Consider the following 50,512-nt stretch of genomic DNA (forward strand, 5'->3'; position numbering starts at 1 on the left):
AAGAGTGTAGATAAGGATATCCAGTTGGTTGCTTCAGGATCTTCGTGCTATGAGAATTCACCTTGGATTGATTGGAATAGAAAAGTTCTGTCTAGCTTTGGTGATCTGATTAACTATATCTCAATTCACAGATATTGGGAGAAGTCGGACGACTATTACAATTACATGGGTCAGAGTGCGATGGATTTTGAAGAAAAGATTAAAGTAACAGCTAATGAGATTGAAAACGTAAGAGTAATGAAAGGACTTAAGAACCCTATTTACATTTCAGTGGATGAGTGGGGAATCATGTCAAAGAATACTTTATCTGTTTTACCTATTGCTCAAAGCTTCAATTCATTTATTCGTCACGCTGATGTTGTAAAGATGGCTAATTTTACAATGCTTACCTCTTTGCTAAACACTGATAAAGAGAAAGGTACCTATAAATCTCCTTTGTTTTATATTTTTAAATCATTTTCTAATAACTGTCTTGGTAGTTCAGTTGATACTTACGTAAAATGTGAAACATTCAATACTCCGTTATATAAAGATATACCTTATCTTGATGTTACAACAGTTTATTCAAAAGAGACGAATACTACTTATATCAATGTAATCAACAGACATAAAGACAAAACCATTACAACGAATATAGTATCTAATTCAGGAGAATTCACTGGAAAAGCTGAGGCTTCTTTAGTAGCAGGAAATATACTTGATGAAACTTTTACTTACGACAAACAAAGTCAATATGTACCTGTTGCAAAAGAGATTAAAGCAGAGAAAAACAAAATTACTTATACCTTTCCAGCACACTCTTTCACACAGATAAAGGTAAGAATGAAAAAGTAAATGGAAATAAACTGCTAGAAAAGTGAGTACTTATTTGCTATATAATCGCGACATAAAGAGTGAAAAACCGAAAAGTATCTAGCAGTCTAGCGTTAACTGTTTAAGATGTTGTGAATTAATTGAATATAGGCGCTAGACTTTTAAAAAGAAGTCTAGCGGTAGTCTAGCAGTCTAGCATCTTGTGTCTCATCCTGATTTTGGTTGACTGTGCTTGTCTCACTTAATTATTTAGTAGATATCATGTAGTAGAAACAATTTTCTGGTTTACAATCTAAAATTCTATAGTGAATGTTTTGTCTTCCACCCGGGTGTAATCAATTGGTACACCCGGGTGGAAGATTTGTTTAGACCCGGGTGTACAAGATGCGTACATCCGGATGTATAGAACAATAAGCCGAATAATATTAAAATCTTTGTGCCGTTCTACCTGAAAAGGCTAAGAATTATCTAAAATTGTACATGGATTATCAATAAATAGAAATGAAAAAGCTAAAAATATTCCATCTTTGTGGTAACTTCTGTTTCATTAATTGCAATCAGAATAAGAAACAAAGAAATGCTAGCTATCGTGGTTCAATATGTGTTGATCATATGTATTATAATCCAGATGGTACTATTAAAAAAGTGGTACAGACAACTAAAGGAGTAAATCCGGTTAAAAAATAAGTTATATATTTGTTTGAGTAAAATTACTTAATACTATGAGAAAAAGAAATATTTTATGCGTTGTGGCAATTCTGCTTTCCGGCCATTTTATGAATCTGTCAGCACAGGTGAAGAAAGCTCAGAACCCAATTATTTTTTCAGATGTTCCTGATATGTCTATGCTTCGGGTAGGGGATACTTATTATATGAGCAGCACTACCATGCACATGAGTCCGGGTGTTCCAATTATGAAGTCTAAAGATTTGGTAAACTGGAAATTAGTGAATTATGCCTATAATACTTTAGATGATGTTGATGCACTAAACCTTAATAATGGTCAAAGTACTTACGGCAGAGGTTCATGGGCTAGTAGTCTTCGCTATAACAAAGGAACTTACTATGTTACTACATTTGCTCAAACAACAGGGAAAACATATATTTATACGACAAAGAATCTGGAGAAAGGTCCTTGGGTAAAGCATTCTTTTGCTCCGTCATTGCATGATCATTCATTGTTTTTCGAGGAAGATGGGCGCATTTATTTGATTTACGGAAATGGAAAACTCAATATAGTTGAGCTTAAAAAAGACCTTTCAGGAATTAAACCCGAAACAGATCGCGTGCTTATAGAAAATGCCAGTGCTCCTTCTGGTAACGGGGGACTTGGAGCAGAAGGTTCTCAGCTTTTTAAAGTAAATGGAAAATATTATCTTTTCAATATTACCTGGCCAGCAGGTGGCATGCGTACTGTAAACATCCACAGAGCAGATAAAATTACCGGTCCGTATGAAGGACGAGTTGGATTTCAGGATAAGGGGGTAGCCCAGGGAGGACTTATCGATACTCCTGATGGTAAGTGGTTTGCTTATTTATTCCGTGATTTTGGAGCGGTAGGACGTATTCCTTATTTGGTTCCGGTAAAATGGGAAAATGGATGGCCTGTAATTGGCGAGAATGGTAAAGTTCCTGAAACACTCGATTTGCCTGCTAGCAAAGGTTTGATTCCCGGCATTGTTGCTTCTGACGAATTTACACGTAAACCTGGAGCTGCTGCTTTACCATTGGTTTGGCAATGGAATCATAATCCGGACAATAAATTATGGTCGGTTACTCAAAGAAAAGGTTATTTGCGCCTTACTACAGGCAGAATAGATTCAACTCTGTTGTTGGCTAGAAATACCTTGACTCAACGTACCATTGGACCAGTATGTACTGGTTCAACATCAATCGATGCATCACACATGAAGGATGGAGATTTTGCCGGATTATGCTTGTTACAGAAGAATTTCGGCCAGCTAGGGATTAGAGTCAATAAAGGAATCAAGTCTATAGTCATGATTAGTGCCGGAACAGGAAAGCCTGTTGAAATACAAAGTGTTCCGCTTTCTCGGAATATCGTTTACTTCAAAGCAGAATGCAACTTCAAAGACCGTATAGATATTGCTAAATTCTTTTATAGCTATGATGGCAAGGTGTGGAACATCATTGGTGAACCATTAAAAATGGCATATACTATTCCTCAGTTTATTGGATATCGCTTTGGATTGTTCAATTATGCCACTAAAAACATAGGTGGATATGCTGATTTTGATTATTTCCATATTTCAGATACTATTTCTGAAGTAAAATAAGATACTTAAAATGTGGCAGAACATTATAGGATAAGTAAGTCTTATAATGTTTTTGTCATATAATAAAGAGACGATTTGTGTATAGTCTATTAACCTTTTTAATGAAAAAATATTTATGAAAAATAATAAATTAGCGATATTGATTCAATTGGTAATTATATTGTTCGGGTTTGCAGATATCTCTGCACAGAATCCAATTATAAGAAATCAATTTTCTGCCGATCCAACAGCCAGAGTTTTCGGCGATAAAATCTATCTATATCCATCGCATGATATCTTAGGCAAAGAAGGACAAGGTCGTCCAGAGTGGTTCTGCATGGAAGATTATCATGTGTTTTCATCCTCTAATCTTACTGATTGGACAGATCATGGAGTAATTCTAAACCAGACTAAAGTTAAATGGGCTGATTCAACAGCATTTAGTATGTGGGCTCCGGACTGTATTAGCAAAAATGGGAAATATTACTTTTATTTCCCAGCTCCCCCGAAAGGTGCTAAGGGCTTTTCTGTAGGAGTCGCTGTAGCTAATAATCCTTTTGGTCCATTTATTCCACAGCCTAAACAAATCGATAAGGTTAGTGGAATTGATCCTAATGTTTTTATTGATAAAGATGGACAGGCTTATTTATATTGGTCGGCAGGCAACTTTATGGTAGCCAAATTGAAAAGCAATATGGTGGAACTAGCTTCAGAACCTCAGATTATTGCTAATTTGCCAGAAAAAGGATTAAAAGAAGGCCCTTTTTTATTTGAACGTAAAGGGGTGTATTATTTAACTTTCCCTCATGTTGAAAATAAAATTGAACGTCTTGAGTATGCTATGGGGCCAAGTCCGATGGGACCTTTTAAAATGGCTGGGGTTATAATGGACGAATCTCCAGTTGGATGCTGGACTAATCATCATTCTATTATCAATTTTAAGAAGCAGTGGTATCTCTTTTACCATAGTAATGACCTTTCACCAAAATTTGATAAGAACAGATCGGTACGCATTGATAGTTTGTTTTTTAATGCGGATGGGACAATCCGAAAAGTTACACCTACCTTTCGTGGAGTTGGCTTAACCGATGCTTCGAAGCAAATACAAATAGATCGTTATAGTCGAATAAGTGATAAAGGAGTTTCAGTTTCATTTATTGATACTCTGAATACATTTGCCGGTTGGAAAACGGTTTTCAATGAGAAAAACGCATGGGTACAATATAACAAGGTTGATTTTGGAAAGAAAAAATACAAATCAGTTATAATTAAAGCTATTTCTCAGAAAGGAGGGATACTGCAATTGAAATTGAATAGTGCTAATGGTCCAATATTGGCTAAGATTAATTTACCAGAAAGTAAAGAATGGAAAGAAACTAAAGTCTTGATTTCTGGTTTAAAACAAGGTAGCCATAATTTGTTTTTATCTTCAGAAAATAGTAACATAGTTGAAGTGGATTGGATTAAATTTGAATAGCAAACGAATGAAATGCTAATCTAGTATTGTATTATTTCATAAAATGACGTGCACCCCAAAAGTTTGACATAAAACTTTTGGGGTGCATTGTTTATATCAAAATATCTGTTTTGAAGATAAGCTTAACATTTTAGATAAGCACACTTATTCCTTTTAATTAAAGTAGATTCTGAATTATGTGACCAGAAGTTAGGCTGAGAAGTAACGGTGATACAAAAATATGTTGCCAAAAGAAAAATCAGACTAAATCTAATATTATTTACTAAATAGCTATTATAGTAGTATTCTATATTAAACTTAAGAAAATAGAATTCAAATTTCATCGTAAAGGTTGATGTTTCAATGTGTTAATTTATTGGTTATTATCGTTTTATTGGTCTCGGTAGATGTCGTTGTTAAATCTGAAATTGTGTTTAAAAATGGAAAAAGAATATCTGAATTTAAAATTCAAAATTTTTATTTCCCTCTACTTTTGACATTCATTTGTTAATCGAAAGTATAGTCTAAAATCAATTGTTTATGAACACAAAGAAAACTGTAATTAATATTATCTGCTCTAAAAGTAATCTCTTCCCTTGAATTTTAGAAAATCTGTATAAAACAATTGCCTGAAGTCCTATAAAAATGGCTTCTCTATGACTTATATTCTTTTTCTCATGAAAAAGGAATCTTCTTATGTAGAAATCTTGAAGTAAAAAACTTCACTTCTACTCTTATTAGTAAACCTTTAAATCAATTTTTATGAAACATTTATTAGATGATAGTTGATGAGTTTTTTCTTATTGCTAAAGATTTATGAATAATTGAGTTATTTAGTCTAGTATAATTTATTAAGAAACTATGAAAAACTTTAATTTTAAAAAAACCTTAGGAACCATCATTGTTCTATTGATGGTACCTCTATGGGCCTTTTCTCAAAACTTTATTGTAAAAGGTACAGTAAAGGATGCTTCTGGTGAAGCTTTACTTGGTGTAAACATATCTCAGGTTGGTACAGCTAATGGTACTGTATCAGATGTTAATGGTAATTTTCTGCTCTCTGTTTCTCCGAACGCTAAATTACAATTCTCTTTCGTTGGATATATAGGTCAGGTTATAGCGATTGGAGAAAAAAGAACATTGAATGTTGTTTTAAAAGAAGATAACAAAACTTTAGAAGAAGTTGTTGTTGTTGGTTATGGTACTCAGAAAAAAGCGGATTTATCATCGGCTATAGCTGTTCTCCCTACCAAAGAACTAAATAAAGTTCCTGGTGGATTACAAGCCGGATTGCAGAGTTCGGTTCCTGGTGTTCAAATTACCAATGGAAGAATAAAAATTCGTGGTGTTGGTTCTATCAATAATACAGATCCTCTTTATGTAGTTGATGGTATGATTGGTGGTGCTGTGCCAGATGAAGCTAATATTGCAAGTATTCAGGTTTTAAAAGATGCAGCATCTTGTGCTATCTATGGTGCCCGTGGTGCTAATGGAGTTATTGTTATTACAACAAAACGAGGAACATCCGGCGAAGTAAAGGTAGATTATGACGGATTTGCTGGTGAGAAAAACCTGTCACACAATATCGATATGCTTAATGGACAGGAATTGGCAGAACTGGTAAATGAAGAATTATGGAATGCAGGAAAAAGAAACGCTTCTGATTATTTAGATGCATATAAAAATCCATCTACAATAGGTGAAGGATATAATATGTTTGATGCATTAAAGCGTACAGGTTTTTATCAGAAACATAATCTCTCTATAAGTGGAGGTTCTGAAAATGCAAATTTTAGAGTAAACAGTCTTTATTCAACTGATAAACCTATTTTTATTAAAGAAGATACTAAAAATTATGGTATGCAGTTTATCTCTGATTTTACGAAAGGTAAATTCAAATTCGGTGAAACTGTATCAATTAAACGTAGCAATCACGATTGGAGTGATAAAAACTTGCTAATTGCATTAAAATGGGCTCCAACTTTGCCTTTGTATGATGCTAATAGTTCAACAGGATTCGCTGGTGCCGGAAATGGTACAGACGTAGCAAATTCTTTGGCACAGGCTAATTTAAACTGGCACAAAGGTGAAACTACTTCCGTAAATGGTAATGCATGGATGACTTATGAAATACTTCCCGGTTTAAAATATAAATTCAATATGGGAGTTGACATGTATCGATATATGGTTCAGGATTATGAGGCAGAGTATTCTATTCCATATCAAAACCATACACCTGATTCTTATTCGATGGCAAGTTATAAAACTAATAGATTATTGTATGAGAATACTCTTTCTTATGAAAAGAGCATTGGTAAACACAGCTTAAATGCTTTGTTTGGTGTTTCCTCTGATGAAACAAAGAGTTTGAGTGTTAGTGCAGGAGCGCGTGCTATGCCAAGTGAAGATATTCTTATCCTAGGTGCTACTCAAGATGATAGTTCAAAATCTGTTGATTCTTCAGTGGGACATGAGTCTATGTTCTCTATGTTGGGACGAATTAATTATAGTTACGATAGCAAATATTTGCTGACATTTAACTTTAGACGTGACGGCTCTTCCAAGTTTAGTAAAACCAATCGTTATGGTAATTTCCCATCTTTATCTGCTGCATGGAGAGTAAGTCAGGAAAAATTCATGGAAAAACTTCCATTTGTTAATGACTTTAAGTTGCGTGCCAGCTGGGGTATGTTGGGTAACTCTAACATCGATTCTTACCAGTATCAGAGCACTTTAGCATTTAGTAATATCTGGTATTATCTTAATAATACAAAGAACGCAGGTGCACTTGCTACTACTCCTTCAAATCCAAATGTTAAATGGGAAAGTCAATATTCTACAGACTTTGGTTTCGATCTTTCTTTGTTTGATAATCAGTTGTCATTTATATTTGACTATTATTACAAGAAAACATCAGATATGTTAGTGGCTGTGCCTATTTCATATGCTGCTGGTTATAGTGATAATAAACCTACACTTAATGCCGGAAGTATCGAAAATAAGGGACTTGAACTTGCTGTTTCATACAAAAAAACAATTGGTAAATTTGATTATTCAGTAACAGGTAATATTTCTACTGTAAAGAACAAAGTACTTAGTATTGGTTCTAATAATGAAATCATGGCTGGCAATGGCATCTCTAAAACTGCAGTTGGCAGATCTATCGGAGAATTCTGGGGATATGTAACAAATGGACTATATCGTACTCAGGCAGAATTAGATGCAGATAAGAAATTTGCGCCCAAAGCAGGATTAGGTGATGTTCGCTTTGTAGACAAAGATGGAAATGGAGTAGCGGATCAGGATTACATTGGAAATCCAATCCCTAAATTCAGTTATGGATTAAGTGCAGATGTAAGTTATAGAGCTGGTTTCGGAACATTCGATATGGCAATGATTTGGCAAGGATCTGAGGGTAATGATATTTACAATAAAACCCGCTATTTTGGCGAGGGCATGTATCACTATTACAACTGTTTCGCAAGTACGCTTAATCGCTATCGCGCCGAAGAACTGAAATTTGTCAACCCAATTTCAGGAGTAACTACTATTTATCCAAAGAATACAAATACAGATATGCCAAGAGCGGTTATAGGCGATCCAAATCAGAATATGCGTAATTCAAAACGTTATGTAGAAGATGGATCTTATTTAAGACTGAAAGCCTTGACTTTAGGCTATACACTTCCTCAAAGCGTAACTAAGAAATTGAATATTAATAATCTGAGAGTGTATATTGGTGGTAAAAACTTGATAACCTTAACTAAATATTCAGGCTTTGACCCAGAAGTTGGTGACCAGGATACAGGTGGCACAAACTTAACAAGAGGTGTTGATGGATCTAGTTCATGGGATCCTACATTCCCTAACTCAAGAGAATTTTTCGTGGGTGCTCAATTGTCGTTCTAAAGGTTGAATCTTTAAATTAAAAATACAATGAAAAAAATATCAAAATTCTGCTTATTGTGCAGTTCTGCAGCAATTCTAAGTAGCTGTGTGCCCGATATGGACTTGAATAATCCTTCGCAGTTATCTGTTGATACATATTACAAAACTGCAGCACAATTAGAACTTGCTGTAATACCGGCTTATCAGTGCTTAATCAGTTTTAATGGTGTTGAAGGTGGCTATGGTCGTGGTGCATATTATTATATGATACTTCCTGGTGATGATTTCGACCATACTTTTAAATGTGTAGGAGAGGAACTTTATCCTGATACATATAGCACTCCTCCAAGTCAAGGAAATATTACCTCTGCATGGAAAGGGTTCTTTGAAGGTGTTTACGCATCTAATACAGCCATCGAAAAAATAAGTAATTTTAGTGGTGAGATATCCGAAACTGTTAAAAATAGATTGTTAGGTGAGGCTTATTTCTTGAGAGGTTTACATTATATGCACCTTTGTGCTCTCTTTGGAGAAACAATTCCATTGGTTGATCATTCGGCACAAAATCAATCAGATTATTATCCTACTAACGCTAAGCCTGGTGAAATATATGCTTTGATTATTAATGACTTCCAAAAAGCTTCTGAACTTTTGCCATTGCGTAGTGAACTTTACGCTAATGTAGCCAACAAAGGACGCGCTACTAAAGGTACAGCACAAGCATATTTAGCAAAAGCATATATGTATCGTCCTATTCTCGAGAAAGGAAAAACTGCAGAATTTGATAAAGCTGCTCCTTTGTTGAAAGCTGTTATTGATAGTAAAGAATATAAGCTCATGGATAATTTTAGAGCTAATGGCTTGGGCGGAGATAACGAGAATAATGATGAATCTGTTTTTGAAGTCCAGATGTTCAATGGCACAAGCTGGTTGGGTGGAGATAATTCTGATTCCTGGAGATGGCAAGAGATTGGAGTTCCCGATGGTACTGGTAGCTCTTGGTGGAATATCGCTCCAAACAAAAAGACTTATGATGAATTTGAAGATGGAGACCCAAGAAGATACATGACTCTATGGTGTCCTGGAGGAGCAAAATATACTGAACTGTCAGGCAATGTTGCCGACTGGAATTATATGATGGCACATTTGTCTTCAGATAATGATCTTTATGGAACCAGAAAGGAATGTCCTGATTATCAGATTGCTGATATTGATGATGATATCAATACTCGTTTGATGCGTTATTCTGATGTATTATTAATGTATGCAGAATGTTTAAGTGAAACTGGTAATGATAGTAAGGCTATTACAGATCCTACAGGTCCTAAATATTATATTCAACAAGTTAGAGACAGAGCTAATAAAGTAGTTCCATCTGAACAACCACATTTATGGTATCAACACTCTCCTGGTACAATTCCTAATGTTGATCAGTTATTGTCAAGTGGTAAAGTTATCAATGGTGTTGCCATGAATAGCATAAAGAATATAATTGAACACGAACGTTATGTTGAATTCTGTGGTGAGTATTTACGTTATTTCGATTTACTCCGCTGGGGTATGGCTGATGCCAAATGGCTTGACCCTTTGAAAGCTTTAGGTTGGAAAGAAAAGGCTATGTATTTTCCTTTCCCTCAGTCTGAGCTGAATAATAATCCGAACCTGAAAGGTAATGATATGAATTAGTTTTTTTGAATAATATATCTCTGTATGCCCTGCACTATTTCTAAAAATAGTGCAGGGTTATTTTATGCAATTTTATAAAAACATCTGCCCATCTGCTACTAATGTTGCTGAAAAGCCTTGCTGGAAGTCTTCTTGACTGGTGGTAGATAAAAAAACATCTGCTACAAAAATACATTTATCTGCTACAAATTTGTTTTATCCGCTACTAATTCTACACTCCGAAATATTGTATTTGAATTCCCTATAATTATAAATCTGAGCTCTATTAGAATATTTAATTGCTCAAATTATCAGGTGTATAGCTTTGAATTCGGAAATTTATAATGAGCTGTAAGTAAGCCCTCGTCCATGAACCCATAAGCCCGCTTCCGAGAACCCATGGGTCTTTATTCGAGAACCCATAAGCTTTCGGCCGAGTGCTTACTAATTTCTATAGAATAAAATAAGTAATCCACCAATAAAGATTTCTTATTTTATTAGAATTTCAAATATGTATGAAGCATCAAAATAAACCTCATAACTCTGCTAATAAAATAGATAAGTCTAAAAATGAAACATTTTTGTATTATATCTATACTCGTTGTTACGTAATCAAAAGGATAGGATACATTTTTATTGTTTAGACTTTAGCCATCTTTATATTTTTGCAATACTTTGTTTTGATGTTTAAAACAACTGGTTTCTGCATCTTTAATACCGAAATTCAAATGAGTTTGATATATCTAATTAATACTTTTTTATAATGAAAACATCTAAAATTAAATTTAGTTTTTTATTTGCGTTTATGGCTATTTTCTCTTTATGCCAAACTGGTTCAGCGCAATCAGGTGTAAAGAAGAAGAGCTCACAGGTTAAGTCGAAAAATAATCCGACGTTTACACAGTTTGTATATCAGGGGGATGATGATGTATATAGAGAAAATCCATTGGGTGATGACGAGTTTTATAATCCGATTTTGCAAGGTTGTTATCCCGATCCAAGTATAACTCGTAAAGGGAATGATTATTATTTGGTTAATTCCTCGTTCTCTATGTTTCCGGGGGTTCCTATCTTTCATTCCAATGATTTAGTTAATTGGAAACAAATAGGGCATGTACTCGACAGAACATCTCAACTAAAAGTGGAAACTGCCGGTGTTAGTGCCGGAATATATGCTCCGGACATTAAATATAATCCATATAACGATACGTTTTATATGATTACCACTCAATTTGCTTCTGGAATTGGTAATATGGTAGTTAAAACAAAAGACCCTTTAAAGGGTTGGAGCAATCCGATTAAATTAAATTTTAATGGCATTGACCCTTCTATCTTCTTCGATGATAATGGAAAAGCTTATATTGTGCATAATGATGCTCCTGATAAAGGAAAGGAACTGTACAACGGACATAGGGTGATTAAAATCTGGGAATATGATTTGAATACAGATCAGATTATTCCGGGAACTGATAAAATTATTGTTGATGGGGGAGTAGATATTAAAAAGAAACCAATCTGGATTGAAGGACCTCATTTATACAAAAAGAATGGTCGCTACTATTTGATGTGTGCTGAAGGTGGTACAGGCGATTGGCATAGTGAGGTTATTTTTGTGAGCAATAGTCCAAAGGGACCTTTTATTCCATCTGGAAACAATCCTATCCTTTCACAAAGATATTTACGTCCTGAAAGAAAAAATAAAATAGATTGGACCGGACACGCTGATCTTGTTGAAGGTCCTGGCGGAAAATATTATGGAGTTTTTCTGGCTATCCGTCCTAACGAAAAGAATTTTGTAAATAGTGGTCGTGAAACTTTTATACTTCCAGTTGATTGGAGTGGTGAGTTCCCTATTTTTGAAAATGGTCTTATTCCAATGGAACCTAAATTGAAATTACCCAAAGGCGTTGTAAATCGTCAAGGAAAAGATGGCTTTTTGCCAAATGGTAATTTTACTTATACAGAAAATTTCACTTCTCCTAATTTAGCTTATTCATGGATTGGAATGAGAGGTCCTCGTGAAGATTTTGTTCATATCAGTCCCAAAGGTGGTGTACAGATTATGCCTTTCAATGTGAATATTAAGGAAGTAAAACCTGTATCTTCTCTTTTCTATAGACAACAACACAAAAACTTCACCGCTACAACAGTTTTGAATTATCAGCCTAAAGTAGAAAATGATTTGGCTGGATTAGTTTGCTACCAATCTGAGAGGTTTAATTATGTTTTTGGTATTACAAAGATTAAAAAGGATACATATATCTTGTTGCAAAGAACAGACAAAGGAAACTCTGTAATTCTGGCAAGTGCAAAAATAGATGCATCAAAGCCTGTTCAATTGCAAGTAAAAGCTAAAGGAAATGAGTATAGTTTTAGCTATTCTGAAAACAATGGTGAATTAAAGAATTTAGGAGGAATGGTATCTGGAGACATTCTTTCTACTAATATAGCCGGTGGATTTACCGGAAGTTTAATAGGTTTGTACGCTACTTCGGCAAATGATGCCTTTCCAGAGTAGAAAAAGGTTGTTTTTAGTTTAATTAATTCTTTGCACACTCAAGGTAATTACCACACTTGAGTGTGCTGAATAAATTAGATAAATAGATTTTAAAAAGAGAGGACTATTTTAAAATCACTTATTCTTTGTTCTGTTCCATATATTCTTTCGGACTCATTCCATACAATTCCTTAAATGCTGTAGAGAAATATGTTGCATTAACAAATCCTGTAGCAAATGCAACTTCACTTATATTCTGATTTTTATCTTTTAATAATGATGCTGCTTGTTGCAATCTTGTATTGCGAATAAAATCACGAGTAGTTTGATTTGTAAGTTCCTTCATTTTTCGATGCAGATGAACTCTGCTTATTCCAACTTCAGAAGCTAAAATCTCTACACTAAAGTCTATATTGCTTATATTTTTATTTATAACAGACATAATTCTTTCCAATAACTTTTCGTCGGGTGTTTTCAGACTAATTTTATCAATCTTATCTTCCTGAATCTGTTTGCCTGTGAGGTTGTTCTTCAAACACTCTCTGTTTTTTATTAGATTCTGGATTGTTTTCCTTACGATATCAATGCTAAAAGGCTTTGTAATGTAACTATCGGCTCCAACTTCCAATCCTTCTATATTATCTTCTTCTCTGGTCTTTGCTGTTAGTAGAATAACGGGAATATGATTGATATTTATATTCTGTTTAATCTTTTGGCAAAGTTCCATTCCGTCCATTTCTGGCATCATCACATCACTAATAATTAAATCAGGAGCTTTCTTTAATATTAATGAAAGAGCCTCTTTTCCATTACAACTTTCTGTAATATGGAATTCGTTTCCTAATTCGTCTTTTAGATATTTGCGAATCTCTTCGTCGTCCTCTACTATTAATACTTTATATTTAGTTTTTATTCTAAGGTGTGCATTATCAATGTTATCAATAGTTTCCGTTACCATTACAGGGTTATCTTGATTATTTTTGTCTGCAATTTCTGCTTCATCGGCAATTTCTTCGGGAATTAAGAAATCATTGCCCAGTGGCAGACGTATTATAAATCGGCAACCTTTTCCATCTTCATTATTTTCAGCCCAGATTTTTCCATGATGCAGTTGCACCAATGATCGTGTAAGATGGAGCCCTATACCAGTACCAATATTTGAATTGTTCTGACTATTATTTATCTGGTAAAAACGTTCAAAAATACGCTCAATTTCCTCTTTTTTAATTCCAATTCCACTATCAGATATAATGATTTCGTAATAATGGGCTGGCTTATCATTTTTGTCATAATTCTCTCCTATATGGATGCTTGTGCTTATCTCTCCATTTTTAGGCGTAAATTTGAATGCATTAGACAGTAGATTCAGAATAATCTTATCATAGTTATTAGGATCTATCCATGCTTTTAATTCTGGAACATCTGACTGAAAAGTCAGTTTTATTTGTTTATTGATAGACTGACTCTCAAAGATATTAACAAGATCATGAGTGAAATTTACAATTTCAGTTTCACGGAATTTTAGAACCATTTGTTTCTTGTCTATTTTTCGGATATCCATTAATTGATTCATTAAGGCAAGAATTCGTTTGGAATTTCTAAAAATGGTATGATACAACTTCTGCCGCTCTTCGTCTTTATCTATTGTTATAAGTTTCTGCAAGGGACTAATAATTAGTGTCATTGGAGTTCGTATCTCATGAGATATATTCATAAAGAACTGAAGTTTGGCCTCATTAATTTCTTCAGCATGTGCTTGCTGCTGAAATTTAAGTTTAATTTTACGTCTTTGCAAGATTTGTTGTCTTGTAAAATATAAAGCAGTGATAATTATAATGAAATAGATAATTTTCGCACCAAGCGAAGCATACCATGGTGGTGATATTATTATTGTAATTTCTTTGATGTCAGAGTAAGTTTCGTAATACTTCGCTTTTACTTTAAAATGATATTTTCCGGGAGCTAAATTGTTGAATGAAACATGATTTTCTCCAGGTAGAAGTGTGTTCCAATTATCATTGTTTAAGGCATACATAAAAGTAATTCGTTCAGGATTACAAAACTCCATTGCAGAAAATTCGATGCGGAAAGAGTTATCGCTTGCTGCAAGATGGAAGTCTTTAGCTTCAGAAACAGCCGTATCAATTATGCTGTATGAACCAGATTTATCTCCTTTATTGATAGCCAGATCATGAATATAGAATCCAGTTATACGTATATCCAGTTTTTTTGCTGGATTAGTTATTTTTTCAGGAAAAAATGATGTAACTCCATTAACGCCTCCAAAAATAATTTCACCGCTTTTATCTCTGAATAGAGCATTCTTACTAAATTCATTACCTTGTAGTCCATCGTCTGCGTAGTAATTAGTGAATGTTTTTTTTATCGGATTATATTTAGATATGCCATAACTTGTACTAATCCAAAGATTACCTTGTTTGTCTCCGCAAATTCCACAAATAACATTGCTTGGCAATCCGTTTTTCATATCAAATGATGTTATCTGTTGATTCTGAGGATTGAGACATAATATACCTTCTGAGGTTCCAATCCAGATATATCCTTTTGTATCTTCAAAGATCGTGTAGATAATATATCCGCTCAAAAGCTTGTTTGTATTATATGTTGATACAAAATTCTTAGTTTTCAAATCCAGACATCCTATTCCATCAAATGATCCAATATATAATTTATTATTCCGAGTCAGTAGCATAGCTGAAACCCAGCGATTATGTAATGTATTAATCTTGTTGTTATATTTGGGACCTTGTACAGAAGAGTAGTGCACAATCTGATTGTTTTTCATATTCATGGAATATATTCCCGAACCCATTGTGCCAATCCACAGATTTTTACTTTTATCTTCTACAATACTAAATACACAATCGGTACTCATTTTTTGTATATATTCGCAATGGCCGGTTTCTTTGTTTAATTTAGCCAAACCTTGGAAAAAGGAGCCTACCCATAGATTTTGGTCTGAATCTTCAAAAAGACTAATAATTGTAGAAGGTACATTTGAACCATTTTCCTGACTAAAATGTGATTTAACTTCTCCATTTGGAGCAACACTGTATATACCATCATTATCTGTTCCAATCCATAAAACTCCTTTATGGTCTTTGCATACTGACATGATGCAATTAGAGCCAATATTGTTTTTTAAAATAGATTTATGACCAATATATTTAAAATTACTCCGATTGGCAGGCAATAGCATTACACCTTTTTGAAAAATGCCTAACCAGAGATCTCCGGCTTTATCTTCAATAATAGAGTGAATTTTTGATTTTGTAAAATCGAATGTCGGAATGTTGTATTTGTTTTCTACAAATTTCTTATAAATCGGATCATAGATTTTTAATCCTTTTCCATCTGTTCCAACCATGATTTTATGCTGCTTATTTACATAAAGGGTTTTTATTGGAAGTTTAGTTGGGTAAGATACTACATCAAAAGAATTGGTCAATGCATTATATGAAAACAGTCCTTGGTTTAAACTGCCAACATATATTTTATTATCGGGACCAAAACACATACATGAGATATCAAGATTCACCATTCCTGGTCCATTGAGATATTGTTTAGTTTCCTGTTTCTTGCCTGAAGTTATACAGAATACTCCTTTCCCTTCAGTTCCAATCCAAAGATTTCCATTCTTATCTTCCTGAATAGTAGTAATAAAGAAACTGGGTATTGAACGAAGTATAACTTGTTTGGCTTGCTTATTGTTCCTTTTTAGTAAGAACATGCCATGACCTGCTGTTCCAATTAATATGTCTCCATTTTTTCTTTCATAAATAATATGGATATGGGCATCTAAGGGTTTGTTATTCTTGGCAGATAGTAAGGGTATATCTGTGAACTTTCCGGAAGCGTAGTCATATTGTTGCAAACCATTTACATATCCAATAAAAAGATTGTTTTGACTATCATTAAAAACAGATATTACATAATTGCTTTTGATGCTCGATTTGTCTTCTTTTTTATGTTTAAAAGTTAGGAATTTTGCTCCATCGTAATAATTAAGACCGTCTTCTGTAGCAATCCAGATATTTCCTTTCGAGTCTTGAGTAACCTTGTTCACCATGCTGCTTGATAATTCCTTGTCAACTGTAAATAGTTTCCCGGATTGAGCAAATCCACATATGGAAAAAAAAAATAACAGAAAAATTGAAATTTGTGTGGTTCTCATAAATATATGATTAATGTTCTACTGCAAATTTAGTCATTTATAGCTAAAAACAGCGCAGATGTTACGAAATATAAAGTGTGATGTTACATAAGCAAAAGATTATGTAATATTAATGCGGGGGATTGTAATGTATGCAAAAGGATGTGTTTTTTTATTTTATTATTAGATGCAAATTGTGAGTATATTTGTATGATGCATATACAAAATAGTGCTTTAATGTATTTTTTTGTTTCAGCATTTTTTGGTTAACCAAATACAGGCTCAATAATTGAAGGGTAAAGTATACATGAAAAACTTAAATTTAAATGAGAACTAAACTACTCCTTTTATCTTTTTTACTATCTGTAATCTCATTACATTCCTCAAATGTGAAGTTTTACGATATAAACTCATTGTATGGAATTTCAATGCGAATGGCAACATCTATTTGTAAAGATAAAAAGGGCTTTATTTGGGCTTCCACTAAATTGGGAATTTTAAGGCTTGCCGGAGATGATTATCGTATTTATCAGCTTCCATTTGAAAATACAGATATTATATCTGTGAAACTTGTGTATGCAAATTCAGGCTTATTCGCTTTTTCAAATAATGGTCAGTTATTCCGTTACAATGCTATTAAAGACCAATTTGAACTGTTAATTAATATGGGCAAGTATATGAATAACACACATTTAGTGACTGGTGGTATACTTGTAGATAATGCTAATTGTTACTGGGTAGCTTCTTCATCAGGTTTATTAAGGTATTATAATGGCGCTCTTACACATATTCAAGATTCTGAAGAAGTTTATTGTTTAACCTGGTATGACTCTGATCGATTTTTTCTTGCCAAGCCAACTGGAATATGGCTATTTGATAAACGAACAATGAAAGGAACAAGGCTTTATAAAAATACTCCAAAAGCCGATTTGCGTGTTTCCAAATTTTTTTATGATAAAAAAATGAAGAGGCTTTGGATTGGAACATCCTGGAATGGCTTGTTTTATTATGATTTAAGCAGGCATGCTTTGTGTCCGGTGAAAATAAATGGCTTTCCTAAACAACCTATCCTGGCAATTGAAGCAAATTCTGATTCTACAATTCTAGCTGGTATTGATGGACAAGGTATTTGGGAGGTGAATAAGCAAGGAACAAAGGTGTTAAATGTATATAAAGAGGACGTTAATGACCCGTCATCACTTCCAGGGAATGGCGTCTATGACATCTTTAACGACCAAAATAAGCGTATTTGGATTTGTACTTATGGCGGCGGAGTCTCTTTCTTTGATAAAACATCTGCTCAGGTACATCAATTTACTCATACTGTGAATAATGCCAATTCTTTAGTCAATAATAATGTTAACAAGATTATTCAGGACAAGAGAGGTAATATATGGATGGCTACAGATAATGGTATTAGCTGTAAAGAAGCCGGTACTGGAAATTGGAAAACATTTTATCAGAATGAACATAATCAGGCTCCTGTATTTATATCGTTATGCGAAGATGATAAAGGACGAATATGGGCCGGAACTTATTCTTCTGGTATCTATGTCCTTGACGAACGTACTGGTCGTGAATTAGCCCATTATTCGAATGGAAGTAAAGGATTTTCTTTAGAGAATAACTTTGTACTGGATATTTTCAAAGATAGTAATGGAGATCTTTGGATAGGTGGTGTACCAGGAAAACTGATTTGTTATATTTCGAAAGAGAATAAGTTTCGTAATTACCCAACGCAGCCCATTAATACTTTTGCGGAATTAGCTCCAAACAAAATTCTTTTGGCTTGCACATATGGATTATGTATTCTGGATAAAAAAACAGGAAAAATAAATGCGTTGCAAGAAGGATACTTAGTTCACGACATGGCAGTTATAAAAGATGAAATATGGATTTGCACAAGTGGAGAAGGTTTGATAAGATATAATTATAGAACGCATAAAACTCAAAAATTAACAACGGTATCTGGATTGCCGTCTAATTTTGTAAATAGCATAATGTATGCTGGTGGATATTTATGGTTGGGCACAGAATGTGGCTTATGCAGGTTGAATCCAAAGAATATGGAGGTGCTTACTTATAATACTGTGTATCCGTTGTCTCGGGTGTCTTTTAACAGGAGCTCACGCTGCAGGCTAAATAATGAACAATTAATTTGGGGAACGAGCAATGGTGCTGTTTGTTTTTCTCCCCAATCATTATCGAAGAGTCAATCAAATGGAAATATCTTTTTTCAGAATTTAACCATAGCAGGCCGATCTATCCGTAACAGTCTGAATACTCCATTAGATAGCTTGGAAGAAGTATCATTGAACTACGATCAAAATACCTTGCAATTAGAACTTTTATCTATAGGAAATGTTTCTGGCGCTAAATTTTCCTGGATGTTGGAGGGTTTTGATAATACCTGGAGCCAACCTTCCGAAAATCACTTTATACATTATTCGAATATACCGAATGGAACTTATGTCTTGAAAATAAGATTATATGATTGTTCTCTTTCACATGTAATTGTTGAGAGATCATTAAGTATAACTGTTGTTCCACCTTTTTGGAAGACCTGGTGGTTCCAACTTTTTCTGTTAGTACTGATAGTTGGTGTTATTTATATATCATTAAAATATTATATTGAGCGGTTCAAACAACAACATAACGAAGAGAAAATTCGCTTTTTTACTAATACCACTCATGATATCAGAACATCTCTAACACTAATAAAGGCTCCTATGGAGGAATTAGCGAATGAACAGAATATTTCTGATACTGGTAAATATTATCTTTCGTTGGCTATTGAACAAGCAAGACGACTTTCTGCTGTTGTAACTCAATTAATGGATTTTCAGAAAATTGATATCAGAAAAGAACAGCTGGTTCTTGCTCAGGTAGATATTGTGAAGTTGATAGAGCATCGTCGGTTGATGTTTGAATCATTTGCAAAAAAACAAAATGTAAGATTACAGTTTAGTTCGCAACAGGAATTTTATCAAACAGCTGTTGATGAATTGATGATAGAGAAAGTTATTGATAATCTTATTTCTAATGCTATTAAATATTCAAATCCGGATAGTGAAATACTGATATCTGTGAAATGTGAGCCAGACAAATGGAGCATGGAAGTAAAAGATAGTGGCATTGGTATTAGCAAGAAAGCTCAAAATCAGCTCTTTCGAGAATTTTATCGTGGTGAAAATGCTATAAATTCAAAGATTGTTGGCTCTGGTATAGGTCTTTTGTTGGTGAAAAAATATGTAGAAATGCATGATGGCACAATTGGCTGTGTAAGTGAAGAGAATGTTGGTTCAACTTTTAGAATGGTTATACCTTTTAAGGAATTCATTGATGATAGCAATAAAACAAATACTAAGATAGAAGAACCTGTGTCTTATGATGCTAATGAAGCTTATTCGCAATTACTCTTAGAATCTGAAGAACCATCGAAATTAAAAATGCATATTCTGATTGTTGAAGACAATGACGATCTTAGAAATTTTATGCTATATCCTCTTAAAGCTGACTTTGAAATATTATTAGCAGAAGATGGTGTCGTAGCTTGGGATATCATTCAAAACCAGATGCCTGATTTAGTAGTTTCAGATGTAATGATGCCTAATATGGATGGATTTGAATTATGTCGGTTGATGAAATCAACTTATGAAACTTCTCATATTCCAATAATATTGCTTACTGCTCTATCTGGAGAAGCAGATCAAATTCATGGATTAGGATTAGGGGCGGATGATTATCTAACTAAGCCTTTTGATATGATTCTTCTTTCACAAAGAATAAAATCTATAATAAGGAATAGGGAAATCGTTAAGGAAAAGGCTTTAAAGCTAATTAAGGGGCCTGATAATGATGAAGAACAAATTTTGGTAAACGAATTTAATGACAAGTTTGTAAAGAAAATGCTGGAAGTAGTTAGGGCTAACATGGCAAATACTGAATTTGGGAAAGAGGATTTTGCTTTTTCAATGAACATAAGTTCTTCATTGCTTTATAAGAAGGTGAAGTCTTTGACAAATCAATCACCAACAGATTTTATTAAAATGGTTCGACTTGATTATGCATTGGAATTATTACAAAGTCATAAGTATACTGTTACAGAGGTTAGTGAATATTGTGGTTTTTCTTCACTTGGATATTTTAGTACAGTATTCAAAAAGCATTTCGGAAAATCACCTACTCAAATATAGTATTTGGGCTTTTGTAAATGCTATTTCGATAAAAGAGATATTGTAATAAGGAATAACATCACAATATATCTGGAATTGAAAACTAAATATCTTAATTCCAAAGTAGAAAGATTTGTCTGAACATACTTTTGCATAGAAGAAAAGGAAAGCCGTTTTTTAATTTGGTGACCTTATATCTTCTATTAACATTATGTTTTTTGAATATTTGAGAGTAAATTATATAAGTTTTTTTTGTTTGAAATTTGATTAGTTTGTGATTATTGATTAGGTTAGTGTGATTAGAGATTGGAGTGAATTTACTCTCCAATCTCTATTAATGCTTATAATTTTGAAGATTCTTTATACACAAAAAATAGTGGAAAGAATTTTTAGCAATAATATTTTAGTATCTCTTAAATTAGTTGCCTGTATCTTTTTAATCTTAAAGAAGTAATTGTAAATCACGATAAGATGAAGACTTTAAAATATGAAAATGTAGTTGTAATTGTTTTAACTCTGTTAGCAATAATAATACCAACTTCCGGCATGTCTCAGAACCCTGTTATTCAAACAAATTTCGTAGCAGATCCGGCTCCGATGGTTCATGATGGCACCGTATATCTTTATACTACGCATGATGAGGATAAAACAATAAACAATTTTTTTACAATGAATGACTGGAGATGCTATTCTTCTAAAGACATGGTGAATTGGACTGATCATGGGGCTGTATTTTCTTATACAGGTTTTACTTGGTCAAGAGGGGATGCATGGGCTGGCCAATGTATCTATAGAAATGGTAAATACTATTTTTATGTTCCTGTTAATCAGAAAAATGGAGGAAATGCTATTGGTGTTGCGGTATCCGATAGTCCGACCGGGCCATTTCGGGATGCTCTCGGATCGCCTTTGCTTGTAGGTTATGGATATATTGATCCTACTGTGTTTATAGATGATGCTGGTCAGGCTTATCTATATTGGGGAAATCCACATCTTTATTATGTCAAACTAAATAAAGATATGATTTCGTATGATCAGAAGGTTGGAATAGTAAAGGTTCCTCTAACTGAAGAAGGATTTAAACTAAGAATTATTAATGCACATAAAACATATTCGTGGGCTAAATCAATTGATGGATTGGCTTCACATAGCATAAAAGGTGTTGATAATAAATATTACTGGTATGTTAGTGCTATAGATAAGAGTACCAACAAAAAGGTTATAGGTGTAGCAGTAGGAGATAAGGCTATCGGACCTTTTGTTGATTTATTGGGAAAACCTTTGATTACAGAAAATTGTGGTCAGGGTAATATTAATCCTACTGTAATTGTTGATAATGATAAACAATCTTATCTGACTTGGGGTGACAAGGAATTGTGGTACGCAAAACTCAACAGTAATATGATTTCGTATGATTTGAATGCTGGCATTAATCCTATTCCTTCTGACAAAAAGGATTGGTTTGCTTCAAAAATTAAAGAAACGAAGAATGCTACAGAGAAAAGAGCTACCACTTATGAGGAGGGGCCTTGGCTTTTCAAACGTAACAGCAAATATTACCTTCTTTATCCGGCAGGAGGAGTACCAGAACATTTAGCTTATTCTACAAGTACTAGCCCAACCGGACCTTGGGTTTATGGTGATACAATTATGCAAGTTATTAAAGAAGGTGGCGCATTTACCAACCACCCGGGATATATAAATTTTAAAGGGAAGTCATATCTCTTTTATCATAATGGAGCGTTAAAAGGAGGCGGTGGCTTTAAACGTTCTGTCTGCATTGAACCGTTTAACTTCAATATTGATGGTACAATTCCATTGATAATTCCTACAAAAAAAGGCGTTATAGAAAGTGTATCCAATTTAAATCCATTTAAGAGAGTTGAAGCCGAAACTATTGCATGGGAAGAAGGAGTTGAGACAACGAAAGATTCAAAAAATGGCGTTTATGTTACTGATATCAATAATGGTGACTATATAAAAGTGCGCAGTGTTGATTTTGGCACAGGAGCTAAGATATTTGAAGCAAGTGTTGCTACTAATTCGTTGGGAGGGAAAATTGAAATTCATGTTGACAGCAGAGATGGCCGCTTGTTAGGCGTTTTAGAAGTGAAGAATACAGAAGGTGTGCTAAACTGGAAGACTATCTCGTGCAAAGTGAATAAAATAAAAGAAATCCATGATGTATTCTTTGTCTTTAAGGGTGGTAATGGTAATCTATTCAATTTTGATTGGTGGAGATTTCTAAAATAAGCATTGTAGCTTACGGATGATGATTAGTATTTTTGTTTAAAATAACTTTGATTATTAACCTCTATAATCTTGTTACAACTTTATTAAAAAGTATTTATATGAAAAAAGCAACTTTAATCGTTTTAGTATTACTCTTTTCTTTCTCAGGAGTTCTCTTTGCTAAGCAACCAGCACCGATAAAAGTAAGAGAAGGATTAATTCAAGGAATTTATGATGATGGATTGACTGTTTATAAAGGTGTCCCGTTTGCTGCTCCACCCGTAGGAAATTTACGGTGGCGAGCACCACAACCAGCTGCAAAGTGGGAAGGTGTGAAACAAACTATACAGTTTGCTCCAGCTCCTATGCAATATGGAAATCCTCCATCGGGAAAAAGTGAAGATTGTTTGTACCTGAACGTGTGGACTCCTGCAAAATCAGCAAATGATCGTATTCCTGTGCTTGTATGGATCTATGGTGGTGGATTTAGCTTCGGCTCAACTTCTGAACCAGTTTACGATGGGAAAAAGTTGGCTCATAAAGGCGTTGTGTTGGTAAGTATAGCCTATCGTGTAGGGCAACTTGGATTCTTGGCACATCCTGAATTAAGCAGTGAAAGTCCCACGCATACTTCTGGAAACTACGGTTTACTAGATCAGATTGCTGCTCTCAAATGGATAAAGGAAAATATAGCTGCATTTGGTGGCGACCCTAATAAAATTACTATTTTTGGAGAATCGGCAGGAGCTATTTCTGTTAGTATGTTATGTGCTTCTCCATTGGCTAAAGGATTGTTTCAGGGAGCTATTTCACAAAGTGGTGGTTCTTTTGGTCCAACACGCCCGACAACATTCCCCGGTGAAAATATGAAAACTCTTCAACAAGCAGAAGCTGATGGACTTATTTTTGCCCAGAAAGCAGGCGCTTCAACTATTACCGACCTTAGGAAGATCTCGGCTGAACAACTTCCTTCAGGTTTTGGATTGCCTGGTGGTTGGCCCATTGTAGATGGTTCTGTAATTCCCGATGATCAGTATATATTATATGAAGCAGGAAAATTCAATGATGTGCCTGTGCTTATTGGTTACAATTCAGATGAGGGTGCAAGCTTCTCACCAGGAAGAACTCCGGAAGAGTATATTGAAGGAGTGAAGAAACGCTACGGAAAATATGCCGACGAACTAATAAAAGCCTATCCAGTTGGAGAAAATTCTGTGCCAAAAACAGCACGTGATTTAGCCCGAGATGCTGCATTTGGCTGGCAAACATGGAGTTGGGCCAGACTTCAAAGTGAAAAAGGCAAATCTAATGTTTATTATTACTATTTTGATCAACATCCCGATTATCCAAAAGATTCACCACGCTATGGTTATGGTTCGCCTCACGGGCAGGATGTTGCCTATGTTTTCTTAAACTTAGATGCTTCCAATCCGCAAATCACTAAATCGGATCTGGAAATATCAGAAGCTATGGGAACTTACTGGACTAACTTTGCAAAATATGGTAATCCAAATCCAATTGGAAGTTTGCAATGGCCTGCATTTAATCAAAATAAACCCTCGGTAATGCATTTTAGTCAAAAAGCATATACTGGTGAAGTTCCAAGTTTGGAATCGCTTAAGGTTTTAGACACTTATTTTAATTGGAGAAGAAGTCCGGAAGGAAGTAGCTGGGCAAAATAGAAAGAAAAATGAAGAGAAATTTAATTTATTTGCTGCTCTTAGTCTTTTTTGTTTCCGAAAATGTGAAATCCCAAAACATAAATTCAGAGAAGAATGATTCGTTGTACAAAGACTTCAAAACTGAGTTTATTTGGGAAGCAAGAGTGAAAATAGGGAGCATGATAAATGTGGGCGAGAGCAAACGTGGTACAAGAAGAATTATTCCAATTATTGGAGGTACCTTCTGTGGACCAAAAATAAAAGGCGAAATTTTGCCTGGAGGTGATGATTGGCAATTGGTTCGTCCGGATGGTGATACCGAATTGTATGCACGTTATCTTCTGAAAACGAATGATAGGTATATATTCCAGATAATAAATCAGGCATTGATTCATACAGACAATAGCGTAAACTCATTTTATTGTAAATCGGTTTTGGACATTGAAGTGCCAAACAACAGTCCTTACGATTACCTTAACCACGCTATTTTTCTGGGAACTTTAACCATGCCTGATTTAAAACCTGGAGATGAACCGTATGTAATAATCAGAATGTATAAGGTGCTGTAATAAGAATTGAGGTTAATGTTTTACATACTAATTTGAATTATCAGATTTGTTATGTATCAATCTAAAGGATAAACTTACATTTGCTTCTAACTAATAATCAAAAAGCAATTTATAATATATCCCAATGAAAAGTAAGATTATTGGGCAGAGGTGGTTTTGTAGCTTCTCTGAAACCAATTAATTAGTAAATGTGTATATATATATTATGAAAAAATCAACACGGTTAATTATCAAAAAAGGATTGTTTATAGGAATAACCCTTTTAATTTCAGTAAATTCCTGGGCTCAGTTATTGCCTTATAAAAATCCTAATTTAAGTTCTGAAGAACGTGCTAAAGATTTGATATCTCGCTTATCCTTAAGCGAAAAAGCAACTTTAATGTGTGATATATCAGATGCTATTCCACGTATGGGGATCAAAAAATTTAATTGGTGGAGTGAGGCTTTACATGGTCTTGCCAACAATGGTAACGTTACAGTTTTTCCAGAACCAATTGGAATGGCTGCTTCATTTGATGATGATTTGCTATATCGTATTTTCAATGCAGTTTCGGATGAGACACGAGCTAAATATAATGAAGCCAGAAAGAATGGTCAGGAAAATGCACGTTTTCTAAGTCTTTCGGTTTGGACACCAAACGTTAATATATTCCGTGATCCACGTTGGGGACGGGGGCAGGAAACGTATGGTGAAGATCCTTACTTAACTTCACGTATGGGAGTTTCCGTTGTAAAAGGACTTCAAGGCCCTTCAGATGCTAAATACAGAAAACTTTTAGCTTGTGCCAAGCACTTTGCTGTTCACTCAGGACCTGAATGGAGTCGTCACTCTTTAAATATAAACGATGTTAATCCTCGGGAATTGTGGGAAACATACCTTCCTGCATTTAAATCCTTGGTTCAGAAAGCTGACGTTCGTCAGGTAATGTGCGCTTATCAGCGTTTGGATGATGAACCTTGTTGTGGAAGCACTCAATTGTTGCAACGAATTTTAAGGGATGAATGGGGTTATAAGTATATGGTTGTTTCTGATTGTGGTGCCATATCTGATTTTTATACCAGCCACAAAGTGTCATCAGATGCTGTTCATGCTGCTTCAAAGGGAGTGTTAGCCGGAACAGATGTAGAATGCCAATGGTCTGATCACCTTTACAAACAATTGCCGGAAGCTGTTGCTAAAGGTCTGATTTTAGAAGAAGAGATAAATAAGCACTTGTTGAATGTATTGATTGGGCGTTTCGACTTGGGTGAAATGGATGAGGATAATCTGGTTTCATGGTCTAAAATTCCGATGTCGATTGTAAATAACGATGAGCATAGAAAACTAGCCTTAGATATGGCTCTTGAATCGATGACGCTTCTTCAGAATAAAAACAAGATCCTTCCATTAAATAAATCAAAAAAGATAGCAGTAGTTGGTCCAAATGCTAACGATAAACCTATGCTTTGGGGTAATTATAATGGAACTCCCGTAAGAACGATTACAATTTTAGATGGAATTACTTCTAAACTTTCTGCAGATAAGGTTCTTTATGAGAAAGGATGCGATTTGGTAGAGGATAAAGTGACCGAAAGTTATTTCTCTCAATGTTCTATTGACGGAAAGAAGGGTTTTAAGGTTAGTTATTGGAATAATAAGGATTTTACAGGTGATGTTGTTGCAACCCAGCAAATTGTAAATCCTATAAAATTAACTACTGCTGGTCAACATGAATTTGCAACCGGAGTTCGTCTAGAAGGATTTTCCGGTAAATATGAAACAGAATTCATTCCATCAAAGAGTGAAGAGATTGTATTTAAATGTGGAGCTACTGGATATTTTGAATTGTTTGTCAATGGAGAATCTCTTGCTAAATATAATAACTGGAGAACGTTGCCTTCACGAATTCCATTTAAAGTTGAAAGCGGTAAGAAATATAAAATAGAGATTCGCTACGCACAATTAAATAATTGGGAAGCAAATATAGAATTCAATTTAGGTAAAGAAGTAGATGTTGATTATACTGACTTGATTAAAAAGCTTCAAGGGACTGATGTTGTGGTATTTGTTGGAGGACTTTCTACACAATTGGAAGGTGAAGAAATGCCAGTTTCATATCCTGGTTTCAAGGGGGGCGACCGTACTGATATTGAACTTCCCGTTGTACAACGTAACTGCTTAAAGGCATTAAAGCAAGCTGGAAAAAAGGTTATTTTTGTGAACTGTTCGGGCTCGGCTATTGCTTTGGTTCCTGAAACTGAAAGTTGCGATGCCATTCTTCAGGCTTGGTATGGTGGCGAGTCGGGAGGTCAGGCTGTAGCAGATGTGCTTTTCGGCGATTATAATCCATCGGGAAAACTACCAATCACTTTCTACAAAAGTATGAATCAATTATCAGATTTTGAAAACTATTCAATGAAAGGAAGGACCTATCGTTATATGTCCGATCCGTTGTTTCCATTTGGTTTTGGATTGAGTTATACTAATTTCAAAATAGGGAAAGCCACTGTAAATAAAGCTGAAATAAAATCCAACGAAACTATAAAACTAACAGTTCCGGTAACCAATGCAGGGAAAAGGAGTGGTACTGAAATTGTACAGGTATATATTCATAAAGTAAATGATATTGAGGGTCCTATTAAAACTTTGCGTGGATTTCAACGTGTAGAGTTAGCAGCTGGTAAATCCGGACAGGCAACTATTGATTTATCACCTTCGGCATTCGAATTCTTTGATTGGGCTCAAAGAAAAATGATGGTTACTCCTGGAGAATATGAGGTACTATATGGAAATAGTTCAGATCCCAAAGCTCTACAAACATTAAAAATAAAGATCAAATAAATTAATTAAGAAGAATGATGATTCACAACCAAAACTAAAGGAGCGTGGACTTATAAGCAAAAACCTTTATCGCACAAAGATATCAGGTTTTTACTGAATCTAATTCAAAAAGTAATATCCAATAAAACGGCATTAATGAAAATAACAAATAGCATTAAATTAGTAGTCACTGCAGGACTCTTTATTTTATTTAGCATGATGGGGGCCGAACATTTATCTGCTCAAACGGTATGGCTTGATCAATTAGATCTCAGTGCTGCTACCCAGGGTTTCGGTACACCGAATAAGAATAAATCTGTTGATGGTAAAGCAATCACAATAGGAGGAAAAACGTTCGAACGAGGTTTCGGTACTCATGCTGAGAGTTCGTTGTTGATTCTACTTGATGGGAAAGCGAGTGAGTTTACAGCTCAGGTTGGTATTGACGACGAGGTAAAAGAACATCAGCCAGCTGTTGAATTTATTATTATTGGCGATGGTAAGAAACTATGGTCGAGTGGTTTGGTTCATTTAGGGGATGCCGCCAGACCTTGCTCGGTGAAACTCGAAGGAATACAGAAGCTTGAATTAGTAGTTACTGATGGAGGAAACGGTAATTACTATGACCATGCCGATTGGGCTGATGCTAAATTTGAGACTATGGGTGTAACTACCTTTAATACATATAATCCGATACCAAGTGAACCATATATCCTAACTCCTCTACCTTCTGCCAAACCAAGAATCAATAGCTCAAAAGTATTTGGAGTGCGTCCGGGTTCACCTTTTCAATATCTTGTGGCAGCTACGGGCGACCGTCCGATGACTTTTTCGGCTTCGAGTTTACCTAAGGGGTTAAAGATTGACTCGAAAACAGGTCTCATTACGGGTTCACTTTCTAAAGCTGGTACATTTGAGGTTACCTTGGGTGCTAAAAATGCTAAAGGCAAGGCAGAAAAAAGACTACGCATAGTTTGTGGCGACCGTATTGCGCTCACTCCACCAATGGGTTGGAACAGTTGGAACTGTTTTGCCAACGAGGTATCTGCTGATAAGGTAAAACGTGCAGTTAATGCAATGGTAAAAAGTGGGCTTATTAACCACGGATGGACATATATAAATATAGACGATTTCTGGGAAAATCATCGTGACTCAAAAGATTCTACATTGCGTGGCAAGTTGCGCGATGAGGCTGGCAATATAATCCCTAATTCCCGATTTGGAGATATGAAAGCACTTGCCGATTATGTGCATGGTAAGGGACTAAAAATTGGACTTTACTCAAGTCCGGGGCCTTGGACCTGTGGTGGTAGTGCCGGTAGTTATGGTTACGAAAAGCAAGATGCCGAAAGTTATGCCAAGTGGGGCTTCGACTACTTGAAATACGATTGGTGCAGTTATGGCAATGTAATTGATGGTTTGCCTGAAAATGATCCATATAAAGTCTCCTCTTTGTCTTATAATGGTGGCAATGAATTGAATATCGCCATGAAACCATTTAAGGTTATGGGTGAATATCTTCACCAACAGCCTCGGGACATCGTTTTTAGTGTATGCCAGTACGGGATGTCGGATGTATGGAAATGGGGTGACTCTGTTAAAGGTAATTGTTGGCGAACTACGAATGATATTACAGATACGTGGGTGAGTGTAAAAAATATAGCTCTGGCACAGGATGAAGCCGCAGCATGGGCTAAACCGGGCAATTGGAACGATCCTGATATGCTCGTAATTGGTACTGTAGGTTGGGGCAATCCGCATTTAAGTAAGCTTAAACCGGATGAACAATATCTTCATGTTAGTCTTTGGAGTCTTTTCTCCGCACCGCTTCTTATTGGCTGTGACATGGAGAAACTAGATGATTTTTCATTGAATTTACTAACCAACGATGAAGTTATCGAGGTCAATCAAGATCCGCTTGGCAAGCAGGCAACTTGTAAGCAGGCGATTGGTGATTTGCGTATTTACGTGAAAGAACTCGAAGATGGTAGTCGTGCAGTTGCTTTCTGTAATTTTGGCCTCGATATAGTGGATATATCCTACAAGGATTTCGAAAAACTTGGTCTTAACGGACGATATACGGTGCGCGATCTTTGGCGACAGAAAGATATCAGCAATATCGAAACCCAAACCGGTGAACTAAGACTTAAAGTTCCCGCACATGGAGTAGTACTCTATAAATTTATGCCTGCTAAATAAACTTTTAATGTATAAATATATTTGAATATTAGAAGATAAGATCTATATTTGAAATGAATTAAATGTTTTTGTTTTAGCACCGCTACTCCTTTTGAGGGAGTAGCCTGGCAGATAGCATGATTGCTAAAATATATTTAGGCCTTGATCCTGTACCGATGGTTTATATTATATGAATCCTGTCAAATAATACAAGCTTAAAAAATAATATATGAAAAAACTCAATTTAGTATTCTTGTTACTGATGTTTTTTGCCATCGGTAGTCAGGCACAATCGTACACAAAAAGCAATTTGGGTATCAAAACCCAAATTAATTCAACGGATGTTGAAATTCAATTTTATGGGCCTTCTACTGTTAGGGTATTGAAATCTCCTATGGGCAAAACTTTTGAAAAGAAAAGCTTATCTGTCGTAAAAACGCCCCAAGCCGTTAAATTTACTGTTAAAAAACAAGGAGATATTGTTTCGTTGAAAAGCAATAAGTTGAAAGTTGATGTTGATCTTAAATCGGGTAAAATTTCTTATTATACTCTTTCCGGAGAACAACTTTTAAGCGAAAAAGAGGGTGCAACCTTTACTGATTTTAATGATGCAGGATCAAAAACATATACCATTAATCAGCTCTTTACACTTGATAAAAACGAGGATATTTATGGTTTAGGTCAACAACAGCGTGGCAAATTATCTTTGCGTAATACAAAACTCAATATGGTGCAAGGAAACACTGACGATTATGTTCCTTTCCTCGTTTCTACAAAAGGGTATGGGTTATTTTGGGATAATTATTCCCCCAGTGTTTTTGAAGATACCCCCGAAAGTACATCATTTAAATCCGAAGTTGGCGATTGCATTGATTACTATATTATGTTTGGTGGAAATATTGACGGATCAATTGCTTGTATGCGCGACCTTACCGGACAAGCTCCTATGTTTCCTTTGTGGACTTTTGGTTATTGGCAAAGTAAAGAACGCTACAAAAGCCAGAACGAATTGGTTGGTGTAGTTAATAAATATCGTGAACTAGGTGTGCCTCTCGATGGGATTATTCAGGACTGGCAATACTGGGGCAACAATTACCTTTGGAATGCAATGGAATTTCTTAACACAGAATTTCCTAATCCAAAGAAAATGGTGGAAGATATCCACAATCAAAATGCGCACCTTATTATTTCTATCTGGTCTTCTTTCGGACCGCAAACAAAACAATTCCGCGAGATGGAGCCAAAGGGTATGCTTTTGAATTTCGGCACATGGCCACAATCGGGATTGGAAAGCTGGCCGCCTAACCGTGAATATCCATCAGGTGTACAACCTTATGATCCTTATAATCCAGAAGCTCGTGATATATACTGGAAACATCTGCAAAAAGGACTTTTCTCATTGGGAATTGATGGTTGGTGGATGGATTCAACAGAACCAGATCACCTGGATTTCAAACCTTCCGATTTCGATCTTAAAACTTATCTGGGCTCATTCCGCAAGGTACGCAATGCATTTCCACTGATGGCGGTAGGAGGGGTTGCAGAACATCAGCGTTCAGCAAGTTCAGATAAGCGTATATTTATCCTTACCCGCTCGGCATTTGCCGGACAACAACGCTGCGGAGCAAATACATGGTCGGGTGATGTGAACTCTTCCTGGCAATCTTTACGCAACCAGATACCTGCAGGTCTTAACTTTACAATGAGTGCTATACCTTACTGGAATACTGATATTGGCGGCTTTTTTGCAGGCGCTTATAACAGAGGCTGGAGTGAAGGAGCTAAAAATCCGTCGTTTCAGGAACTGTATGTTCGCTGGCTTCAATTCGGGGCATTTACCCCTATGATGCGTTCGCACGGTACCGATATACCCAGAGAAATATATAACTTTGGGAAAAAAGGAGAAACCATCTTTGATGCAATAGCAAAGACAATTAATTTGCGTTATTCTCTGTTGCCATATATTTATTCTACTTCTTGGTCGGTTACTAATAATCAATATACTATTATGCGAGCTTTGGTAATGGATTTTAATGACAAGAAGGTTAAAGACATGAACAACGAGTATATGTTTGGTAAATCTATATTGGTTGCTCCGGTTGTTAATGCACAATATACTCCTGAAACTATAGTAAAATCGGATGCAGAAACTGGTTGGGATAAAAAAGATGCTACCGGCGAAAAGAAAGGTGCAGCAGTGAATTTCACTCAGCCTAAATCAATGAAAGTTTATTTACCCGAAGGAACTGCCTGGTATGACTTCTGGACTAACGAGAAAATTAATGGTGGTAAGGAAATAGTAAAAGCAACAACGATTGATGAGATTCCTTTATACATCAAATCGGGAAGTATTATTCCTTTCGGACCGCAAGTGCAATATGCCACTGAGAAGAAATGGGATGACCTTGAAATTCGTGTTTATGGAGGTGCTAATGGAGAATTTACCCTTTACGAGGACGAAAACGATAATTACAACTACGAAAAAGGAGCATATTCAACCATTACCTTTACTTGGAATGATGCAAAGAAGGCATTGACAATTAGTAATCGTAAAGGTTCTTTTCCAGGAATGCTTGCAGAACGTAAATTCAAGATCAGACTAGTTGCTTCTGGTAAGAATACCTCCAATGAATATGATAAAGTAATTGTTTATAAAGGGAAGAAAATTGTTACTGTTTTACCTTAGTTGAAAAATAGAAAGGGTAAACCTTTATCTCCTTTTAATTTTTTATCTGTCACAACTGAGAAGGGTACTTTTGAAAATATCTGTGCGGATATTGATCAATGTCTGCCCTGTCTTTTATAGAACTATTAGTCTAATATATAAATCCTTGTACAAAAGAATGCATTCTTTTGTACAAGGTAATTAATTCTTTTGTACAGAACAATATAATGTTTTGTACAAGATATAATAAATGTTATTCCAGAAAAAATAAATATCATTCGGGAAGTTTTAAAATGTCTGCCGGGCTTATTATAGTAAAGCGTGCTGGTGGCAGATAATTCTAGTTAGTAGCAGATAAATAGTCTGTTTTTTTTATCTCCCACCAATAAAAAGCCTTTGTTTAAAGGCTTTTTATGTATTTAGTAGCAGATGTGGGAGAAGTTTCTTGATTTTATTATAATAAAATAGAAAGAAGATGAAATTAAAATTATTATTAGTGATCAGTCTCTTTCCACTACTTTGTAAGGGACAAGTTGTGAAAGGCTTTAAACGGTTGTCCAACAAGGTAAATATTACTTTATCAGATGGAACACTCAGCATATCTCCTTTGAGCGAGAATGCCGTAAGAATTAAATTTTATAAAGAAAGTGAAGGAAACCTGCCAGAACTTGTTTTTACTTCGGGCGTTGCAACTCCCTGGTTTCAAGTTTTAGATCTGCCGACCAAGCTTGAGATAAAAACAAAAAATATTCAAGTGTTATTGGATAAGCATACAGGCAAATTATCGTATGCAGATAATGCCGGCAAAGTATTTTTGAGCGAAGAAACAGGCTCCCGGAAACTAACTCCCGGCTCTATTCAAGGAGAACCTTGTTATGAGGCTGAACAGAGTTTTGAATCACCATCCGATGAATATATATTTGGTTTGGGGCAATTTCAGGACGGGCAATATAACTTAAAGAACGTAACTCGTAGTTTAACACAGGTAAACACGCAGATTTCTATTCCTTTTATTTATTCCAGTAAAGGGTATGGTTTGTTATGGCATCAGTATGGACTAACAGACTTTAATCCGGCAGATAATTTCATAACACTTGTAAAACAGGAACAATCAACTTCCGGAAATAATCAAATGGCAGAAGTAACTACTACCTCCGGGACTCAGAAAGTATCGCAAGACCAATCGCTTTATCAAGGTAAGTTTAATGTTACGAAAGATGGCGAGTATTCTATGTTTCTGGATTTGGGAGATATGGGTAACAGACATTTTGTGGTTATCGATGGGAAACCTTGTATTGATCAAAGTAATATGTGGCTTCCGCCTACTGTAGGAACATTGGTGAAATTAAAAGCTGGTGAACATCAGGTACAGGTACTTTGTAAATCAAATAATACTCCCAAATTATCGTGGAAACTGAGTGATAACATAACAACATTCCGTTCACCTGTCGCTAAATCGCTCGATTATGTTGTATTTTATGGCCCCTCAGCAGATAGCGTGATTGCATCTTACCGTAAATTATCTGGTAATGTACCTATGTTGCCACAATGGGCTTATGGCTTTTGGCAGTGTCGCGAACGTTATACTTCAGGAACACATCTGGTTGAAACAGTAAAAGAGTTTCGAAAAAGAAATCTTCCGTTGGATGTGATTGTACAAGATTGGCAATACTGGGGCGATAGAGGTTGGGGTGTTCCTCAGTTCGATGAGAAAAACTACTCAAATCCTTCAGCGTTTATAAAAGAACTGCACAATTTGAATGCACATTTCAATATTTCAATCTGGTCTAACCCGGATAAGAACTCAACAATTGGTAAAGAGTATGTGACTAAAAACCGATTTATTCCGGATACTAAATGGCTGGATTACTTCAACCCGGAAACCAGAAAAGAATATTGGAATACATTGAAAGTAAATATGCTTGATAATGGTGTAGATTCGTGGTGGATGGATGCCGTTGAGCCAGAAAATGATGCTTTGAAAGGAACAAGAACACATATTGGTGCAGGCGATTTTTACCGGTTAACTTATCCATTAATGGTAAGTAGGGCTGTGTATGAAGGACAACGCGAAGCTACTTCTGAGAAGCGGGTGTGTATACTTACTCGTTCGGCTTTCTCGGGTCAGCAACGCTATGGAATTATCAATTGGTCGGGTGATATTGGTGGAACATGGGATACATTCAAGAATCAGATTGTAGCCGGACTAAATTACACAATTACAGGATTTCCATATTGGACAACAGATATTGGAGGCTTTTTCCGTCCCGGCAATTCTCAATATACTGATGAGAAATATCACGAACTACTTACACGCTGGTACCAGTGGGGAACGTTCAATCCAATTTTCCGTATTCACGGTTACCAAACCGAAACAGAACCTTGGAAGTACGGACAAAAAGTTGAAGACAATATGCGTAAGATGCTGAACCTTCGCTATCGTTTACTTCCATACATTTATTCCGAAGCATGGCAGGTTACTAAAAACGGATCTACAATGATGCGTCCGTTGGTGATGGATTTTAATGCAGATACCGCTGCTGTAAACCGTCAATATCAGTATATGTTTGGAAAATCTGTATTAGTGGCTCCGGTTACTGAAGCTAATGTGTCTGAATGGAATGTTTATTTACCCAAATCGGCAGGTTGGTTCGACTTTTGGACAGGTAAACATTTCAATGGAGGTCAATGTATAAAAACGGATGCTCCAATAGATAAAATTCCTCTTTTCGTTAAGGCTGGTTCAATTATTCCAATGGGTAAGATTATCCAATATACAGGTGAGAAATTGGCCGATACATTAGAAATTCGAGTATATAAAGGAGCCGATGCTAAATTTAATTTATACGAAGATGAAGGAGATAATTATAACTATGAGAAAGGTAAATATACTGTTATCTCGTTTAAGTGGGATGAGAAACATCAATCTTTAGCTATCTCGGATAGAAAGGGAAATTATTCTGGCTGTTTAGCAAAACGTATCTTTAATGTTGTTCTGGTAAGTGAAAATAGAGGTTCTGGAACTCATACAGGTTCGATAGGAAAAAAAGTATCTTATACTGGGACTAAATTAGAAATAAAATTACGATAAAAGCTGAGCTGCTTTTACAGAAACGAATATAGACAAGTAGGGCTGAGTTCATATCAATCAATGAACTCAGCCCTTTCCCTATCTAAAAACTTATAATGAACAGCAGTTATTTATTATTTACCAGCCAATCCATCAGCATACCCTGCATATTCATGTTTACGGTAGTAGTTCAAATCCCACAAACCGATAGGTTCGCCAGCACGCCAAAATGAAGAACTACTGTCAGGGCTATCTGTAATAGACCAGGTAGTAATTCCATATTGCTGAGCAACCGGAATAATTTCGAAGTATTTTTTCACAATGAATTTGTAGAATTCAGCCATTGCTTTATGTTGATCCTGGGTCATATTTACAGTCTTTAATGTTTTACCATTTTCGTCAATATATCCCATATCTAATTCGGAAATCTTCACTAATTTACCCGATGCAGCCAACAATTCAAACATCTTCACTACATGTTCTTCTTTGCTTTTTTGTGAAGTTGCATTTGCAGAATAAGAAACGTGCATCTGTGTTCCAATTCCATCTATTTTGGTAACACCATCTTTTTCCCAACGTTGAATCCAGTGAATCAAACTTTTCAGTTTTTTGTTATCGTCCCAATCGGATTCCAGATTATAATCATTGATGAATAGTTTTAGATCCGAAGGATTTCCTTTGAATTCTGCATAGTATTTACGAGCCATACCAACGACTTTACGTACATATTCTTCGCTTCCTAAATAATCTTGCCAGTAGAAGTTCTTAAGAGGGTCGCCATTTGATGCAGATTGCAATACATAGAAGCCTTCTCCGTCGTCGCCTCCACCTGAAATAGCTTCGTTTACTACATCCCAAGACTTAACATATCCACCGCAAGCTTGCATCATTCCTTTTACCCATTTGTCCATAGCCCAAGTCAGTGTATCTGCCTTTTCTTTTGGAGTTAATGGAATAGTATTGCCTGATTCTTGTTTCTCGAAATAGATATCGTCAAAATAGAATGTTGTTGCTGTTTTGTTTGGAGAAAGGTTGAACGCAATAGTATTCATACCTGCTTGTGAAGCTGAAATAACACCGGTTTTGGTATATTCCTGCCAAGAGGTGGTAACGCTAGGGTTACCAATCATTGACCAATATAAATAGCCACCCGGATTGTTGTGTGCTTGAGACTCAATTGTTCCTGCTTTATCAGCTTTTACTTTCATGGTAAAACGATAAGTGTCTCCTTCTTTGAACTTATAAGGCACTTTTACAAAGAATTGAGTATCCCAGTTATTGGTTGGATTGTCTCCAGATTTTACAATTAAAGCACGGCCAACTCCATCAGCTCCTGTACCTGCAGCTCCAAAAGTTGCAGCTTTAGGTCCAACTGTTGCTTCTGTAGCATAGAAAGAAGAAACATCATCTGATTCACAGTTACTATTACTAACCAGGTTTGTAAACCAGGTAGTAGGTCCAGCTGCCAAAGCTTCAATAGTATAAGTATAACTATGCCAACTTGGTTTACTCCATTTACTCAAATCGGTATTGTCAAAAGAAGAATTGGCAATCAAATTAGTATTTGAACCTGTAGCAGCCAATTTAACATCGTCAATGTACAAGTCACCGCTAAACTTCCCGAAAGAGAATACCAATTTTTGAATAGGAATAGTAGCCGTAAATTTAACAGAAGTAGTATTCCATTCTTTTCCTACAGACAAATCAGATAAATATTGTACTTGCGATCCATTTGCATTGTTTGGCCAAAAAGCAATATTAGTTGCTGTAGTTGCTTTGGCACGCATACTTATTGTATATTCTTGTCCTACTGTGAGAGCTTCAGGCAACATATAATAAATTTGCCAATCCCAAACATTTGCTTTAGCTTCAGTAGTTTTTATATGCAATGCATGTTCTGCGTTATTTGGATCCACTTTTATTTCTTTGTCAGCAATCAGTTTATTCAAGTACTCATTCTGCTGTTGAGAATGCCAGGCCAATGTGTGGCCATAGATTGATAAACCTGCAGTTTTAGCCATTTCTATAAATTTGGTCACATCAGAGAAGCTCATAACACCATCTTTAGAAACACAAGAACTGTATTTCATTGCATTACCAGCAGTTATTTCATCGAAATTAGCGCTTGCCAATCTATAGACAATACCTCCCGAATTAAAATCGCTTTCCGAAATACCCGATCCCAACTTAAAGTTGGGGTGGGCAGTACGATTTATATACGATTTCAACGGAGAGTAGTCATTTAGATACTCCATACCCGCTATGGTGTTTGGCTTTTCTACAGAAAAATCATCAATACCAGTATCAGCGCACCCGGCCATTATAACCGATCCTAATGCTGTTATCAGAAGTTTATTTATATACTGTTTCATTTGTATTATTTTTAGGAATCAATTGATTATTTATTTTTCGGTGTAAAAGTTTCCAATTTACTTCCACGGTCACGTGCAACCAATGTATCATCACATGTGTACTTTTTATACAACATCGGGCCACCTGCTTTTTGCTGGTAGTTGTAAGTCAATACATAGTTTAACTTCAGTTCATCACGATCTTTATCTCCCCAAGCCTTTTTTGCACCTTCTTTTGTCCATGTACCAGTACCGGTAGCTGTATAGCCTTCTGTTCCACTGGTAATTGTACATTTATCCTTGTCGTCGAATGTTAATATAAGGTCGCATTTTAAGGTTTTAGTTCCCAATGTACCATCTTCTTTGTATACATTTACAACTGTAGATACAGGATATACAACTTGCTTATAGGCAGTTGTTGTAAGGCTACGTACCTCATCATTCTCTATATACTTAGCCTGGCGTGTTACTGTAGTAACTGATCCGTTATCGTCTATTACATCTGTACCTCGGCTTAGCCAATTACCATCCCATTTATTAATGTATTTAACAGCATAAAGAATATAGTTTTTACTCTTCAGGATAGTATCAGCATTTTCTACACTAGTCATTCTTAATGGAATAACATAAGTTGTAGAAATAGATTTTGGATCATTGAAGAATGCATCTGTAAATTGTACTTCGACCCCTCCTAACACTTTTCCAACAGGTATAATAATTTGGTTGGATGCCAGTTTATAGTAAGAAGAAGGCATCGGTATAATGTCACTTCCATTTTCATAAGTCAACCCGTTACACAAAGATTCGTCAACCTCGAAATTTATTATGCGATTGGTTTCATTATTATACACTCCTCCCATGGTAGCCATGATTTTGCATTTATGCTCATTATCCAAGGTTGTATCATAAGTATCTGTCCCCAATGTAATGGTGCGTATTGGTGTTTGTTTGGCAAAATAAACACTTGTCTTACCGTAATCGGGAAAATCCCAATCAGAATTTTCGCAAGATGTAACCAGTGCGCCTAACATCATAATAGCGGCTATAATTTTTTTCATATTTAATCAAATTAATATTTTACATTGTAATGATTACCATCCCTGGTTTTGTTCCAGAGCATTAAATTTTAATATTTCACTATAAGGAATAGGCCCATAATACATATAATCTTTATACGTACGTGTATCAACTTCTATCGGAGAATAGGCTTTAGTAGCATCTCCTGTAATACTAACCCCCATAGCAGTTGTATTCCAGTTTGCTTTCCAACGACGCAAATCCCAGAAACGGAAACCTTCAAAACAAAGTTCCAAACGACGTTCGTTACGAATCAACTCGCGCATCTTGTCTTTGTTATCCTTAATAGACTCCAAATACAGGTCACCTCCAGTAATACCAGCTCGGCTACGTATTGCTTTAATTACGTCATAAGCAGAATAAGCATGAGAACCTTTTCCTGTAGGACCGAAAGCTTCGTTAGCAGCCTCTGCATAGTTCAAATATATTTCTGTGTAACGTATACGTGCCTGATAGTGTTCTTGAGTACTGTTTACAGTTGGATCCAGATTAATATCCTGACGCAATAATTTACGCATATAATAACCTGTACGTGTTGAATAACCTTCTTCCTTGTTCAAAGCATCGTTTGTTGTACCGTCGGCAGCAGTTGTTATAACTTTGTTATTTACACCGGCTTTCGTTCCATTGTATAAAATATAAGCAGCCAAACGAGGATCACGATTTGCATAAGGATTACTTGCATCGTAACTAATTCCGCTAGCAGATATAGGAGTTCCATCCAACATAGGGAAAGCATCAACCAAATTTTGTGTAGGATTGATTCGTCCTTTACCATAGATAGAAGGAGGATAATTATCCTTTTCTAATGTATTGCTTGACGATTTAGTTCCTCTCCACAAGATTTCAGGAGGACATTCACCACTACCTAACGACTCAATTTCTTTGTTTTTATACCAAGTTCCACCATCGGCATCCATACCGGCAACGCCATTGATTCTATCCAATACGTTGGCTGCATAATCAGCCGCATTCTGCCAAGTTGTAGTATTGCCTGCAGCAAATGCTGGACTTGCAGCTAGCAATGCAGCTTGAGAACGGATAGCTTCTACGATACGTCCGGAAATGCGTCCACGAAATTTTAGACCAAACACACGATTATATTGAGTAAGGTTTGCACCCTCATTCAAATATTTAGAAGGTATTTCAGATTCGCTGGTTCTATCACCATAATCAGTAGGTAAAAGTTCCAAAGCCTTTGATGCATCAGCATAAAAAGCCTTCATACAATCTTCAAAAGTAGCACGTGAATAGTTGAAATCTGTTGAAGCTTCTTCTGGTTCAGTAACAATAGGCACACCTAGCAATTTTCCATCTGCAGTCCATCCGCCATGCGCCTGAAGTAGGTAATACATGTACATGGCACGTAGCCCGTAAGCTTCACCTTTTAAGCGATCATTATACATTTTAGCAGCCAACTCATCGTCTGCCCAATGTACCTTATCAGCGTTGGCTAGAAAAAGATTGAGATACTGAATAGCTGCACGGCAATTGCGCCAACGTTCAGTTGGGTCATTGTCCGACTGCCATGCACCTGCAACCATTTTTCGATAACTATTTGCAGCATCATTACTAACTGCATCATCAGTTGCAACATCATTGAATGAATAAGACGCAGACGGAATGCGCGTATATGCATTAGATAAAACACCTTCGGCATATCCCGCATTTTCGTACATATATTCAAATCCCAGATTATTCTCAATGGCTGGCTCGAACAGATCATCGCATCCTGTCAATAAAGAAGAAAGGACTAATATTTTTATTATATTTTTCATGACAAATAATTTATTTGGTAATCTATCTCATTTAAAACTCAGCTTTCAAACCAAGATTATAACTACGACTCTGAGGTGTACTACCTACATTCATCTCCATATATTTACGTTCTTTGGCTATAGTTAGCAAACTAGAACCACTTAAGTACACTGACAAGCCTTTGACTATACCGTTTCTAAATACATTTTTTGGAAAATCATAAGTAATTTGAACCTTACCCAAATCTACACGACTAGTACTGTACATCCAGAAATCAGAAGCGCGGAAGTTATTGTCGCCGTTTTGCGTTGTTAAACGAGGATAAGTTGCTGTGTTAGCAGTTTCTGGAGTCCAGCGATTGCGTACAACTTCTGAATACTTGCGGTCACCATACACCCACATATATGAATTATTCTTTATTCCTTTTCCTCCTATGTTACCTGAAACAGCAGCAAAGAAAGTGAAGGCTTTCCATTTAGCTGTAAAGTTCACACCGAAAATAAAAGGTGCTCCCCATTTACCCAATACAACCTGATCTTTGCTGTCTATTGTACCATCATTGTTCTGGTCAATGTATTTAATATCACCTGGTTTAACCTGACCAAAACTAGATGAAGGAGAGTTTGCTATATCAGTTTCATCCTTGTAGAAACCGTTACTCTGCAATCCCCAAAGAGCATCAATAGGTTTTCCTTGTGCTTTTAAATATTCATATTCTACATTTTCGTTAACCTTTGTAGCCTTAGAAGTGTAATACATTCCGTTTACTCCCAATGTCATATCTACTTCACCAACTTTCTTGTTCAGATTAAGTGCAAAGTCAAAACCTGTACGTCTGTTGTTGTTAAAGTTCATATATGGCAAAAAAGAAGATACTGGCCAATAGGTCTGGAAATAACTAGGGAAAATAGTAGATGGAGTAGTCAATAAACCTTCTGTTGAAGTAGTAAAGAAATTGGCATTCAATTTCAATAAACCCTTCCATAATGAAGCATCTAAACCAATAGTGATTTCCTTACGTTTTATATAAGACAATTTGTCATTACCACTACGACGAGAGTCGGCAGACTGCATGCTGTTACCATAGGATTCTGACCATCCCCACCAAGTTCCTGATGAAGTAAATACATTGTCGTATAGATAATATTCAACATTCTTATCGTCAATTGTAGCCTTAACATCTAAGTCTTGATTCAACATGGAAACAGAGGCATTTAGCTTCAAATCGTCAATAATCGGTGAATCTGCTAGAAAATCTTCTTTGCTTAAACGCCATGCAGCAGTTATTGTAGGTGAGATAGCCTGGCGATTTCCCGGAGCAAATTTTGCTGAATGAACAGCAGCCGCACTAAAATCAACATAATACTTATTTTTATAATCATATCCGAGTTGTAGACCTAAATTCGCATTGCTGAGACGATGATACTCTCCGGAAATTGTTTGTTGATAACCATGTGCCAACAACATTGCAGATACATTATGCACCTCATTGAAAGTACGATTATAATTAAACTGTCCAGAGAACATAATAGTTTGCTTTTCTGCACTACCAGATACATTTTGCGTACCTGTACTACTATCTTTGTTGTACTTATTTAGCGAGGTAATTAAATCCTTGCCTGAGTAATTGTTCCATACTGCTTCATAAGTAGCATAATTATTATTGATAGAAGTATTGTAACTTGTCGCATAATCAACGGCAAACTGTGTACGGAAAGAAAGTCCCTTCAACATCTTGTCAAGATTCAAATTAATACCGGTATCAAATTGAAACTGGCGAGAAGTGTACTTGTTGTAACCGGCAGCATACATAGCCGCAAATGGATTGGTTGGATCCAATTGAGTTCCGCCTAACAAGTATTGACCATTTAACAGATAATTACTATTATTGATTAATGTCCAGGAAGGATTATCGTTTTCTTCAACATAGGAGATTGGAATCAATGGACTTACACGATTGGGACGTAGTGTGGCAGAGTTCGACCAAAACGAAGCATTATCACTACGTGTGTCATAAAATGTAGCGTTGGCATTTACCCAGCCTGTTACCCAATCGTTCAGACGCAAATCCACGTTACCACGTATATTCATACGATTGGTATGATTGTCTTTACCTTCTCCAAAATTAATCAGGTCGCCAACATTATAGATACCAATGTTGGTGTAGAAGTGTGCATATTTTCCACCACCTGAAAATTCAGCAGATGCATCGTAACGATTATATGCTTTCTTTATATAATCTGATGAGAAGAAATTTACATTCGGATAACGATAGGGATTATTTCCTGTAGAAGTATTATAAATCAAATCTTCTGAATAAGTAGGAGATAAGCCGTCGTTGGCACGTGCTTCATTATACAAAGTCATATATTCTGCTGAGCCTAAATACTCAGGATATGCTTTGGGTACAAACATTGAAGCATTACCACGAGCCTTTATTTTAAGTCCGTCTTCACGTCCACGTTTTGTTGTAATTAAAATAACGCCTTTAGATGCACGGCTACCGTATAAAACAACAGCAGATGCACCTTTCAGAAATGTTATTTTATCTATCTCAGTGGGCAATACATTATTTGCATCACGAGGTACACCGTCAACTAATATTAATGCGTCACCCATGTTCCATAGCTGGCCATTATATCCACCTACCAATGACTGCATATTATCCAAACTATACGTTGAATAGTTTTTATCAGTTAATTTCACCATATCCACTACAGAAACACCTCCCATCAGGTCTTTCTGATTCACCGTACGGAAAGCCACATTGACTTCTTGCTTGGCTAAAGAGTCTGCAGGTGTCAGCATTTCTGCATTCTCTTGCGCCATCAGCCCTAATGACGAGAAAGTCATCATAGTCCCCATAACGATTCTTGCATGTATATTTTTCATTATTTTTCTGTTTTATTAAACTTAGTGTTAACACCTATTACCAACCAGGATTCTGTTTAAACTCAGGATAAAGACTTGTATCAGACTTTTTCAAAGGTAACCAGTAATGCTTTTCAGTAAAGTTGCGAGTTAAAATTACTTTTTCTGTAAATCCACTTACTGCATTTTTTGTAGGATCTGCCTTATCGAAAACTCCAGAACGAATAAATTCCTGTGAAGTTTTAATATTATAAGGAGATTCAGTAAGTAATAACCAACGACGCAAATCATTAAAACGATGTCCTTCATAAGCCAATTCTACGGCGCGTTCACGGCGAAGCTCACCCATAAAGCCATTTAATGAGCCAGTATATTTAGCATTCATCTCTTTTACTCCTGCACGTTTACGAATTTTGTTAACAGCGTCAACTGCAGTCAATGAACAGTTTGATGATTTACCCATAGCCGATTCAGAAGCATTTGCTGCTGATTCAGCATACATTAAATAAATATCAGCTAAGCGCATCCAGCTCAGATGAATATGAAAGTGATTGCTCCATCCATATCCGTCATCGAATTTATTACATTTAATAGGAATAAACTTGTAAAGCAAATATCCGGTACGGCTTCCTTTAGTAGCATCACGTAACTGACCGGAAGTATATAAGCTGGCATAGCGAAGTGGTTCGTTCTCTGAACTCAAATTACCTTCTACTACTTTCACACCATCGTATACAATATCATGGTAAAAACGTGGATCGCGTCCTTTCCAAGGATAGGTTGCATCAAAACCCGATTCTGCGTCAGTTAAAGGCAATCCATTAGCCATACCATAATAGTTAACATAATTGGCTGTAGGAAGTGATATAACTCCAGCGTCATTAAGAATTCCGGTACCAAACTGCTTACTTAAGCCCCAGTTTGTATCATTCCATCCATAAGAAGGTCCACGGAAAATAGCTTCTGTTGAACCAGGCATCAAACCATCTTTTCCGATTGTATAAAACAAGTCAGAGTAATTTTTAAAATCTACCAACGAATATTGTGTCTGACCACTTTCAACCAATGTGAGCAATTCACCAAATGCTTCGGCTGCTCTCTTGCACAAATCTTTGTTGTATGATTTAGATTTTTGAGATTCATAGTTCATTAATGGACTACCTGCCCACAACAGATCTTTACCTAAGTAACCTAATGCCATAATCTTATTGATACGTAATTGGTTCTTACCCAAAGTGTTCTTTCCTGCATTTGTGTTATCCCAGTTGATAGGCAGTAAGTCGGCAGCCTTGCGAAAATCTGCAGCTGCTTTTTCTGCACATTCCTGATAGCTAAGTCGAGGAAGAGTCAATGGTTCTCCAGAAGGAAGTACAGTGTCGATATAAGGCAAACCTCCGAAGTATTGCATCAACTCAAAATGGAACCATCCACGAAAGAAGTACAGCTGTCCTTCAATTAGGTTACGTTCTTCGTCAGTAGCATCAGTCATCAAATTTAAGTTAGCAAGCCCCATATTGGCTTTGCGAATTCCATACCATGCAAGTGGCCATAATGACTTTCCGAAACGGTCATTAGAAGTCGTAGAATTACTCTTACGATCCATCCAACCGCTTTGCCAGCCATCATGTTCGGATTGCCATCCCCAGAAATCACCTTGGTCTATCTTATAGCACATGTGATAGTCAATACCTACATTCATAATTTCATCTTCTCCCCAGTTAAAGGAATCACTCCAATAACCTTTTGCAAAATCAGGAATGCAATAATATAGCTCTTCCGTGTAACCTTGGAAGTTGGTGAAATCTTTAAAAGCATCCGTTGCGGAAATATCAGAGTCGGGTGCTTTATCCAGATAGTCAGTACATGAAGTTGTACTTAGCAGGCACATAACCATTAAGCCGCTTAAAAAATATTTATATATATACTTTTTCATGTTATTTCTTTTAAAGATTGAATTTTATTCCCAAATTGAAACGTTTCAACGTAGGATAAGCTCCTTGAGAAGCCAAGCCTGTACCGGCAAAGTTTGATTCACGGTCGTCTGGCATACGTGTCCATACCCACAAATTGTTACCATTCAAATAAATTTTCAGGTTAGAGAGACCAATTCTCTTTATCCAACCGTCAGTAAATGTATAAGCAATTTCAGCATTCTTCAAACGAATAAACGAACCGTCATAGTGGAAGCGAGCTCCATCATAATAACTTGGTGTAGAATTCCAACGCGGCATGGGTGCATCTGCATTTGTATTTCCAGCTGTCCAGTAAGAACCTTCATCAAAAACTGTATCCAAGTTACCGTTCAGTGACGTAAAGGATACATAACGATCAACATTAGTTACTCCATAGAACTGAAGAAAAGCACTGAATCCTTTCCATTCAAAACCAACAGTAGCATTGTATGTATTTTGAGGAGTTCCGGTATATCCATAAGGTGCGTTATCATTAGTATCAATCACTCCGTCGCCATTAAAGTCGACAATAACATATTGACCTGGTAATTTCTGGTTATCATTTGTATTGTGATCAGTCATACCAATCACTTCATCCCACGTATTTGCATATCCATTATCCAGATAAGAATGATCCTGTCCAATTGCGTATCCTGCCGTTTTTTGATAATTGGGCAATAATTGTGCATCATCATATTGTAATACTTTATTTTCGGCATGCGTCATATTGAAATTACCCCATAGGCGGAGCCCGTTCTTAAACATTTTATTCAGGCGTAATTCCAACTCATATCCTTTTGTGCGAACCTTACCAAGATTGGCTGTGGGAGCTGTGGTTCCAAAATATGAAGGAACAGAACGATTACCACCTGATACGAGAATGTCTGAACGGTTTTCATGGAAAAACTCTGCACTACCAGCTATTAGACCTCCAAACAATGAATAGTCAATACCCAAGTTCTGCTTTACTGCTTTTTCCCAGTGTACATCTTCATTACCTACTGATGATTCACGATACCATGTATAAGGACTGTTTTCTCCTTTAGGTCCCATCATAGCAATACTTCTGTTTGCACCTGATCCGTATGCCCATTGAGTGGCGTATAACCAACGAGATCCAACATTATCATCACCAATTTCTCCATAAGAGTATCTAATTTTCAGCATGTCTACGTATTTCTTAATTGGATTGAAGAATTTCTCTTCACTAATCATCCATCCTAAGGCACCTGAATTAAAGAAAGCGAAACGATTCTTTGCACTAAATTTTTCAGAACCATTATAAGCACCGTTATATTCAGCGAAATACTTGTCGGCATAATTATATGTAGTACGGAAAGCCCAGTCTTCACGATAGTGGGTAAATTCACTACCAGTTGCACGTTCAGTACGGTTGAATACACCCATTGCAGAAACTCCATGTTTACCAAACTGTCCAGCCCAATTTAACTGTCCCTGATAGAACAAGTTTCGCTGAGTGTAATTATTATCTATAGAACCACCGGATGTAGTCCATTGAATTCCCTCTTGAAAGTCGAAGTTATTATTACTGTTACCAGATTCTTTGTACTTAATTTCTCCCGTATCAGGATCTATCCATTTAAATTGTGTATTGTGATAAAGGTCATTTATACCACGGTCTGTTTCCAAAAATACATTATCTAATGATATCGTGGCATTTGCTTTCAATCCTTTCAAAAAGAAGCTTAGATCTTGTTCAAGGGTAAAGTCTGTGTTTATACGAGTAGTTGTATTCTTTTCAGCACCACTGATTGCCAAATTCACAATAGAGTTAGGTGCACCTTGTGTATCAGCAGGATAATATCCCCATGTTCCATCAGAATATCTAGGAAGAAATGCATCTGATGGTGCACTGTAGGCGGCTTGCCATAACTGTGAAGCTCCGAATGAATCATTACTGATATTCCAAGGAGAACGTTTAAGGCCATGTGACCCTGCAATATTAGCTTTCAAAACAGTAGTTTTTGTTAACTGGAAATCTAAATTACTTCGCACATTAATACGGTTATATCCATATCCTGACTGATATCCACGATTGTTATCCCATTCACGAAATAAATCACCTTCGTGTTGAAAATCTACTGCCGCAAAGTATTTTACAAATTTTGTACCACCCGAAATGTTAACATTCGCATTATAAGCCATTGCATAATCTTTAAACAGCTCTTTTTGCCAATCTACATCCGGATAGCGTTCTGCTTCTTCCAAGTTAGCCGGATTACGGTATTTATCCATAATTTCGGCAGGTGTAATATTACCCCATGAATCAGGATTTAAACCTAGTTCGTTCTCAATTGCTTGATTACGTACATATAGAGCATCCGCAGAAGCCATAGAGCGTGGTAACTTAGATACTACTTTTGCTGTAGCATTAAGACCAACTTCTATTTTGGCTTTACCTTCATTTCCGCGCTTTGTAGTAATCAAGATAACACCATTTGCTCCCTTTACACCGTAAACGGCAGTTGCAGATGCATCTTTTAAAACAGAAACTGATTGTACAGAACTGATGTCCACGCTATTCATAGGGCGTTCTATTCCATCTACTAAAATTAATGGATCACTATTGTTCCATGAACTGATACCACGAATAACGATTCTTGGGTCTTCTTCACCCGGCATACCTGTACTGGCTGTAGTAACTACACCTGGCAGGTTACCTGTTAAGGCAGCACCAATATCTGCTACACCACCAGCACGTTCCAGTACTTTACCTGTTGTTTGTGTAATTGCACCAACAACACTGGCTTTTTTTTGCTGTCCATAACCAACGACTACAACTTCTTCTAATTGTTCAGAAGCGTCATCTAATGTAATCCTCAACTTCTTATTATCAATAACTTTTATTTCTTTTTTCTTCATACCAATGTATGAAACAACTAACACTGAATTTCTTGGTACAGACAACGTAAAGTTTCCGTCAATATCTGTAATTGTACCTATTGAACTATTACCTTTCAGTGTTATATTGGCACCGATAATAGTTTCTCCTTTACTATCGAATATTGATCCCGTTACTTTTATTCTGTCTTGTGCATAAGCTGTAACGCTGATTAACAGCAGACATAAAATCAAGTAAGGAATCTTTTGTAATTGTTTTTTTACATTTTCCATCTTTTTTAGATTAAGATATTAATATTTTTCTCTTTTTCCAAATAATCTTTCTTTCTTGAAAGCAATCAATTTTAACTGTCATCATATTCACATTTCATTCCATTAATTATTAAGGTTAATTACTTGAGGTATTTATTTTTTTAGTAGTTACATTCCAGAAATGACTCTGGCTATTTTTTCGGCTGCATGATAAGAGCGGAGCAAACTTTAAATATATTTTGAGTCTTGAAATTATATTCACCTGACAAAGGAGTCGAAACATAAAAATCATTTTCTCTTTTGTAGCTGAAGTTATCAAAGAATAACACTAGATTGCTTATAACCGGCAGATCTTTTGCTTTGTTGAGTAAATTATAAGAGGCTTTAGAAATACTGAACAGCCATGCTGATGACAACGTGGTTGACCCTAAATTTAGAGATTTTTTATTTTTCATAGTACTTAGATGTCTGTGCTGATTTTATAGCTTTTAAATGTAGCTTGCTATAAACATAAATTTTCAAAGCGTAAATGTATTAAACATTGATAAAGAATGTTTAAATAAATGATACACGTCTTTTTATATGCGTTACATACTTGCTTTTTTATGTTACATAAAATTTCTTGTATGTTACATGATATCACTTAAGTTGTTGTGATAAAGATGTTTATGGAGTATTTGCCAACTTCTGTTGATAAGTTGATTGATGCTTGATGAAAATAATTTTCCCGATTGTTTAACGAACTAACTTCAGAAATAAGCTTGAATTTATAATTTTACAAATATTGCTCTTTTTTAAAAAATACAACTATAATAGTTTGTTCTTACTCACTTTGGATAAAATTATGCGATTGTATTACGTCAGTAAATGAAGATGATAAAATGCCTAAAAAGAAGGGGATGGTTGTGTTGGAAAACACTTTCATTTAATATAAATAGTTGTAACTTTGCACCCAAAATAGTAAAAGATGCAATATTTTGGCGAAGTACTCTCTTTGGGTGTAGCTATATCCTGGACCGCTACAGCTCTTTTTGCGGAAGTAGCTTGTAAACGGATTGGCTCTTTACAGCTGAATTTAATCCGAATGTTCCTTTCTTTGTTTTTCCTGGCTATCACTCTGTGGTGGTTTACCGGTGTGCCTTATCCTTTGTATGCCAATTCAGAAACCTGGTTTTGGTGGTTCTTTTGCAATTTAGTTGAAAAGAAGAGTTCCCAGAACTAGTTTTCTTTTCAGTAGCATGAGCTTTGCCTTTCCATACATCATTCGTTT

Annotated in this window: 23 protein-coding genes and 2 pseudogenes (1 of these 25 only partly in view); 17 read left to right on the forward strand and 8 right to left on the reverse strand. The window is 35.9% G+C overall.

Annotated features, from left to right (window positions below):
• The 7 genes from BUC21_RS11875 to BUC21_RS11905 all read left to right on the forward strand — a co-directional run.
• On the forward strand, positions 1-834 hold the 3' portion of the coding sequence (locus BUC21_RS11875) for an alpha-L-arabinofuranosidase C-terminal domain-containing protein (RefSeq protein WP_073402665.1). It extends 693 nt beyond the left edge of the window; only the last 834 of its 1,527 coding nucleotides appear in the window; its start codon lies beyond the left edge, outside the window; the stop codon is at positions 832-834.
• Between the two features lie 480 nt (positions 835-1,314).
• A complete protein-coding gene (locus BUC21_RS16475) occupies positions 1,315-1,500 on the forward strand; it encodes a hypothetical protein (RefSeq protein WP_073402667.1) in 186 nt (61 codons plus the stop codon).
• A 35-nt stretch (positions 1,501-1,535) separates the two neighbouring features.
• Positions 1,536-3,110 carry a glycoside hydrolase family 43 protein gene (locus BUC21_RS11885; protein ID WP_073402669.1) on the forward strand — a complete coding sequence of 525 codons (1,575 nt, stop codon included), beginning with the start codon at positions 1,536-1,538 and terminating at the stop codon, positions 3,108-3,110.
• 115 nt (positions 3,111-3,225) lie between these two features.
• A complete protein-coding gene (locus BUC21_RS11890; protein WP_073402671.1) occupies positions 3,226-4,566 on the forward strand; it encodes a family 43 glycosylhydrolase in 1,341 nt (446 codons plus the stop codon).
• Between the two features lie 840 nt (positions 4,567-5,406).
• Positions 5,407-8,454 carry a SusC/RagA family TonB-linked outer membrane protein gene (locus tag BUC21_RS11895; protein WP_073402673.1) on the forward strand — a complete coding sequence of 1,016 codons (3,048 nt, stop codon included), beginning with the start codon at positions 5,407-5,409 and terminating at the stop codon, positions 8,452-8,454.
• 27 nt (positions 8,455-8,481) lie between these two features.
• Positions 8,482-10,119 (forward strand): RagB/SusD family nutrient uptake outer membrane protein, encoded by a 1,638-nt coding sequence (locus BUC21_RS11900; protein WP_073402675.1) that lies wholly within the window; start codon positions 8,482-8,484, stop codon positions 10,117-10,119.
• Positions 10,120-10,861: 742 nt separating this feature from the next.
• A complete protein-coding gene (locus tag BUC21_RS11905; protein WP_073402677.1) occupies positions 10,862-12,616 on the forward strand; it encodes a glycoside hydrolase family 43 protein in 1,755 nt (584 codons plus the stop codon).
• Positions 12,617-12,734: 118 nt separating this feature from the next.
• Here the strand turns inward: BUC21_RS11905 and BUC21_RS11910 are convergent, their stop codons facing one another.
• Positions 12,735-16,790 carry a hybrid sensor histidine kinase/response regulator transcription factor gene (locus BUC21_RS11910; RefSeq protein WP_073402679.1) on the reverse strand — a complete coding sequence of 1,352 codons (4,056 nt, stop codon included), beginning with the start codon at positions 16,788-16,790 and terminating at the stop codon, positions 12,735-12,737.
• Positions 16,791-17,095: 305 nt separating this feature from the next.
• Here BUC21_RS11910 and BUC21_RS11915 point away from each other — a divergent pair, with 305 nt between their 5' ends.
• The 9 genes and pseudogenes from BUC21_RS11915 to BUC21_RS11950 all read left to right on the forward strand — a co-directional run bounded on the left by BUC21_RS11915 (position 17,096) and on the right by BUC21_RS11950 (position 36,140).
• Positions 17,096-20,965, forward strand: a complete 3,870-nt coding sequence (locus BUC21_RS11915; RefSeq protein ID WP_073402681.1) for a hybrid sensor histidine kinase/response regulator transcription factor — start codon at positions 17,096-17,098, stop codon at positions 20,963-20,965.
• 525 nt (positions 20,966-21,490) lie between these two features.
• A pseudogene (locus BUC21_RS16630) lies at positions 21,491-22,033 on the forward strand (family 43 glycosylhydrolase); the annotation flags it as partial.
• Between the two features lie 72 nt (positions 22,034-22,105).
• Positions 22,106-23,197: pseudogene (locus BUC21_RS16635) on the forward strand (carbohydrate-binding protein); the annotation flags it as partial.
• Positions 23,198-23,295: 98 nt separating this feature from the next.
• Positions 23,296-24,858 carry a carboxylesterase/lipase family protein gene (locus BUC21_RS11925; RefSeq protein ID WP_073402727.1) on the forward strand — a complete coding sequence of 521 codons (1,563 nt, stop codon included), beginning with the start codon at positions 23,296-23,298 and terminating at the stop codon, positions 24,856-24,858.
• An 8-nt stretch (positions 24,859-24,866) separates the two neighbouring features.
• The gene (locus BUC21_RS11930) at positions 24,867-25,406 is read left to right on the forward strand and encodes a DUF3237 domain-containing protein (protein ID WP_083547691.1); all 540 of its coding nucleotides are present in this window, start codon (positions 24,867-24,869) and stop codon (positions 25,404-25,406) included.
• Positions 25,407-25,611: 205 nt separating this feature from the next.
• The gene (gene xyl3A / locus BUC21_RS11935; RefSeq protein ID WP_175550518.1) at positions 25,612-28,227 is read left to right on the forward strand and encodes a xylan 1,4-beta-xylosidase; all 2,616 of its coding nucleotides are present in this window, start codon (positions 25,612-25,614) and stop codon (positions 28,225-28,227) included.
• Between the two features lie 135 nt (positions 28,228-28,362).
• Positions 28,363-30,405, forward strand: a complete 2,043-nt coding sequence (locus BUC21_RS11940) for an NPCBM/NEW2 domain-containing protein (RefSeq protein ID WP_073402687.1) — start codon at positions 28,363-28,365, stop codon at positions 30,403-30,405.
• A 208-nt stretch (positions 30,406-30,613) separates the two neighbouring features.
• The gene (locus BUC21_RS11945) at positions 30,614-33,070 is read left to right on the forward strand and encodes a glycoside hydrolase family 31 protein (protein ID WP_073402689.1); all 2,457 of its coding nucleotides are present in this window, start codon (positions 30,614-30,616) and stop codon (positions 33,068-33,070) included.
• Between the two features lie 454 nt (positions 33,071-33,524).
• The gene (locus tag BUC21_RS11950; RefSeq protein WP_073402691.1) at positions 33,525-36,140 is read left to right on the forward strand and encodes a glycoside hydrolase family 31 protein; all 2,616 of its coding nucleotides are present in this window, start codon (positions 33,525-33,527) and stop codon (positions 36,138-36,140) included.
• 113 nt (positions 36,141-36,253) lie between these two features.
• On the opposite strand, the gene BUC21_RS11955 is transcribed toward BUC21_RS11950, so the two are convergent.
• The 7 genes from BUC21_RS11955 to BUC21_RS11985 all read right to left on the reverse strand — a co-directional run bounded on the left by BUC21_RS11955 (position 36,254) and on the right by BUC21_RS11985 (position 49,697).
• The gene (locus BUC21_RS11955; protein WP_073402692.1) at positions 36,254-38,491 is read right to left on the reverse strand and encodes an endo-1,4-beta-xylanase; all 2,238 of its coding nucleotides are present in this window, start codon (positions 38,489-38,491) and stop codon (positions 36,254-36,256) included.
• A 26-nt stretch (positions 38,492-38,517) separates the two neighbouring features.
• Positions 38,518-39,528: a DUF5627 domain-containing protein gene (locus BUC21_RS11960; RefSeq protein WP_073402694.1), complete on the reverse strand. Its 1,011-nt coding sequence runs from the start codon at positions 39,526-39,528 to the stop codon at positions 38,518-38,520.
• A gap of 33 nt (positions 39,529-39,561) precedes the next feature.
• Positions 39,562-41,325 carry a RagB/SusD family nutrient uptake outer membrane protein gene (locus tag BUC21_RS11965; RefSeq protein ID WP_073402695.1) on the reverse strand — a complete coding sequence of 588 codons (1,764 nt, stop codon included), beginning with the start codon at positions 41,323-41,325 and terminating at the stop codon, positions 39,562-39,564.
• A 31-nt stretch (positions 41,326-41,356) separates the two neighbouring features.
• Positions 41,357-44,197 carry a SusC/RagA family TonB-linked outer membrane protein gene (locus BUC21_RS11970; protein WP_073402697.1) on the reverse strand — a complete coding sequence of 947 codons (2,841 nt, stop codon included), beginning with the start codon at positions 44,195-44,197 and terminating at the stop codon, positions 41,357-41,359.
• Positions 44,198-44,234: 37 nt separating this feature from the next.
• Complete coding sequence (locus BUC21_RS11975) at positions 44,235-46,109, reverse strand: RagB/SusD family nutrient uptake outer membrane protein (protein ID WP_073402706.1); 1,875 nt, start codon at positions 46,107-46,109, stop codon at positions 44,235-44,237.
• A gap of 10 nt (positions 46,110-46,119) precedes the next feature.
• A complete protein-coding gene (locus BUC21_RS11980) occupies positions 46,120-49,263 on the reverse strand; it encodes a SusC/RagA family TonB-linked outer membrane protein (protein ID WP_073402708.1) in 3,144 nt (1,047 codons plus the stop codon).
• 170 nt (positions 49,264-49,433) lie between these two features.
• Positions 49,434-49,697 (reverse strand): hypothetical protein, encoded by a 264-nt coding sequence (locus tag BUC21_RS11985; RefSeq protein WP_073402710.1) that lies wholly within the window; start codon positions 49,695-49,697, stop codon positions 49,434-49,436.
• Positions 49,698-50,209: 512 nt separating this feature from the next.
• Between BUC21_RS11985 and BUC21_RS11990 the strand changes: the two genes are divergently transcribed.
• A complete protein-coding gene (locus tag BUC21_RS11990) occupies positions 50,210-50,464 on the forward strand; it encodes an EamA family transporter (protein ID WP_073402711.1) in 255 nt (84 codons plus the stop codon).
• Positions 50,465-50,512: the final 48 nt, after the last annotated feature.

This window comes from Bacteroides luti, from assembly GCF_900128905.1.
In the GTDB taxonomy this organism is placed as follows: domain Bacteria; phylum Bacteroidota; class Bacteroidia; order Bacteroidales; family Bacteroidaceae; genus Bacteroides; species Bacteroides luti.

What these genes read in the sequence shown, in the direction of transcription:
- BUC21_RS16475 (WP_073402667.1), top strand. Translation starts at nt 1,315, where the DNA reads ATGAAAAAGCTAAAAATATTCCATCTTTGTGGTAACTTCTGTTTCATT.
- BUC21_RS11885 (WP_073402669.1), top strand. Translation starts at nt 1,536, where the DNA reads ATGAGAAAAAGAAATATTTTATGCGTTGTGGCAATTCTGCTTTCCGGC.
- BUC21_RS11890 (WP_073402671.1), top strand. Translation starts at nt 3,226, where the DNA reads ATGAAAAATAATAAATTAGCGATATTGATTCAATTGGTAATTATATTG.
- BUC21_RS11895 (WP_073402673.1), top strand. Translation starts at nt 5,407, where the DNA reads ATGAAAAACTTTAATTTTAAAAAAACCTTAGGAACCATCATTGTTCTA.
- BUC21_RS11900 (WP_073402675.1), top strand. Translation starts at nt 8,482, where the DNA reads ATGAAAAAAATATCAAAATTCTGCTTATTGTGCAGTTCTGCAGCAATT.
- BUC21_RS11905 (WP_073402677.1), top strand. Translation starts at nt 10,862, where the DNA reads ATGAAAACATCTAAAATTAAATTTAGTTTTTTATTTGCGTTTATGGCT.
- BUC21_RS11910 (WP_073402679.1), bottom strand. Translation starts at nt 16,790, where the DNA reads ATGAGAACCACACAAATTTCAATTTTTCTGTTATTTTTTTTTTCCATA.
- BUC21_RS11915 (WP_073402681.1), top strand. Translation starts at nt 17,096, where the DNA reads ATGAGAACTAAACTACTCCTTTTATCTTTTTTACTATCTGTAATCTCA.
- BUC21_RS11925 (WP_073402727.1), top strand. Translation starts at nt 23,296, where the DNA reads ATGAAAAAAGCAACTTTAATCGTTTTAGTATTACTCTTTTCTTTCTCA.
- BUC21_RS11930 (WP_083547691.1), top strand. Translation starts at nt 24,867, where the DNA reads ATGAAGAGAAATTTAATTTATTTGCTGCTCTTAGTCTTTTTTGTTTCC.
- xyl3A (WP_175550518.1), top strand. Translation starts at nt 25,612, where the DNA reads ATGAAAAAATCAACACGGTTAATTATCAAAAAAGGATTGTTTATAGGA.
- BUC21_RS11940 (WP_073402687.1), top strand. Translation starts at nt 28,363, where the DNA reads ATGAAAATAACAAATAGCATTAAATTAGTAGTCACTGCAGGACTCTTT.
- BUC21_RS11945 (WP_073402689.1), top strand. Translation starts at nt 30,614, where the DNA reads ATGAAAAAACTCAATTTAGTATTCTTGTTACTGATGTTTTTTGCCATC.
- BUC21_RS11950 (WP_073402691.1), top strand. Translation starts at nt 33,525, where the DNA reads ATGAAATTAAAATTATTATTAGTGATCAGTCTCTTTCCACTACTTTGT.
- BUC21_RS11955 (WP_073402692.1), bottom strand. Translation starts at nt 38,491, where the DNA reads ATGAAACAGTATATAAATAAACTTCTGATAACAGCATTAGGATCGGTT.
- BUC21_RS11960 (WP_073402694.1), bottom strand. Translation starts at nt 39,528, where the DNA reads ATGAAAAAAATTATAGCCGCTATTATGATGTTAGGCGCACTGGTTACA.
- BUC21_RS11965 (WP_073402695.1), bottom strand. Translation starts at nt 41,325, where the DNA reads ATGAAAAATATAATAAAAATATTAGTCCTTTCTTCTTTATTGACAGGA.
- BUC21_RS11970 (WP_073402697.1), bottom strand. Translation starts at nt 44,197, where the DNA reads ATGAAAAATATACATGCAAGAATCGTTATGGGGACTATGATGACTTTC.
- BUC21_RS11975 (WP_073402706.1), bottom strand. Translation starts at nt 46,109, where the DNA reads ATGAAAAAGTATATATATAAATATTTTTTAAGCGGCTTAATGGTTATG.
- BUC21_RS11980 (WP_073402708.1), bottom strand. Translation starts at nt 49,263, where the DNA reads ATGGAAAATGTAAAAAAACAATTACAAAAGATTCCTTACTTGATTTTA.
- BUC21_RS11985 (WP_073402710.1), bottom strand. Translation starts at nt 49,697, where the DNA reads ATGAAAAATAAAAAATCTCTAAATTTAGGGTCAACCACGTTGTCATCA.
- BUC21_RS11990 (WP_073402711.1), top strand. Translation starts at nt 50,210, where the DNA reads ATGCAATATTTTGGCGAAGTACTCTCTTTGGGTGTAGCTATATCCTGG.